This is a genomic window from Paraburkholderia sp. 40, from assembly GCF_050434105.1.
Taxonomy (GTDB): Bacteria; Pseudomonadota; Gammaproteobacteria; order Burkholderiales; family Burkholderiaceae; genus Paraburkholderia; species Paraburkholderia tuberum.
Genome location: NZ_JBNPVY010000004.1, coordinates 807,402 through 865,072 on the forward strand (window position 1 = coordinate 807,402; position 57,671 = coordinate 865,072).

Below are 57,671 nucleotides of genomic sequence, written 5' to 3' on the forward strand. Positions count from 1 at the left end.
ATGCTGCGCCAGGCCATTGCCGATACTGACATCTACCAGACGCGCGAAGAAATTCGACTCGACGAGCGCGTGTTGTGCGAATCTCTCGGCGTGAGCCGCACACCAGTGCGCGAAGCGATGACGCAGCTCGAACAGGAAGGGTTTCTGCGCACAGTGCCGCGCCGCGGCATTTACATCGTGCGAAAGAGCAAACGTGAGATCGTCGAGATGATCCAGATGTGGGCCGCGCTCGAAAGCATGGCGGCGCGCCTGGCCACGCTACATGCAACGGACGAGGAAATCGCGCGCCTGCGCCATATGTTCGACAAATTGGGCGACGCCGCGCCTGCCGAGCACATTGCCGAATACTCGGACGCAAACATTGCCTTTCATCAGGCAATCGTCGAGCTATCGAAGTCGCAGATCATCCTCGACACGATCAAGAACATCTTCATTCACGTGCGTGCGATGCGCCGGATGACGATTTCGCGGAGCGATCGGGCAGCGCGTTCGATCGCCGATCATCGTCGAATCATCGAGGCGCTCGAGCGGCGCGATACCGAACTGGTCGAGCGGCTCGTGCGCCAGCATTCGCTCGATCTTGCAGCGTTCGTCGAAGCGAACTGCGACTTTCTGGATTGACGGTGGCTTGTCAAAAACAACAAGGCCAGCGGTGCTGTCACCACTGGCCTTGTTGTTTTGTGTGCCATCGATGAAGTTCGTGGGTTTCGCCGGTTCGCCGCCAATGCCGATGCAGGTCGTCTGACCCCGGCTCGCTACGATGGTTTGCGCGACGGTAGCGCCCCCATCCTTGTTGTCCCTCGCTCCGGCTCTCACCCGCGCCCCCGCGACGCGACCGCCAATTGCTCCGTGCCGGCCAGCACCGCAGCCAGTGCGATAGCCAGTAGAAAACCCCTTCCTGCCCACACGGTATTCCCCCACCCTTGCGGCATGTGCGCTCCTTCGTCCTTGCTGCGATGTGTCGTCGTTCAGGCGAGGCTCGCGGCGTCCGCCAACGCGGCCGCCGGCACGGCCATCTGTGTGCGATGCTCCCGACCGCAGCGCTTGCCGGGCTGCTCGCGGCGGGCGTCGGTGCTGGAAGCGACGTTATCGCGGCGGCAATCGCGGGCGCGGTGCTGGGCGCCTGGCGCGTGCGGCGGCGCGAACTGACACGCAGGCCGTACCTCATGGCGTCGCTCGGCATCGGTATGGGCCTCCCCGCCATTTCCGGCGGTTTCGCGCGGTACCTGTCGGCGACTGCATATGCAAAGGCGGCTGTGGAGCGTGTCGAGTTGTGCGCCGTGGTCTTAATCGGCGCGCTGATCTTCACCGCATCGACGATCGCGTTCTGCAAACTGCGCGGTGCGATAGCCGGGGCGCGCGGGAGCGCGCCCCGGCTATACCGTCGTCAACCTCACGGCGCTCGTGCTGTGTGTATGTCTTGGCTACGGCTTCCTAACGGAACCGACGCAGACCTTCGGGCTCGCCGCGTTGCTCGCGATGAGCGGACTGGCTGCCGCACTGGGCGCGCATCTGATGAGGGCAGCCGCCGCCGAAGTGCCTCTTCACGCGCTCGCCGCACACACGGCCACCGGTCTCATGCGCGCTGCGGCCTCGTGCAGCGACCGGGCTGGCTCGGGCGCTTCGAATGGCGCGACGATCAAATGCACCCGCTGCTGGCGGCGAATTCGCGCAACCATGGGCACTGCGCGACGACACTCAGCACGTTGTACGCACGAGCGCGTATCGCAGCGGAGTCGAATGGCGCTATCGCAGCCGCCAAAGATACTGTGCGCACCGGAACGAGACACAACCGAAGCGTGATTCACGGCCCCCGGCTCCCGTGCAGACGAGTGAGAAAACATAGAGCTGGTGACGAACTTGCAATAAATGAAGTTTTACAGGCGATCCAAAGCCTATTGCTTACTCTTGCTGAGCGCCTTCACGCGTGTGATGTTCTCGATCAGATCCGCACCTTCTTCCATCAGGAAGCGCTTAAAGGCGACCGCAACGGGCGGCAGACGCTTGTTCTTCCGGTGCACGACGTACCAGTTGAACATCACCGGAAAGCCCTGGGCGTCGAGCACGACGAGGTTGCCCACTTGCAATTCGAGGCTGATCGTATGCGCGGACAGGAACGCGATGCCCATGCCGGCAATCACAGCCTGCTTGATCGTCTCAGTGCTCTTGATCTCCATCGCGATCTTCAGGTTGGCGATTCGTCCGGCAAAACCTTCTTCCATCGAATTCCACGTATCGGAGCCGTGCTCGCGAACGATGAAGGCTTCCCCCGCCAATTGACTCATCGTGATGTTGCGCTTGTGCGCGAGTGGATGCGAGGGCGCGGCGACGATCACATACGGGTGCGGTGCAAACGGTTCGTTGGTGGTGTCCATCTCATGCGGCGGGCGCACCATCACCGCGAGGTCGGTCTGATTGGTCGCGAGTTGATGCAGCAGTTCCTCGCGATTGTGTACCGCCAGATTAAGGACCACGCCCGGATAGCGGCGCGTGAATTCGGCGAGCAGGCGCGGGAAGAAGTAGTCGCCCGCGCTGATCACGGCGACATTGAGCTTGCCGCCGGAGACGCCTTTCAGCTGCCCCATCGCTTGGTCCACTTCGTGGAACTGCTGGATGATTGCGCGGCTGTAGTGAAGCATCTCATGGCCGGCGGGCGTGAGATAGATCTTCTTGCCGAGCTGCTCGAAGAGCGGCAGCCCCGCATGCTCTTCGAGTAGCCGGACCTGGCTGGAGACAGCCGGCTGGGTCAGATGAAGTTCTTCCGCGGCACGCGAGAAGCTCAGGCGGCGGGCCACCGTCTCGAAGACCTTCAACTGCCGGAGTGTCGCGTTTCTCATCGTCATGGCCGATATATAGGCGAATGTGAATCAATATGGTAACAACCTTTAATTATAGGTAATTCAGCAATGACCCTGGCATGGAGACCGGGCGCCTCGACGATATCAACCATCAGGCCCCGACCAGCGCAAACCGCCCTTCGCACCTGAGGCCAATAGCCGGAGCAGACGAGTGAATAGCGCCCGTTTGGTTGCCTGATGAACGTTTCGTTGCAACAGTTAAAAGTATTTGTCGCCGTCGCGCGTGAGCGAAGCTTTACGCGCGCGGCGCGCGGGTTCAACCTCACGCAGTCTGCGGTGAGCCGGTGCTTGCGCGAACTCGAAGAAGCGATCGAACTGAAACTGTTCGACCGGACGACGCGGCAGGTCGAATTGACGACGGCGGGTGCGAGCCTCGCGTGCCGCATCGGTCGCCTGCTTGATGATATCGATCTGACGTTACGCGAAAATCGGGCCGCGTATGAAGGGCACACCGGCGTGGTGGTCATCGTCAGCAATCCAGTGCTGTCATCGAACTGGGTGCCAGGCGGTCTTGCACGCTGTGCTGAGGCATTTCCTGATCTGATCGTGTCGGTACAGGACCGGCCGCAATGCGCGGTGTTGACCCGCGTCGAACAAGGGGAAGTCGACTTCGGCGTGGTGTCGGACGCGGAGCCTTTGGCGGCCGACCAGTTGCACGCGCAAGCGCTTTTCTTAACCCCCTCTGTGCTGTCTTGTCCGGCGAGCATCCGCTTGCGCGACGCACCACGCTCGCCGCCTGGAGTGCACTGAGCGACGTGCCGCTCATGACGCTCAATTCCGATGCCGGAAGCCACAGCGTCGTCGAACGTGCCTTGAGCACACATTGCGTCCGAGGGCGACCGATACAGGAACTGGGTCACGTCGCCGCTGTACTGCGGATGATCGAACTGGGGCTGGGTGTCGGCGTACTGCCGGTCGACGAGCACTGGCCCGCTCCATCCGAACGTCTCGTGTCGCTCCCGCTGCTCCCGGAGGTGATGCTGACGACGATGCAAGTGCGCCGTCGCAACCGTTCGCTCAAGCCGAACGCGGCAGCAGCGTGGGCTCAATTCGCAGGTGCCGGCGCATCCACTGCCCAGTCGGTAGTTGAACTGTGGGCCAGCGCGAACGGGCAGATGCCGGCCACGTCGCTGAACGCCCCTTAAGCGCCCGCGAGCGCAGGCACACCCGGCTCGTCTTGCACGCACGCCCTCCGCGAATAGCCTTGCGACGAGTCCGACGCGCGACTCACATTCGCAATTTTTCCGTTTGCCGCGAAACCTCCCAGGGTATGCGCGTTCTTCCTGTCGAGAATGGCCTGACTCAGAAATTCCGCGCTGTAGGCATTCAGCAAATGCGAATGGTGAGCCTTGATGTACGCGGCGATGCGCGCCCGTTCGTCGTCGATCGTTGCGAGTGATGCGAAGGTTTGCGCGTCCCAACGGAAACGCAGACCCAGTTCGGAGAAAGCCATGTTGTAGGCACAAAGTTGCGCCTGCACGGTGTGGTCGCGCACGGTTTCGAGTCCGTCAAGGTGTAAGCGGCCCATGATTTTCTCCTTCAGTTGGATGGCTTGGATGAAGGATAGGATCGCGAATCAATATACGATAGTTAAAGTTTTTTGTATAAACGATAACTATTGTCTTATGTATTTCGGCGCCACGAGGCCAGGAATTCATCCGAAGGCGACGCCGAAATTCCAGTACTTATCGTAAACCTCCGTCTGCAGCCCGTTTGTGCAATGCAAACAGTTCGTGCGTGATTCCCTTTCGCCTCAAGCGAATGCGGCCAGCCGCGCTGCAACAATCGGCCCCGTCTCCAAAAATACGCTTGACTAATACTGTATGTGGAATATTGTATATCACGAATCACACAACGCCCCGCCAAGGAGGAGAGACGTCATGGCAGAAGCTGGGAGCACCCTGCAGAGCGCTGCAGAAGAAGCACAGAAACGCGGGACAACCGAAATGACTGACGGATTTCATCTGGTCATCGATGCGCTGAAACTGAACGGCATCGACACGATCTATGGTCTGCCGGGTATTCCCATCACCGATTTGACGCGGCTCGCTCAAGCCGAGGGGATGCGCGTCATCAGCTTTCGACACGAGCAGAACGCGGGCAATGCCGCCGCAATTGCCGGTTTCTTGACGCAGAAGCCCGGAATCTGCTTGACCGTTTCCGCGCCCGGCTTCCTGAACGGGCTCACGGCGCTTGCCAATGCGACGACCAACTGTTTCCCGATGATCCTGATCAGCGGCTCGAGCGAGCGCGAGATCGTCGACCTGCAGCAGGGCGACTACGAAGAGATGGATCAACTGAACGTCGCGAAACCGCACGCCAAGGCGGCCTATCGCGTACTGCACGCCGAGGACATCGGCATCGGGGTTGCGCGTGCGATCCGCGCGGCCGTATCCGGGCGTCCCGGCGGCGTCTACCTGGACCTGCCCGCCAAGCTGCTCGCGCAGACCATCGATGCCGCGAAGGGCCGGAACTCACTCGTACACGTCGTTGACCCGGCGCCACGCCAGCTTCCGGCGCCTGACGCTGTCGAGCGTGCTCTCGATTTGCTGAGGAGCGCCAAGCGTCCGCTGATCATTCTGGGCAAAGGTGCCGCTTATTCGCGAGCCGACGCCGAGATTCGTGCGCTCGTCGAAAAGACCGGCATTCCGTATCTGCCGATGTCCATGGCCAAAGGCCTGCTGCCCGACAACCATGCGCAATCGGCCTCGGCCGCGCGCTCGTTCGTGCTCGCGGAATCGGACGTCGTCATGCTGATCGGCGCTCGCTTGAACTGGCTGCTGTCGCACGGCAAGGGCAAGACGTGGGGCGCGCCGAAGCAATTCATCCAGATCGACATCACGCCGACGGAAATCGACAGCAACGTGCCCATCGCCGCGCCGGTGATCGGCGACATCGGTTCTTGCGTGTCGGCCCTCCTGGCTGGCATCGATTCGAGCTTCCCGAAGCCTGGCGCGGAGTGGATCGACACACTCGCGGAACGCAAGGACAAGAATCTGGCGAAGATGGCCGAGATGCTCGCCAAGAATCCAACGCCAATGAATTTCCACAGCGCGCTGCGCGTGATTCGCGATGTGATCAAGGCGAACCCGGATATCACGCTCGTCAACGAAGGGGCCAACACGTTGGACTATGCCCGCGCCATTGTCGACATGTACAAGCCGCGCAAGCGCCTGGATGTCGGTACGTGGGGGGTTATGGGCATTGGCATGGGTTACGCGGTCGCCGCGGCGGTCGAGACCGGCAAGCAGGTGATCGCGGTTGCGGGCGACAGCGCATTCGGCTTCAGCGGCATGGAGATCGAGACGATCTGCCGTTACGACTTGCCGGTTTGCACGATCGTCTTCAACAACAACGGCGTTTATCGCGGCACCGACGTCAACCACTCCGGAGGCAAGGACGTGGCACCGACGGTTTTCGTCAAGGGTGCGCGCTACGACAGGATGATCGAGGCGTTCGGCGGCATCGGCTATCACGTCACGACGCCAGAGGAGTTGGAGAAGGCGCTGATCGAATCCATCAAGTCGGGAAAGCCGACGCTCATCAACGCCGTCATCGACGAAGCAGCGGGAACGGAGAGCGGCCGCTTGACGAATCTCAACCCCCAAAGTGCGGCGATGAAGAAGTAACGCCATTAATCATCAGGAGAAGCAAAGTGACCAATCCCCTCGACGGAATCAAGATAATCGACTTCACCCACGTACAAGCTGGACCCGCATGCACGCAGATGCTGGCCTGGTTCGGCGCTGACGTGATCAAGGTTGAACGCCCCGGCTCAGGCGACGTGACGCGCAATCAGTTGCGCGATATTCCCGACGCCGACGCGCTGTATTTCACGATGTTGAACAGCAACAAGAAATCGCTGACGCTGGACACCAAGAAGCCCGAAGGCAAGGAAGTGCTCGAAAAGCTGATTCGCGAATCCGATGTGCTGGTGGAGAATTTCGGCCCAGGCGCGCTCGACCGAATGGGCTTCTCCTGGGAGCGCCTCAACGAACTCAACCCGAAGATGATCGTGGCATCGGTGAAGGGTTTCAGCGACGGCCATCATTACGATGACCTGAAAGTCTACGAGAACGTCGCCCAATGCGCAGGCGGTGCGGCTTCCACCACCGGCTTCTGGGATGGCCCGCCGACGATCAGCGCAGCGGCGCTGGGCGACAGCAACACCGGCATGCATCTGGCGATCGGCATTCTGACCGCACTGATCGGCCGCGATAAAAGCGGCAAGGGCCAGAAGGTGGCGGTGTCGATGCAGGACAGCGTGCTGAACCTGTGCCGCGTCAAATTGCGCGACCAGCAGCGTCTCGATCGGGTCGGCTACCTCGAGGAATACCCGCAGTATCCGCACGGCACTTTCAGCGACGTGGTGCCGCGCGGCGGCAATGCCGGCGGCGGCGGCCAGCCAGGTTGGATTCTGAAGTGCAAGGGCTGGGAAATGGATCCAAACGCGTATATCTACTTCACCATCCAGGGCCACGCATGGGAGCCGATCTGCAAGGCGCTGGGCAAGCCCGAGTGGATCGACGATCCGGCCTACAAGACGGCCGAGGCGCGTCAGCCACATATCTTCGATATCTTCGCGACCATTGAGGCGTGGCTCGCCGATAAGACCAAGTTCGAGGCGGTCGACATCCTGCGCAAATTCGATATTCCGTGTGCGCCGGTGTTGACGATGAAGGAACTGGCGAACGATCCGTCGTTGCGCGCGAGCGGCACCATCGTGGAGGTCCAGCACAAGAAGCGCGGCTCCTACCTCACGGTCGGCAGCCCGATCAAGTTCTCCGATCTTCAGCCTGAAATCACCGCGTCGCCGTTGCTCGGCGAGCACACCGACGAGGTGCTGGCGAGCCTTGGATATAGCAAGCAGCAAGTCTTCAATCTGCGCGAAATCAAGGCTGTCTGACGGCGCTGGCAGGCAGAGCTCGGAGTAGCCGGGCTCTCATTGTCGGGGTATGCAGGTGCGGCGCCCTGGATGGACGCCGTAGTGACTGAACAGTAGTCTTTTCGAATCCAGGTAGCCCTATGCAAACAGCCATCGACTTTGAGCAATTGGTAGCAGCAATCGGTGATGCAATCATCATTTCGGACGCTCAGGGGCGCATCACACTGTGGAACCCTGCTGCCGAGCGCATGTTTGGCTTCACGCAAAGCGAGGCCCTGGGGCAGTCATTGGACCTGATTATTCCGGCACGTTTGCGCGGACGTCACTGGGATGGCTATCACAAGACGATGGCAAGTGGGCAAACCCGCTACGGTAACGATGTGCTGCGCGTTCCTGCGGTGGATAAAGAGGGGCGCTCCCTATCGATCGCATTTACGGTTGCGCTGCTGCATTCACCGGAACATGAGTTGACCGGGATCGTTGCGGTGATTCGCGATGAAACCAGTCGTTTCCAGGAGGAGCGCAATCTGCGCAAACGCCTTGCCGAACTGGAAGCCCGCGTTGGAGCGTGAAAGGCGCAGTCATGCCATGTCCGAACGCGCGTTCCGGGACGGTCGAGAACCGCGCTCCGGGCCGCCCGGATCCGGTTGGCCGGCTATCGTGACGATCTACCATGAAGAATCCAATGCACATAGAGGTATTTGGGCAATATCGGCTTGAGCTGTCCGCGATGCAGTTGATCCACAACGGCGGATGGGCTGCTTATTTTGCAATCCGCACGGTCGAAGAAAAGCATCAGGCGCAACCCAACCTCCTGCCCTACCGACAGGTTGTCGACGAGGTCGTCTTTGAAAGCGAAGCGGCGGCCATTGCCGGCGCGCGTCGCATGGCGATGGCGCTGCTCAATCCGGCAACCCGGTAACGCTAGCGGTACCGTTGTGGCCAGGTGGAAATCAGAGGCGTAATGCGCGCGCGATGCTCAGACCAGATACAGATCAATTTAGGGAGACGCAACATGGGCAAGGCATTGGAGGACGTGAGGATTCTCGATTTCACGCATGTGCAATCGGGTCCGACGTGCACGCAGTTGCTGGCGTGGTTCGGCGCCGATGTGATCAAGGTCGAGCGGGCGGGCGCAGGCGATGTCACGCGTGAGCAGCTGCGCGACATCCCGGAGGCGGACAGTCTTTACTTCACGATGCTCAACCACAACAAGCGCTCGGTGACGATCGACACGAAGAACCCGGAAGGCAAGCGGGTTCTCGAAGCGCTGATCCGGAGGTGCGACGTGCTGGTGGAGAATTTTGCGCCGGGCGCGCTCGAGCGGATGGGCTTCAGCTGGGAGCGTATCCAGGAACTGAACCCGCGCATGATCGTGGCGTCGGTCAAGGGCTTCGGTCCCGGGCCGTATGAGGACTGCAAGGTCTACGAGAACGTCGCGCAATGCGTGGGCGGCGCGGCGTCGACCACCGGCTTCGACGACGGCCCGCCGGTCGTGAGCGGCGCGCAGATCGGCGACAGCGGCACCGGGCTGCATCTTGCGCTCGGCATCGTCACGGCGCTCTATCAGCGCAAGACGACGGGGCGAGGTCAATACGTGCTCGCCGCGATGCAGGACGGCGTGCTGAATCTGTGCCGCGTGAAGCTGCGCGACCAGCAGCGGCTCGAACGCACGGGCGTGATGCGGGAGTATCCGCAACATCCGAACGGCACCTTCGGCGAAGCGGTGCCGCGCGCCGGCAACGCTTCCGGCGGTGGTCAGCCGGGCTGGATTCTGAAGTGCAAGGGCTGGGAGGCGGACCCGAACGCGTACATCTACTTCATCGCCCAGGCGCCGGTGTGGGCGAAGGTCTGCAATGTGATCGGCAAGGAGGAATGGGCCACCGATCCCGACTACGCGACGCCTGCCGCGCGGCTGCCGCGCCTGAAGGAGATTTTTGCCGAGATCGAGCGCTGGACCATGACCCGGACGAAGTACGAGGCGATGGAGACGCTCAACAGGTACGACATTCCATGCGGCCCGATCCTGTCGATGAAGGAGATCGCCGAGGAGCCGTCGCTGCGCAAGACCGGCACGATCGTCGAGGTCGATCACCCGGTGCGCGGCAAGTATCTGACGGTCGGCAATCCGATCAAGCTGTCGGACAGTCCCACTGAAGTTACGCGCTCACCGCTGCTTGGCGAGCACACCGACGAGGTGATGGCCGAGCTCGGCTATTCGGCGGACCAGATCGTGCATTTGCGTGCGGTCGGCGCGTTATGACCGCGTAAGCCGTGCCTGACCGCGCGTCTGACGCGCGGGACAAGATGTTGCGGCGCGACCCGCCGGGCCGCGTCAGTGCACCCCAATGAATCGCGCAGGAGACATTCCGATGAAATCGTGGATACGTTTTCGGCTCGCCGATGGCCAGACGGGCTTCGGCGTGCAGGAAAGCCATCGCGTCACCGAATACGAAGGAGATATGTTCGGTGACGCCGTCCCAAGCGGCAACGTGTTGAGCCGGGACGACATTACGCTGCTCAACCCGTGTGTTCCGACTAAGGTCGTCGCGCTGTGGAATAACTTCCATGCGCTGTCGGAGAAACTTGGCAAGGCCGCGCCGTCCCACCCGCTGTTCCTGATCAAGCCGCCGACCTCGGTGATCGGTCCAGGCGAACCCATTCGTCGTCCGAAAGACTACAGTGGCAAGATCGCGTATGAAGGGGAGCTTGCGATCGTAATCGGCAAGCGCTGTCGCAACGTATCGGTGGAAGAGGCAAACGATCACATCTTTGGCTTCACCTGTATCAACGACGTGACGGCGGCCGAATTGCTGAACGAGGATGTCAACTTTGCGCAATGGTGCCGCTCGAAGGGTTTCGATACGTTCAGTTGTATCGGACCCGTGATCCAGCGCGACTTCGATTGGCGTACGGCCAGTGTCGTGACGCGGCTCGACGAGGTGGAGCGGCAGAACTACCCGCTGGCGGACATGATCTTTTCGCCTGCGGAACAGGTGAGCCTGATCTCGCACGATATGACGTTGCTGCCCGGCGACGTGATCGCTTGCGGTACGTCGATTGGTGTCGGCTCGATCAAGGACGGCTCGACGGTCGACGTATCGATCGACGGTATCGGCGTGCTGTCGAACGCGCTGTCAACGGAAATCTGATATGGCGATGACGATTGCAGTACCGCGCGAGATTCGCGCCGGGGAACGTCGCGTCGCGGCGACGCCCGAAACCGTCGGTCAGTTGCTGAAGCTCGGTTTCGCAGTGAGCGTCGAGGTGGGCGGGCCTAAGGGCGGCGTTCGACGACGATGCATATCGCGCGGCTGGCGCGCAAGTCGTCACCGATACCCGTGCCGTGTGGGCCGAGGCCGATATCGTGATCAAGGTGCGCGCGCCGGAGTTTAATCCGGCGCTCGGTGTCGATGAAGGGGCGTTGCTGAAGAAGGGCGCGATATTGATCAGCTTCATCTGGCCCGCGCAGAACCCGGTGCTGCTCGAGCATCTCGCGGCCGGCGGCGCTAGCGTGCTGGCGATGGACTGCGTGCCGCGCATCTCGCGCGCGCAGAAGCTCGATGCGCTCAGCTCGATGGCGAACATGGCCGGTTACCGCGCGGTGATCGAAGCCGCGCAGCACTTCGGGCGCGTATTCACCGGGCAGATCACTGCAGCGGGCAAGATGCCGCCCGCGAAGGTGATGGTGATCGGGGCGGGTGTTGCTGGCCTCGCCGCCATCGGTGCGGCGCGCGGTCTGGGCGCGATCGTGCGCGCATTCGACACGCGCCCCGAGGTCGAGCAGCAGGTCGAAAGCATGGGCGCCGAGTTTCTCAAACTGGACGTTGATGAAGACGGCAGCGGTTCAGGCGGCTACGCGAAGCAAATGAGCGCGAAGTACATCGAAGCGGAAATGGCGCTGTTCGCGGCGCAGGCGAAGGACGTCGACATCATCATCACCACCGCGCTGATTCCTGGCAAGCCCGCGCCCAAGCTGATTACCGCAGCCATGTTGGAGACCATGCGGCCGGGCGGCGTGATCGTCGACATGGCAGCGGAGCAGGGCGGCAATTGCGAACTGACGCAACCCGGCGAGGTGGTAGCCGTCAACGGCGTGACGATCGTCGGCTATACCGACTTGCCGAGCCGGATGGCGATGCAGTCGAGTCAGCTCTACGGCACCAATATCCGTCATCTGCTGGCCGATCTGACACCGCAGAAAGACGGCGTGCCGTGCATCGACATGGGTGACGACGTGATGCGAGGTGCGACGGTCGTGCATCAAGGCGTTGTTAGCTGGCCGCCGCCCCCGCCGAAACAAGCCGCGATCGCGACGCACCGTGCGCCGCCCGCGAAGCCCGTCACGAGCCCGATCGACGCCAACCAGCAAGCCGCCGCCGCGCGCCGTTCGCGCCACACGTCGCTGGTACTGCTGGCGATGGCGGTGTTGGCGCTGCTGGCGCTCGGCGCGGTCGCGCCGCCGGCGTTTGTCGCGCATCTGACTGTATTCGTGCTGGCGGTATTCGTCGGTTATCAGGTGGTCTGGAACGTGACACCGGCCTTGCACACGCCGCTGATGAGCGTGACCAATGCGATCAGCGGGATCATCGTGATCGGAGCGCTGCTGCAACTTGGCACACCGAACCTGCTGGTGACGGTGCTCGGCGGTGTCGCGTTGCTGGTCGCCACGATCAATATCGCCGGTGGGTTTCTCGTGACCCAGCGCATGTTGAAGATGTTCCAGCGCAACTAAGGACAACTCATGTTGAACGGAATCGGCAACATCGCGTATTTAGGCGCGAGCACACTGTTTATCCTGAGTCTGCGCGGACTGAGTCATCCGACGAGCGCGCGCCGCGGCAATCTGTACGGCGTGGTGGGCATGCTGATCGCGGTCCTCGCCACGCTGCTGATCGCGCAAGGCGCGGGGCTGGCAGTCGTGCTGGCGGCGGCCGTGATCGGCGCAGCCGTCGGCGCACTGCTGGCACGGCGCGTCGAGATGACACAGATGCCGCAGCTGGTCGCGATACTGCACAGCTTTGTCGGGCTGGCCGCGGTGCTGATCGGGTTCACCAACTTTCTGATGCCAGCCGGCCAGTTCGGCGGCGCGGAGCGGGTGATCCACCTGTCCGAGATCTATCTTGGCGTCTTTATCGGCACGATCACGTTCACGGGCTCAATCGTCGCGTTTCTGAAGCTGCAGGGCACGATCAGCGGCAAGCCGCTCGTGATGCCGGGCCGGCATCTGCTGAACCTGACCGTGCTGGTGCTGTGCGTCGCGATCGGCTACCGGTTCCTCACGGTGCCGTCAGGCGCGGACGGCGTTCTCGCGTTGCTCGTGATGATCGTGCTCGCTGCGGCGCTTGGCGTGCATCTGGTGATGGCCATCGGCGGCGCCGACATGCCGGTCGTCGTGTCGATGCTGAACAGCTATTCCGGATGGGCGGCCGCCGCCACGGGCTTCATGTTGAGCAACGACCTGTTGATCACGACCGGCGCGCTGGTGGGCTCGAGCGGCGCGATTCTCAGCTACATCATGTGCCGCGCGATGAACCGCAGTTTTGTGTCGGTCATTCTTGGCGGCTTCGGTGCGGCTAACGGCACGCGTTCCGCGGACGTCGCGGGAGAGGTGGTACCCACCACGGTTGACGAAGTTAGCGCGATTCTGCGCGATGCGTCCGAGGTCATCATCGTGCCCGGCTACGGGATGGCCGTGGCGCAGGCGCAGGCGACCATCAGCGAAATCACGCGCAAGCTCGACGGTCTCGGCGTGAGGGTGCGTTTCGGTATCCATCCGGTCGCCGGCAGGTTGCCGGGCCACATGAACGTGCTGCTTGCAGAAGCGAAGGTGCCATACGACATCGTGCTCGAAATGGATGAAATCAATCACGACTTCACCAACACGGATGTCGTGCTCGTGATCGGCGCCAACGATATCGTGAACCCGGGTGCGCTCGAAGATCCGGGCAGTCCGATCGCGGGGATGCCGGTGCTCGAAGTGTGGAAGGCGCGCACGGTGGTCGTATCCAAGCGCAGCATGGCGACCGGCTATGCGGGCGTGGACAACCCGCTCTTCTACAAGGACAACACGCGGATGCTGTTCGGCGATGCGAAGGGCAGCGTCGATGCGTTGCTCAGGCAGCTTGACGCTTGACACGCTGTTACCGCGCTCACTTCCCCTTAACTTCACATTACTGATCGATCATGATCCACCTACGCAAAGCAAAGATCGTCGCGACCCTCGGCCCCGCGACCTCCAATCTCGAAACAATTGCGCAACTCGTTCGCGCCGGTGCGGATGTCTTCCGGCTGAATTTTAGCCACGGTTCGCACGAGGATCACCGGCGCCGGTATGAGCTTGTTCGCGAGGTCGAACATACTGCGGGCCGGCCCATTTCGATTCTCGCGGACATGCAGGGACCGAAGTTGCGCGTGGGTCCTTTCGCTGAAGGCAGGGTGATGCTCGCCGAGGGCGCGGAATTCGCGCTCGACCGGAACCCGGCGCACGGTGACGTCAACCGCGTCTGCTTGCCCCATCCAGAGCTTTTCGAGGTGGTCGCCGCTGGCCAGTCGCTGCTTCTCGACGACGGCAAATTGCGCCTGGAAGTGCTCGACAACAACGGCGAGCGGATCCGCACCCGGGTGATGCACGGCGGAATCCTGTCGGATCGAAAAGGGGTGAATGTTCCCGACGCGATCTTGCCGATTCCAGTGCTGACCCAGAAAGACCTGATCGATCTGGAATTTGCGTTGTCACTGGGCGCTGACTGGATTGCGCTTTCGTTCGTCCAGCGTCCGGAAGATTTGATCGGCGCGCGCGCGCTCATCGGCGAACGCGCGGGGCTCATGGTCAAGCTGGAAAAGCCGGCGGCGCTCGAGCGGCTCGACGAGATCGTGAATGCCGCCGACGCCGTGATGGTGGCACGCGGCGACCTGGGCGTCGAGCTTCCACCCGAGCGCGTGCCGGGCATGCAGAAGCGCATCCTTCGATCCTGCCGCAGCCACGGCAAGCCGGTGATCGTCGCGACCCAGATGCTCGAATCGATGATTTCAGCCCCGGTGCCCACGCGTGCCGAGGCATCGGACGTCGCGACGGCCATCTACGATGGCGCGGACGCGGTCATGCTGTCTGCGGAATCGGCCAGCGGTGGCTTCCCGGTGCAGGCCGTGGCGATGATGGAGCGGATCATCAAGGAGGTCGAACATGATCCGCTCTACCGTAACCTGCTCGATGCCCAGCACGAGCTTCCGCTCGGTACACCGGGCGACGCGATCTGCGCGGCACTGCGCGATGTTGCGCAGACCATCGCTGCGGTTGCAACGGTGACATACACGACATCCGGACACACCAGCCTGCGGGCTGCCCGTCAGCGGCCGGCCGCGCCGATTCTCAGCATCACGCCGAAGCTGTCGACGGCGCGGCGTCTTGCGCTGGTTTGGGGCGTCCATTCCACGGTCAGCCCTGACGTCGGATCGGTCGACGAGATGGTAAGTGCCGCGTGCGGCATTGCCGCGAGGCTGGGTTTTGCCAATTCAGGCGATCAACTGGCGATCGCAGCGGGCATGCCGTTCGGCGAGTCGGGTACCACCAATCTGCTGCGCATTGCCCGAGTCTGAGCGACCCCGGGCACGAAGTGCAGTGGGTAGACGGAGACATAGACGTGTCACAAACGAAGACGGCGTCTGCCGTTGTTTGACGGTTGCGTGGCTTCACTCCGCACCGCGTAGCAATCAGGTGGTCGGAGCGCTTTCGATCCTGTGTGGGCATCGCGTTCACGGGTGGCTCGATGCATGTTCTGCTCGGAGCCGACGCGACGATTCCCCTGCTGGTCGCACCCATGGGCGGGTCTGCCGTCTTGCTATTTGGCGTCCCGGCGAGCCCGCTGGCCCAGCCATGGTCGATCATCGGCGACATTCTCGTTTCGGCTGCCGTCGGCGTCGCGTGTGCGCGCTGGATCGTCCATCCTGTCGAAGCCGGAGCGCTAGCCGTGGCGCTCGCGATCTGCGCGATGTTTGCGCTGCGTTGCATGCACCCGCCCTCAGGCGCGGTCGCACTGACTGCCGTGCTGGGTGGTCCGGCGATTCATGCAATGGGCTACGGTTTCATCCTCGTACCGATCGCCGTGCCGACATTCAGTTTGCTCATCGCCGCGATCGTCTTTCATGCGCTGACTGGACATCGCTATCCGCATGTCGGCGCGCAAAATCCGACCCAAGGTGCGAATGCGTCGATGGGGATGCCCTCGGGTTTCACGCGCGGCGATCTGGAAGCGGTGCTTAGGCGGCGCAGCGAATGGCTCGACATTGACACCGACGATCTCGAATCGTTGCTGCGCGACGCGCAGTTGCAAGGGTATGCCCGCGTGTTTAGCGAATTGACCTGCGCAAATATCATGTCGCGGCCGCCGATTTCCGTACCGGCATCCATGAAGACAGAAGCCTCACGGCGTTTGCTGCTAAGACACCGCGTAAAAGCACTGCCGGTCACCGACCCGGCTAACCGGGTGATCGGTAGCGTTGCGCTGAGCGATCTTGGGGACTTTGGGGGCGTGGCGAAGCAAGCTTATCGAGTGCATAAGCGATGGCTAATCCAAAGCATAAGAATCTTTAATTTTCGTTAATTGTTGAAGCCACCCATCATGGCTTAAGCCTTAACGGAGCCAGGGTTTCGAACCGGGTGCCAGTGCAGCGCGCCGCGATATCGATCAGCTGTCCTGATGGCAACGCGCGCAGGAGTTTACCCGGAACGGTCTTCAAGCATCATGGCTGTCCCGCGTAGACGGGCAGGTGTTTTCATCAGGCAAGCGAACAAGTCAATAGACGGAGACAATGAACGTGGCACACACTGAAACAGCCTTTAGCGGCTATACGGCACGCCGGCATAATCGTTGGGTCCAACTGGCGGCCGGCATCGCGTGCATGGGGCTCATAGCAAACCTTCAATACGCGTGGACCCTCTTTGTCGTCCCGATGGACGCCAAACATCACTGGGGCCAAGCAGCGATCCAGTTGGCGTTTTCGATTTTTATCGTTACCGAGACCTGGCTGGTGCCCGTCGAAGGCTGGCTGGTGGACAAATTCGGTCCTCGTCCGGTGGTGATCGGTGGGTCGATCTGCGCGGCGCTCGGCTGGGTTCTCGATGCCTATGCGCCGAGTCTGCCGGTGCTTTACGTCGCTGCTGTGATTGCCGGTGTCGGAGCAGGGTGTGTGTACGGCACCTGTGTGGGCACGGCGCTCAAGTGGTTTCCGGACAAGCGCGGGCTGGCTGCGGGTCTGACTGCGGCGGGCTTTGGCGCCGGCGCGGCGCTGACGGTGATTCCGATTTCCAACATGATCCAGCGCTCCGGCTACGAGCATGCGTTTGTGTTCTTCGGCGTGTTCCAGGGCGTCTGCATTCTTCTGCTGGCAACCTTGCTGGTGCGCCCGAAGCCGCCGGCGCATGCGGCGGGTGCCAAGCGCATTGTCGCAACGAAAACTGACTACACGACCAAACAGATGGTTCGTGCACCGGTTTTCTGGGTGATGTACGCCATGTTCGTGTGCGTCGCGTCAGGTGGGATCATTGCTACAGCTCAGATCGGTCCGATCGCCAAGTCATACGGTTTTGCGACGATGCCGGTCAGCGTGCTGAGCGTGACGTTGCCGCTGCTAGCGATGACGCTGTCGATCAACAATCTGTGCAACGGCTTCACACGCCCGTTATGCGGTTTCATCTCTGATCGGATCGGGCGTGAGAACACCATGTTCATGACCTTTCTCGGACAAGGGCTGGCTTTGTTGGGGCTGATGCATTTTGGCCATAACCCCTATTTGTTCATCACGTTTTCCGGGCTCGTCTTTCTGTGCTACGGCGATGTCTTCTCGAACTTTCCGGCAACCTGTGCCGACACGTTTGGTGGGAAATATGCCGCAGGCAATGCCGGCACGCTCTATACGGCCAAAGGCACCGCCGCGATGATGGTGCCAGTGGCTTCGCTGTTGGCGGCGCAAGGAGGCTGGAACACGGTGTTCGTCTTCGTTGCGTGTATTTCGATGTTGGCCGGCGTGTCGGCGAAGGTCATCCTGTATCCGATGCGACGCCGCTGGATTCTGAACTCTGCTGCGCCCAGCAAAGTATCGGAAGACGACTTTCAACCGTTGCCTCTCGGTTCGCATGAGTGAGTGCCATTAAAGAAACGCGGGTGTTCGCAATGCAATGTCGGATCCGAACGTGAAGGCATCCCAATACCGCTCCGCAGGAGAACATCTTGGCCGATTTTAGTGAGTTGATTGAGCGGCATAGTCGCCGTGGTGGTTCCCTGCTTGCCGTGCTGCACGCGATCCAGGACGAACTCGGCTTTGTGCCGCCCGACGCGGTTGCGCCGCTCGCGCGTGCGCTGAACCTGTCGCGCGCTGAGGTGCACGGCGTCATTACCTACTATCACCACTTCCGCACGCAGCCCGCCGCAGCCGTCACCGTGCAACTGTGCCGCGCGGAAGCCTGCCGCAGCATGGGCACCGAAGCGCTCGCGCAGCATATCGAGGCGCACACCGGTTGCCGCTTCGATGCCGGCCATCAGCATGGCGCGACGGTGGAGCTGGAGTCGGTGTATTGCCTCGGACAATGCGCGCTGTCGCCGGCGCTGGTGCTCAACGGCACGCTGAAAGCCAAAGTCACGCCGCAAAAATTCGACGCGATTTTCGCGGCCGCCAGCAAGTGCGTGGAGGTGACGGCATGACGCGCATCTACGTCCCCCGCGATTCGTCGGCGCTCGCGCTCGGCGCCGATGCGCTGGCCGAAGCCATCGCCAGCGAAGCCGCGCGCCGCCGCATTGCGATCGAACTGATCCGCAACGGTTCGCGCGGGTTGCTGTGGCTCGAACCGCTCGTCGAAGTCGCGACGCCCGAAGGCCGCATCGGCTATGCGAATGTCGACGTGGAAGACGTCGCCGCGTTGTTCGACGCGGGCTTCGTCGAGGGCGGCGCGCATGCGCGGCGCGTCGGCGTGGTCGACGAGATTCCGTATCTGAAGAAGCAGCAGCGCCTGACCTTCGCGCGCATCGGCATCACCAATCCGCTCTCCATCGACGACTACGTGGCGCACGGCGGCCTCGAAGGCTTGCGCCATGCGCTGCAAACCGACGGCGACGCTGCCTGCGAAGCGTTGATCGAATCCGGCCTGCGCGGCCGCGGCGGCGCGGCCTTCCCCGCCGGCATCAAATGGCGCACGGTGCGCGGCGCGCAAGCGGCGCAGAAGTACATCGTCTGCAATGCCGACGAAGGCGACTCCGGCACCTTCTCCGATCGCCTCGTGATGGAAAGCGATCCGTACGTGCTAATCGAAGGCATGCTGATCGCGGGCGTCGTAACCGGCGCGACGGTCGGCTACATCTACGTGCGCAGCGAGTACCCGCATTCGATCGCGACGCTCGAAACGGCCATCGCCCGCGCGCGCGCCGCCGGCTGGCTCGGCGACAGCGTGCTCGGCTCGAGCGCGCATCGCTTCGAGCTGTTCGTCGCGAAAGGCGCCGGCTCGTATGTGTGCGGCGAGGAAACCGCGCTGCTCGAATCGCTCGAAGGCAAACGCGGCATCGTCCGCGCGAAGCCGCCGGTGCCTGCGCTCGCCGGCCTCTTCGGCCAGCCGACCGTGATCAACAACGTGATCACGCTCGCCACCGTGCCGATCATCTTCGCGCGCGGCGCGGCGTTCTATAAAGACTTCGGCATGGGCCGTTCGCGCGGCACGCTGCCGTTCCAGCTCGCCGGCAACGTGAAGCAAGGCGGCCTCGTCGAACTCGCGTTCGGCGTGACGCTGCGCGAATTGCTCGACGACTACGGCGGCGGCACGGCGAGCGGCCGGCCCGCGCGCGCGGTGCAGGTGGGCGGCCCGCTCGGCACCTATCTGCCGCAAAGCCAGTGGGACATTCCGATGGACTACGAAGCATACGCGGCGGTCGGCGCGGTGATCGGCCACGGCGGCCTCGTCGTGCATGACGATACGTCGAACCTCGCCGAACTCGCGCAGTACGCGATGCACTTCTGCGCGCTCGAATCGTGCGGCAAGTGCACGCCGTGCCGGATCGGCTCGACACGCGGCGTCGAAGTGATCGGACGGATTCGCAGCGGCGACACCTCCACGCGGCAACTGCAATTGCTGCGCGACCTGTGCGACACGATGGTGTCCGGCTCGCTGTGCGCGATGGGCGGCATGACGCCGTTCCCGGTGCTGTCCGCGCTCGACCATTTCCCCGAAGACTTCGGTCTCGCCGACGCGTCGCCCGACGAGTCCCATCACGCGCCCAACGCGGCCGCGGCCTGACCCAGGAGCCCACCATGTCCGACGTGCTCAACTCTCCCGCTGGCGGCTGCGGCTCCGGCCACTGCGCGTGCAAGGCGCAGGCGCAATCACAACAACGCGCGGCACGCCCGCTGTTCGACGACACCGACGATGGCACGCCCGCGCGTCACGCCGACGTTGACGTCACGCTGGAAATCGACGGCGAGGCGGTGACGGTTCCCGCCGGCACCTCGGTGATGCGCGCCGCCGCCGAGGCCGGCGTCAACGTGCCGAAGCTGTGCGCGACCGATTCGCTCGAACCGTTCGGCTCGTGCCGCCTGTGCCTGGTCGAAATCGAAGGCCGGCGCGGTTATCCCGCGTCGTGCACGACGCCGGTCGAAGCCGGCATGAAGGTGCGCACGCAAACCGAGCGTCTGCAATCGCTGCGCCGCAACGTGATGGAGCTGTACATCTCCGACCACCCGCTCGACTGCCTCACCTGCCCCGCCAACGGCGACTGCGAATTGCAGGACATGGCGGGCGTGACCGGCCTGCGCGAAGTGCGCTACGGCTTCGACGGCGCGAATCACCTGAAGGACCGGAAGGACGAGTCGAATCCGTACTTCACGTACGACCCGGCGAAGTGCATCGTCTGCAATCGCTGCGTGCGCGCGTGCGAGGAAACCCAGGGGACGTTCGCGCTGACCATCGCGGGGCGCGGCTTCGAATCGCGCGTGGCGGCCAGCGAGAACCAGCCGTTCATGGAATCGGAATGCGTGTCGTGCGGCGCGTGCGTCGCCGCGTGCCCGACCGCGACGCTGCAGGAAAAGTCCGTCATCATGCTCGGCCAGGCGGAGCATTCGGTCGTCACCACCTGTGCGTATTGCGGCGTCGGCTGCTCGTTCAAGGCGGAGATGAAGGGCAACGAGGTCGTGCGGATGGTGCCGCACAAGAACGGCCAGGCCAACGAAGGCCATGCGTGCGTAAAGGGTCGCTTCGCGTGGGGCTACGCGACGCACAAGGACCGCATCACCAAACCGATGATCCGCGCGAAGATCACCGACCCGTGGCGCGAAGTCAGCTGGGACGAAGCGCTCACGTACGCGGCCTCGGAATTCCGCCGGATTCAGGCGAAGCACGGGCGCGATTCGATCGGCGGCATCACGTCGTCGCGTTGCACGAACGAAGAAACCTATCTGGTGCAAAAGCTCGTGCGCGCCGCGTTCGGCAACAACAACGTCGACACCTGCGCGCGCGTCTGCCACTCGCCGACCGGCTATGGCCTGAAGACCACGCTCGGCGAATCGGCGGGCACGCAGACGTTCGCGTCGGTCGATAAAGCCGACGTCATCATGGTGATCGGCGCGAATCCGACCGACGGCCACCCCGTGTTCGGCTCGCGTCTGAAGCGCCGCGTGCGCGAGGGCGCGAAGCTGATCGTCGTCGATCCGCGGCGGATCGATATCGTCGATACACCGCACGTGAAGGCGTCGCATCATCTGCAATTGCGCCCGGGCACCAACGTGGCCGTGGTGAATGCGCTGGCGCATGTGATTGTGACCGAGGGCCTGCTGAACGAAGCGTTCGTCGCCGAGCGTTGCGAAACGCGCGCGTTCGGGCAGTGGCGCGATTTCGTCGCGCTGCCGGAAAACGCACCGGAAGCGACCGAAGCGGTGACCGGCGTGCCGGCCCAGCAGGTGCGCGAAGCTGCCCGCATCTATGCCACCGGTGGCAATCCCACAGGGACTTGCAGAGGTCGTGCGGCAATCTACTACGGCCTCGGCGTCACCGAACACGCGCAAGGCTCGACGATGGTGATCGGTATCGCCAACCTCGCGATGGCGACCGGCAACATCGGCCGCGAAGGCGTGGGCGTGAATCCGCTGCGCGGCCAGAACAACGTGCAGGGTTCGTGCGACATGGGCTCGTTCCCGCACGAACTGCCGGGCTACCGCCATATCAGCGATACCGTCACGCGCACGCTGTTCGAGGAAGCGTGGAACGTGACGTTGCAGCCGGAACCCGGCCTGCGCATTCCGAACATGTTCGACGCCGCCGTGCACGGCACCTTCAAGGGCCTGTACTGCCAGGGCGAAGACATCGTGCAGTCGGACCCGAACACGCATCATGTGGCGGCGGCGCTGTCGTCGATGGAATGCATCGTCGTGCAGGACATCTTCCTGAACGAGACCGCCAAGTATGCACACGTGCTGCTGCCCGGCTCGTCGTTCCTCGAAAAGGACGGCACGTTCACCAATGCCGAGCGCCGCATCTCGCGCGTGCGCAAGGTGATGCCGCCGCTCGGCGGCTACGCGGACTGGGAAGTCACGCAGTTGCTGTCGCGCGCGCTCGGCTACGAGATGGACTACACGCATCCGTCCGAGATCATGGACGAAATCGCGCGGCTCACACCGACCTTCCACGGCGTGTCGTACCAGAAGCTCGACGAGCTCGGCAGCATCCAGTGGCCATGCGACGAGGACGCGCCCGACGGCACGCCGACGATGCACGTCGACACCTTCGTGCGCGGCAAGGGCAGGTTCGTGATCACGAAGTTCATCGCATCGCCGGAGAAGGTTACGCGCAAGTATCCGTTGCTGCTCACGACGGGCCGCATCCTCTCGCAGTACAACGTCGGCGCGCAAACGCGCCGTACCGAGAACTCGCGCTGGCACGACGAGGACCGGCTCGAACTGCATCCGCACGATGCCGAAGAGCGCGGCATCAAGACCGGCGACTGGGTCGGCATCGAATCGCGTGCGGGACAGACCGTGCTACGCGCGAAGGTGACCGAGCGGATGCAGCCGGGTGTCGTTTACACGACGTTCCACTTTCCCGAATCGGGCGCGAACGTGATCACCACCGACAGCTCGGACTGGGCGACCAACTGTCCGGAATACAAGGTGACCGCGGTGCAGGTGATGCCGGTCGAACAACCGTCGCAATGGCAGCAGGACTATTCGCGCTTCAATAGCGAACAGCTCGATCTGCTGAAACAGCGCGAGCTGGCCAGCACGACGTCGGGCAAGTGAGGCGAGCGATGGACAATCAGAACCTGATCGACATGGCGAACCGGATCGGCGATTTCTTCGAATCGATGCCGGACCACGAAGAGGCGCTCACCGGCATCGCCGATCATATCCGCCGCTTCTGGGAGCCGCGCATGCGGCGCGCGTTGCTGGCCGCGCTCGATACTTCAAACGAAGGGACGTTGTGCCAGATTGTTCAAGAGGCACTCGCGGGCCACCGCGCTGAGCTGACACCAGATCAAACATAATCGCCCAGCGTAGGCGTGCGCCCGCAATACCGCTAAGGGCTAGGCCGTACCGGCGTAAAAATTCGCGCCACCCACGCCGAAATAGATGCCCATGTCGGCTCGACAGCATTCGTAACTTCAAAACAGGGAGAGACAGATGAAGATCTGTGTTTATGGCGCCGGAGCAATTGGCGGGTACCTCGGCGCGCAGCTCGCACTGGCAGGAGCCGACGTTAGTTTCGTCGCGCGAGGCCCGCACCTCGCCGCCATGCAGGCCAACGGCGTACGTCTGCAGATCGATGGCGTGGAGCGTGTCGTCAAGGTGCGTTGCTCGGCGGATCCGCGTGAACTCGGGACGCAGGATTACGTGATCGTTGCACTGAAGGCGCATGCGGTGCCGGGCGTGGTGGGTGCGATGCAGCCCTTGCTGCGACCCGACACGGCGGTTGTTACCGCGGTGAACGGGATTCCTTACTGGTATTTCTACAAACACGGCGGCGAATTCGCCGGCACCACGCTCGACAGCGTTGATCCGGGCGGCAAGCAGTGGAACGTGCTCGGGCCTGAACGTGCGATCGGTTGCGTGGTGTACCCGGCAACCGCAATCGTCGAACCGGGCGTGATTCGCCATGTGTACGGGAAGAAATTCCCGATCGGCGAGCCCAGTGGTGAGCGCACTGAGCGAGTCCAGAGGCTGCACGAAATCTTTATTGCTGCGGATCTGGACGCACCGATCCGCGACAATATCCGTGACGAGATCTGGCTGAAATTGTGGGGCAATCTCTGTTTCAATCCGATTAGCGCTCTAACCCACGCAACGCTGGACGTTATCACGAGCGACCCGGCGACACGCGCGGTGTCGCGCACCATGATGATGGAAGCGAAAGCGATTGGTGACCGTTTTGGCGTGCATTTCCGCGTGGATGTCGAAAAGCGTATCGATGGCGCGGGTGCGGTTGGTGCGCACAAGACCTCGATGTTGCAGGATCTCGAAGCCGGCCGCCCGATGGAGATCGACCCGCTGCTCACCGTTGTCCAGGAGATGGGCCGGCTGGTCGGGCAGGCGACGCCGACCATAGACACAGTGCTGGCGCTGATCAAGATGCGCGAGCGGATCGCCCAGCAAATGCCTGTTCGGTTTGCGCCTCTAGAACGCAAAAACCGGGTGACAGAGGTGTCGCAAGCTGCATAGATCCAGAGATACTACCGAAGACAACGCTTGGCGTTGCCAGACTGCTGACAAAGCCCTGGCGTCGGCCCGGATTTCGATTCGACCGCCGGGATACTCCTACACATCGATGTAGCGACCGATCAGCAGACTCAGGAAACGTTGCGCACGGCGCTCGCGTTCGATGTGGACCCCGCGATCCTCATCGACTCAAACGACGGCGTGGAGCCGCTGGCGGCCGCGCGGTATCTCAGGGGCGATCCAGCACCTCGCGGGAATGAAGGACAGCAAGGTGATCGTCGCGATCAACAAGGATCCAGAAGCCTCGGTCTTCAGTGTGGCCAACTATGGGCTCGTCGGCGATCTCTTCGAAGCAGTGCCAGCCGTTGCCAAGGCGTTATAGAGCCGTGGACTTGCTGCGCAATTGCTTGCAGGCAGTACTAGCGTTTCACGGCGAGAATATGTACGCCCCGTACCGAAGATGAGCCTTCCTTAGCCAACATAAACAAATGCAATCCAACTCTCAGACTGAAGGGAATCACGCATGAAGATTCACGAGTACCAGGGTAAGGAAATCCTGCGGAAATTCGGCGTCGCGGTACCGCGCGGCAAGCCGGTCTTCTCGGTGGATGATGCGGTCAAGGCCGCGGAAGAGCTGGGCGGCCCGGTGTGGGTCGTGAAGGCTCAGATCCACGCGGGTGGCCGTGGCAAGGGCGGCGGCGTCAAGGTCGCCAAGTCGCTGGAACAGGTTCGCGAGTACTCGAACCAGATCCTCGGCATGCAGCTCGTCACGCACCAGACCGGTCCGGAAGGCCAGAAGGTGAACCGCCTGCTGATCGAAGAAGGCGCTGACATCAAGAAGGAACTGTATGTCGGTCTCGTGATCGATCGCGTTTCGCAGAAGATCGTCGTGATGGCGTCGAGCGAAGGCGGCATGGACGTCGAAGAAGTTGCGGAAAAGACGCCTGAGCTGATCCACAAGGTTGCCGTCGATCCGTCGACCGGCCTGAAGGACTCGGAAGCAGACGACCTCGCGAAGAAGATCGGCGTGCCCGACGCTTCGATCCCGCAAGCTCGCGCGATCCTGCAAGGCCTGTACAAGGCATTCTGGGAAACCGACGCATCGCTCGCCGAAATCAACCCGCTGATCCTGACCGGCGACGGCAAGGTCATCGCACTCGACGCGAAGTTCAACTTCGACTCGAATGCGCTGTTCCGTCACCCGGAAATCGTCGCGTACCGCGATCTGGACGAAGAAGATCCGGCTGAAATCGAAGCGTCGAAGTTCGACCTCGCGTACATCTCGCTCGACGGCAACATCGGCTGTCTGGTGAACGGCGCTGGCCTCGCAATGGCAACGATGGACACCATCAAGCTGTTCGGCGGCGAACCGGCGAACTTCCTCGACGTCGGCGGAGGAGCTACGACCGAGAAGGTCACCGAAGCGTTCAAGATCATGCTGAAGAACCCGAACCTGACCGCGATTCTGGTCAATATCTTCGGTGGCATCATGCGCTGCGACGTGATCGCGGAAGGCGTGATCGCGGCGTCGAAGGCCGTATCGCTGAAGGTGCCGCTCGTGGTCCGCATGAAGGGCACGAACGAAGACCTGGGCAAGAAGATGCTCGCCGAATCCGGCCTGCCGATCATCTCGGCGGACAGCATGGAAGAGGCGGCTCAGAAGGTCGTCGCAGCTGCTTCGGGCAAGGCGTAAGCCAGCTGTCCACGGCGCATTTACCAGCTCATTTGCCAGGTTTACGAGTGGCGGCGCGCAAGCGACACAGGCGTGAAGCATCGCGCCGAGTGGCGCTACCGCGCGACGCCAAACGAACAGAGGTCAATACATGTCGATTCTGATCAACAAAGACACCAAGGTCATCACGCAGGGCATCACCGGCAAGACCGGTCAGTTCCACACACGTGCTTGCCGTGAATACGCAAACGGCCGCAAAGCGTACGTCGCGGGCGTGAACCCGAAGCGCGCCGGCGAAGATTTCGAAGGCATCCCCATCTACGCGAGCGTCGCTGAAGCCAAGGCTGAGACGGGCGCGACCGTGTCGGTGATTTACGTTCCGCCGGCAGGCGCTGCCGCCGCCATCTGGGAAGCAGTCGAAGCCGACCTGGATCTCGCAATCTGTATCACGGAAGGCATTCCCGTGCGCGACATGATCGAGATCAAGGACCGTATGCGTCGCGAAAACCGCAAGACGCTGCTGCTCGGACCGAACTGCCCGGGCACGATCACGCCGGACGAGCTGAAGATCGGCATCATGCCGGGTCACATCCATCGCAAGGGCCGCATCGGCGTCGTGTCGCGTTCGGGCACGCTGACGTATGAAGCAGTCGGCCAGCTGACCTCGATCGGCCTCGGCCAGTCGTCGGCAGTCGGCATCGGCGGCGACCCGATCAACGGTCTGAAGCACATCGACGTGATGAAGATGTTCAACGACAATCCGGATACGGACGCCGTCATCATGATCGGCGAAATCGGCGGTCCGGACGAGGCGAACGCCGCGCACTGGATCAAGGACAACATGAAGAAGCCGGTGGTTGGCTTCATCGCTGGCGTCACGGCGCCTCCGGGCAAGCGCATGGGCCACGCCGGCGCGCTGATCTCGGGCGGTGCGGACACCGCTGAAGCGAAGCTGGAAATCATGGACGCATGCGGTATCAAGGTCACGAAGAACCCGTCGGAAATGGCGCGTCTTCTGAGGTCGATCATCTAGCCGGCCGACGGCCGGGAAGGTCGGAGAAGCTGCTACTGGTTGCAGGTTTTGATGTGATCGGCCATGATGGGTTTTCACCGTATCGTCAGGACTGAAAACGGTTACGACAAGACTGAATTGAAGACAGGATTGAGGTGATAAAGGCTGAGTTTGACAAGGTGGGCGTGAGCTGGATCACGACGCACTGCGCCGGAACTGAAAACCTCAGCGACGCCGTTCGATTAGCTGCGGCAGTAGTGCCGCAGGTTGATCATCGTGTAGGCGGGTGTCTTGCAACTGGTTGCTAGTTTCGTGACCGTTCGGCTTCCCGAATGGCGATAACATTCAGGAGCCTGCGAAGCAGGATGGATAGCTGCGGGAAATGGCGACTATCGGGTTGATCAACAGAATAAGATCGTCAGAAATACAAATTGAAATGACGTGCCTGTTCGTGGCGCGCCGCGCCATCAATGAACTGCATGCCCTGGCCCGACTGATGCGTTCGAAGCACAGCAGCAGACGGCGGAATTTTTCCTCCCAGGCGAACATGCGCTCAATGGTGCGAAAGCGCTCTTCAAAGATCGCCGGATCGTCAGGCTGATATGTCCAAGGCGCGTCCTGCCGCCGGAGCTGTGCTGGCGTGGCGTCAGACCAAGCCAGGCACCAAACTGGCGGCCATTGCGGAAGATCTTCGCATCGGGAACCGTGGCGGCCAGAGCACTGGAGGTCACAGGGCCGATGCCGAGCAGTTCGCCGGCGCGTCTTGCGACGTCACTGCTTCTGGCGTGATTAGCAATCTGCTAGTCACAGCTGGCAAGCCGCAGGTTCACCGCCGACAGTTGTTCACGCACCTCCAGCAACATGGCGCGCACCGGGTCAGGCAGTCTGGCGTCTTCGATAAGTGTGGGCAATGCGCCGAGAAACCGGTCGGCAGAGCGCGCGATCACCACCCGAATTCGGCCAGCAACCCGCGCGTGCGATTCAGCAGTGCCGTGCGCTGCTCTTGCCAGCCTGAACGTATGCTGTGCCACGCCAGGATCGCCTGCTGCTCGACGGACTTGATGGCCACGAAGCGCATGGTCGGCTGTCGGGCCGCGACGGCAATCGCTTCGGCATCCGCTGCATCGTTCTTGCCACCCAGCCTAAACGGCTTGACGAACTCGGCTGGAATAGCCGGGCGGTGTGACCACGCGCAGCAAACCAGCGGCTCCAGTGATGGGACGACCCACAGGCTTCCATCGCAACGCGGCACGGCGATAACTGTTCGGCCCATCGCACGAAGGCATCGCGTCGCAGCACGCGTCGCTCGACCACCGCGCCCGTGACGTCGAGAACGCCCGCTTGGCCCGCCGAATACGGACGTTCGCAATTCGGTTCAGCAGCAATTGTCGGCGCTCTCCAACGTCGGTCCCGATGGGCACTTCGGTCACCACCGTGCACAATAGCCGCTGTACTACGCAGAGGATGGCCTGTGGGCGTCAACTTCGACCGGATGATTTGCAGGCGTTTCGAGCCGTCGTATAGTTGGGTGGCTTCCGGAAGGCCACCGAGGCGGTCAACATCTTGTGGTCGGCTCTGAGCCGCCCCATCGACAAGCTCGAGCAGGCAATCCGCGTGCGGCATTTCGAGCGAACGTCGTCTTCGGAACGATCGATGTCCGCTGGTTATCAATGGACGCGGGCGAAAGCCCTCAACTGCCCTAAAGCACAGCCACGTGATTGCCTTGCCCCGCGCCGGTAAGACTCGCGCTCAGGCCACGAAGCGGCACTGGGACGCGGGCGTGCGCGTGTCCATGTTGCGACCGCGGTTGAGGTGATCGTCGATTTCCGCCGCGCAGCCGAGCATGCGCGGATAAAGGAAGATCGTGAACGCGGCAGTCTCCAGATCGGACCCGCTGAATTCACCGCGTCGCAGCGGCTGCCACAGCATCTTCAGCAGCAATGCGGCGATCACCGCATCGACATTGACGCAATAGACGTTGCGCGAGACGCCTGCGTCGAACAACGCCTTCACCAGCTCGCGGTAGTACGCATGGAACACGTTGTATTCACCGCGCTTCTCGCTCAAGTCGGCGATGAACACTTCGCGCGGGTCGTGGTTGACCGGTCTGTCCTTGAACACCGGATGATTCACGCCCGGAAGCTTCGCGATGTCGAGGCTGCCCGCATGCTTCTGCCGCGCCTTGTACTGCGCGTATCGCTCGACGGAGCGCTCGGCGAGCGAGCGCAGGTCCACGCCGTGGCCGGCCTTCGACGGATCGTCCAGCGCGGTTTCCCTGAAAGCATCAATCAGGAACGCGATGCCCTCGTACCCGTTCCCGCCGTGCGTGTAGCCGGTATGCGAGAGAAAGCCGACCAGCGCCTTGTTGAGCTGCACGCGCTCGGGGCCTTCCGGACCGTCGGCGGATACCGCGCCCTTCGCCCCCTGCGCCGAGATCGCGCCCGGACCGTTGGTGAGCAGCAGGCCGACGAGCGTTTTGAAGGCGAACAGGTCGTCGGGGCCGGGCTTCCGGTTGAGCAGCGCGGCGAAGCCGATTTCGGTGAGACTGCGCTCGTTCAGCAATTCGTCGGTGGAGAAGCCGCAGAAACCGTCCGGGCCATGCCGCGACGCATCGGCCGATGCACCGATGAGCGTCCCAAATAGCATGCTCCACCAGGGCAGGCTTTCGGCGGTCACGCGCGAGATACGCTTGCGCATGAGCGGGCCCCACGCCAGCGTCGTCGTGATCGCGGCCAGCACCGCGTCGCCGGTCGGGTGAGCGGGCTGCGACATCAGCCAGCGGACGAACGCCGATTTCGCGCCGCGCGCGGCGAGTCCCGCGAGCATTGCTTCGGCGAGCGGATCGTGAGAGTCGGCGAAGAACTGTTCACAGCCGCTTGCGTCGATGCGTGCGAGGTCGAAGGTTTCATTCAGCGCGTCGGCAAGACCAGCGGCCGCAAAACGATCGATCAGCCACCTGGTGACGTCCCGCGCCGCGCGCTGACGTTTCGGCCCGACGATCGACGCCGCAGCCGCGAGAATTGCATTCGGAGCGTTGTCCGCTTCGCGTGCTGCCTGCGCCGCCGCGAGTTCCGGCCTGCCGTGCAGATTCACGAATGCGGCGACCGCTACATCGATGAGTTGTTCGTCATTCTCGCCGCCGAATTCGTGCAGCAGGGCAAGGCCGACGTTCGCTTCGAGCGAACGCGTCGCGGCCTCCAGCATCGACGCGCCGTGCAGGCTGCTCACCTGCGTCTTCGCGTCCATCTGCGACGCGCCCGATGCGTCCTTGAGCGCCTGGCGCGGAGCGATCACGCCGATCTGTCGATTGACCTGATGGACCTGCTCGTTATATGGCGCAACAGCTTCCACGACCGGAATCCCGAGGCCGTCCGGCAGCGCGATGCCCTGATCGGAGCCAAACCACGGTTTGAGTGCGAGACTGCCCTCCGACTCGAAATCGGGCATCGTCGCGTTGGCGCGCATCACGGCGCTCAGCGCGGCCGGGATGTGCGCGATGTTCGTCACCACGGCACCCTTCGTCGAGCAGCATGGATCATCCGGCGTGAAGAGGCGCTCGACGCCGAACTTCTGCATGAACCAGCGTTCCTTGGCTTGCGCATCGTCGTTGCCGCCGGCCATCGCGCCGGCGTGGCCGACTGCCCGCGTGAGGCGGCTCTTCCACCGTCCCACGACGCACGCGACGACTGGCTTCGTGAAGACCGCATCGGCCTCGTAGTAGCCACCCGGTTCGCAGTAAAGCACCGCAGCCTTGCTGCGCGCATCGTTGGCGAGCGCGAACGCGAATTCAGGCGCGGCATAGTGGATATAGACGTCCTTGCCGCTGGAGATGACCGTCGACGTGCCCCAGCCACCCATGCGCAGGTATTGCGCAATCGTCGTGCTGAAGCCACCGGAGTTGGAGAAGATCGCGATCGAGCCCTTGCGCAACGAATCGTCAGGATTGTCGCCGCCGAGCGCTCCGCCGATCCTCACGCGATTCCACGAATCGGCGACGCCGAGGCCGTTCGCGCCGAAGATGTCGATGCCCGCCTGCTGGCCCATCGCGCGGATTTCGCGGGCGTCGTGGACCGCGATCTTCTCGGTGATGATGAAAATCTTCCGCAACTCGGGATTCACGCGGATCAGTTCAGCGACGCCGTCGCGGGCCGCGGACGGCGGCAGGTAAACGACGCCGCAGTTGAACCGGTGTCCCGCCTGCAGCCCCTCACGGACGTTGTTGTACACGGGGATATCGCCGGCCGGCGTCGCGAGCACTTGCCCGCCCTTGCCCGGCGCCGTGCCGAATACGACGTTACCGCCCGAGAATGCGTGACTCACGGGCGTCACGTCCGACGATTCACCGCCCAGGATGTTGAGCACGCACACGCGATCCTCGCGCGTGGCGATCTGTGCGAGTGAGTTGACGCCAACGAAATACTTGAACGTATTGCTGCCTTGCTTGTACATGTCGATCTCCTCAGGCACGAGCCGTTTCGGTTTGCCTCGGTGACGCGCCAATCCTTGCTGCGATCTCGGTGCGGCCGCCGGCGCGCATCCAGGCGTCCGCCTGGCGTGCGTACTGAATCACTTCGCTGATGTCAGAGTCGAAGCCGAACAGCCGATAAGGCAGGCCCAGCGAGTCGCATGTGTCCCTCAGCGCCGACATGCCCCGCACGAGGTTCGGACCTCCGCGGCCCAGCACGACATAGAGCGGCGTCGGTCCGTGCTCGCTGAAGTGCTCGCGCAGGGCGTCGGCCATGGCGCGCAGCGTCTCGTAGATGTCCGTGTTGTTGGACTTGCCGCCAATGATGAAGAGCACGTTCGCCTGTTCGAGCCAGTGCCTGAAACAGATGCGCGCCACTTCCTTCATCTTCGCGTAAGGCGGATTGCCGCCGAAATCCGACGAGATGATCGCGGCGTCGCCCAGCATTTCGGTGACGAGCGAGTTGGCGCCGCCGCCGAAGGTCGGGGCGAGGATCGTCCCCTTCTCGTTGATCACATACACGTCGCTCTGGCCCTGATGGGTGCGAAGCTGGTTGATCTCCTGCTCGAAATCCGAGTAATCGGCGGCGAACAGATGAGGCGGCAGGCCAAGGCGCGCCCAGCGCGGATCGTCGCGATCGAAGCCGCACTTGAAGTCGCACGCAACCGGCGTAAGGCGACCGTGCCTGTCCTCGCGCATGCGGATCGGGTTCAACTCAAGCGTCGTCATGCCGAAGTCGTGAAAGAGTTCCCAGAGTTTCGGCAACTGCTGCACGAGCGGCGAAATGATCTCCTTCGGCGCGCCGATCTCGCTCAGTGCATTCGCTACGACGAACGCCTTCAACCCGGTCAGCGCATCGAACGGCACCATCGCCACCTGCTTCGGGTCGACTTCCTCGATGTCCATGCCGCCCACGTGCGAAAGCGTCATTGTCGGCGCACGAAAGCGGGTGGAATCCGTGATCGAGAAGTAGACTTCGTGCGTGGCCGGCACACCGGCTTCGAAGGTGACGCCATTCGCCTTCGCCTTGATGTGGCCGACGGTATGCTCGGCAAAATACAACCGCTCTTTTTCGATCAACGCCGTCTTGAGATCGGTCGCGCGGCCGAGTAAACCCGCCTTCCCCTTCTTTCCGACTCCGCCTTTGAAGACGGGTTTGATGAATATCTGGCGATGACGATCGATCAAAGTCTTGATCTCCTCCTCGCTGGCGCTCGGGCCGAGGATCTCACTCGCCGGGAATCCGACGAATTGCAACAGGCGCGCGCCGTGCAACATACCGGTAATTTGCATGGAAATGTCTCCTGAAGTTTAAGCAATGCACTTCGCCTGCTTACAAAACAGCACATTGCGGGCCGACAGCGGTGAACTCAGTCGCGAGATGCCGGTTCGCCGGGACGCGGCGATCCGCGAGCAAAGGCTGTTGGAACCGAATCATTCGGAGCGGGGCGCATAGGCATTTTGGTCCGGCCGCTCTGCGGGCCACGCGACGAGATGCGTGCCTTGCCCGAGTCGTCAGGCGACGGTCGCCGATCGCTCCGCTGCACCGCCTCGTCGATAGAGCACAAGCGTCGCAACGAGGCCACATACGGCCGCGAAACTCAACCAATAACCGGGCGCCGCCTTGTCGCCGGTCACTTGAATAAGATAGGTCGACACGGCGGGAGTAAATCCGCCAAAGACGGCCGTTGCAAGGCTGAAAGCGAGCGAGAAACCAGCGACGCGCACGTTGACCGGCATGACTTCAGTCAGAGCCGCGACCATCGCGCCGTTATACATCCCGAAAAAGAACGACAACCACAGCAGCACCGCGAGCATGCGGCCAAAGCTTGGCGCAGCCGCCAACCAGGAAAGAGCCGGGTATGACGAGCAGATGGCAAGCAGTGTGATCGCGATCAGGATCGGCCGGCGCCCAATACGATCCGACAACGCACCGCCGATCGGTAGCCAGATAAAGTTGGATATGCCCACACAGATAGTGACCAGCAGGCTGTCCGCAGTCGTGAGCTTCAGCACCGTCTTGCCGAAAGTCGGGGTGTACACGGTGATCAGGTAGAACGTGGTGGTGGTCATCGCGACGAGCAGCATGCCTGCAAAGACGGTGCGCCAGTTTGCCAGCATCGTTCGAAACACCTCGCCGACGCGCGGATGATGGCGCTGCTTCTTGAACTCCTCCGTCTCCTGCAATGAGCGCCGCAGGAAGAAAATGAACGGCACGATCGCACAGCCAATGAAGAACGGAATACGCCAGCCCCACGCGCCAATCTGATTCGCCGTCATCCAGCTGTTAAGGAAATAGCCGAGCGCCGCTGCGACCACGATGGCGACCTGCTGGCTCGCCGATTGCCAGCTCGTATAAAAGCCTTTGCGGCCTGGCGACGCCATTTCCGCAAGGTACACCGAGACGCCGCCGAGCTCGGCGCCGGCCGAAAAGCCCTGCAGAAGTCGTCCCGCCAGCACCAGTGCAGGCGCGAGCATGCCGATCGTCGTATACCCCGGCACGCATGCAATCAGGATCGTGCCGCTCGCCATGATCGACAACGTCACGATGAGCCCCTTACGGCGGCCGACTTCGTCGATGTACGCCCCAAGCACGATGGCGCCGAGCGGTCGCATCAGGAACCCCGCCCCAAAGACGGAAAACGTCAACATCAGCGATGCGAACTCGCTACTGGACGGGAAGAACACCCTGGCAATCTGGGCGGCATAAAAGCCGAATAGAAAAAAGTCGAACTGTTCCAGAAAGTTGCCGCTGGTGACGCGCAGGACTGCGCTGAACTTTGACGTGCGAGCGCCAACCGGATCTTTCGCCGCTAACGATGAGGCGTTCATGATTTGTCTCCATGGATGTATTTTTATTGCTAACGGCCGGTCGACAGCGTTCGACCGGTTTGCGGTCAGTCGGACCCGGTTTGCAGGGTATTGACTTGTCGCTTTTCGATCGACGACTTCAGGAGCGCAGCCGACCGATAGACTCCGTGGGCAAACTTGCCGTACGGCAGCGTGGCGAAGAGCGCCATGACTACGCCCAGGTGTGCCGCGAGCAACCATGCCATTTGAGCGGTGTCGCGCCAGGCCAGAAGCGCGAGCCCGGTTGCACTGGTGAGCAGGAGCAGCGCAATGAAGCCTCTATCCATCGGTTTCTGCTTCGGATCGCCGTGATTCGGGTGGCGGCGCAGGTTGAGCCACAGCAGCCCCGCCGGCCCAATAAGCAGGCCAATCCCGCCCGTAGTGCCGAGAAGCACAGGTAGGGAGAACAACGCGTAGGGAGCGTGCAGTCCCAGCGCGTAGTGATAGAAGGTCGCGACGACGGTGGCCGCGAAGCACAGCATGAAGCCGTAGAACGTGAAATGGTGAAAGCGGCGACGTGCGAGTGTGAACGCGTCGCTCGATTCATTGCAGCCGTCTCCGTGCCCGCCGTCGAGGTAAGTGAGTCCAAGCACATGCTTCGTCGCCTCGGCGACGGCGGGAACCGAGGCCGCCGTCCCGGCGGACACATCACGCCAGAATCGCGTCACGCCGGCTCCGAGTGCAAGGCTCGCAAAGCCGAATACCGCTCCAAAAAGCGCAGCCAGCAGGTTGTGCGGGAACACAGCATAGAAGTTTCCGCCCATGCGCTCGCCGGTGAGTGACCCTTTCAGCCAGACGCCGAGAACGAGGAAAAACGCGAGACCGGCTGCAAGCGCGAGCGAGACGGTCAGGCCGTTACGCTTGTAAAGCGCGCCCATAAAGGACGGCCATGCGTATTCGGCGTAGGTCTCTATCCGAACCTGAGCCATCGCCTTCGGTACGTTGACCGCGAACTCATGCGGCGGGGCGTACTGGCACGCGTGGTAGCACGCTCCGCAGTTGTGGCAAAGGTTGGCGAGATAGTTGACGTCGGCCTTGCCGAACTCGAGTCGGCGCGTCATGGCCGGAAAGACTGCACAGAATCCTTCGCAATAGCGGCAGGCATTGCATATCTGCATCTGTCTTGCGACTTCAGCTTCGTTGTCGGTCAACGGACGAACGCGAATGACCGGAGACGGCAGCTCGCTCATGGAGCGATGGATACCGGAGGGAGCCGACGCGAGTTCCTGAGCCTCGCGAGCCAGTGCTTCAAGCTTGTGCACGGTGAACTCCATTGTGTTGGGTAGCGGCCTCTGCCGCTTCAGCGCCCGCAATGCGTCCAAAGGCGGTGCCGATTGACATGCCGACGCCCGCCGTATAACCCTTGCCGAGCACATTGCCGGCCATCATTTCGCCTGCTACGAAAAGGTTGTCGCTTGGGCGTCCGCCGAAATGCACCTGGGCCTTGTCGTTGACCTTGAGCCCGAGGTACGTGAACGTGATGCCGGGTCGCAATGCATAGCCATAGAAGGGTGGCGTATCGATCGGACGCGCCCAGTGAGTTTTGGGTGGCAGCAGGTTTTCGGTGTGACAGTCATCGAGCGCAGTATGGTCAAACGTTCCGATCCTGCACGCGGCGTTGTACGCGTCGATCGTCTTGACGAAGGTTGACTCGGGCAGCTTCAGTTTTCGGGCGAGTTCCGGAAGTGTGTCGGATCTTTCACCCGGGAAGACTGGTGGCATGAATCGGCCGACGGCCTTGGCATCGATAATCGAGTAGCCGATCTGGTCGGGCTGCTGCGCCACAAGGCGGCCCCAGATCGCGTACCGCTTTGGCCAGAAGTCTTCGCCCTCGTCATAGAAGCGCTTCGCGTCGCGGTTGAGGACTACGCCGAGCGATACACAATCGATCCTGGTGCAGATTCCACCGTCATACAAAGGCGCGCGTGCGTCGATTGCCACACAATGCGATTGCGAGGGGTCGCCGATTGCATCCGCGCCCGCATCGATCATGAATTTCAGCAATACGCCCTTGTTGAAGCGGGTCCCGCGAATCAGGAAGTTGTCGGCGGGCCACTCGCCGCGTTCATTCTGGCCCCACGCCTCTCGCAACCATTCGCGATTGGATTCGAAGCCGCCGGCCGCCAGCACGCATGCGCGTGCTTCAAAACGTTGTTTGCCGCTTCTCGCAGCGACGAACCGGTCGCCATCGAGCTCGATGGCGTCTATCGGGGTGTCGTAGCGAATCCGGACGCCATACGCTTCAGCGCTGCGATAATACGCATTAACCAGCGCCTTGCCGCCGCCCATGAAAAACGCGTTGGTCCGGGCCACATGCAGCGCGCCTGACAGGGGTGGCTGGAACCGCACGCCGTGCTTCTGCATCCACGGCCTGCAACTGGACGACGCACGGATCACGAGACGCGCCAGATGCTCGTTCGTCAGGCCGCCAGTGACCTTGAGCAGGTCCTGCCAGAATTCTTCTTCGGGATAGGCGTCGACCAGCACATCCTGGGGCGCATCGTGCATGCAGCGCAGATTTCGTGTGTGCTGGGAGTTTCCGCCACGCCATTCCCTGGGTGCCGATTCGAGAAGCAGCACGGAGGCGCCGGCTTCGCGGGCCATGAGGGCGGCGCATAGCGCCGCATTGCCGCCGCCTATGATGAGAACGTCGATCATCTCAGTTGTCTCCTTTGAGACGAACTGTAGGAGGCGACGACATCCGCCGCCATCAGCAAAGCGGCAAGGGGGCTTCAGTTTTCGTGAAGGGTCCTCTAGCGCAGAGTCGCGCCTGGCCAGCGGCCTTCGGCTACGACCGCCCGGGCGACATCGGCAAGCACGACCCGCGCAGCGAGCCCGGCGGGCGACAATTCGTCATCGGAGACGCTGACGATCAGGTTCGGTCTTCTCGCGTCGGCATCCGCGATCTGGACGCTCGCTAAAGCCGCGTTTTCCGGGCGCGCCAGCGCCGCGCCTGGCTGGATCGTTGCCCCAAGCCCGCCGCGCACCGCGTCCATCAGCATGGCAAGGCCATCGACTTCGGCGACGATACGCGGCTCGTACCTTGCGCGTTTGAATGAGGCGGCCAACAGCGCGCGCAGGCCGTGTGATCCGCTCGGCAGAATGAGCGGCAGCTCGCCCAGCTTCGCGATGTGTACTTGTGAGCCGGCAGGCATGCCGTGAAGCGTGCTGGTGCCGATGACGAACAGCCGTTCGTCAAGCAACGGTATGACGCTCCAACGTTGGGCCGGCTCCTCGTGGAACAGGATCGCGAGATCGATCTGCCGCGCGCCAAGCATGGAAGCAAGATACCCCGACAAACTCTCGACCATGCGCAGCCGGACGTCGGGGTAGCGTTCGCGCATCGCCTGCATGAAGGCCAATCCCAGTACGCCCGTGGTGCTCGGTGCCAGGCCCACGCTCACATGGCCCGAAAGACGGGCCTGCCGGGCGGCAAGCGCTGCATCGTCAACATGACGCAATGCAAGCTGCGCTTGCCGCCAGAACGCGAGCCCAGCGTCGGTTGGCACAACGCCGCTAGACGTGCGCTGCAGCAGTCGGGTCGATAGCTCGCTCTCCAGCCGGCTGATCTGCTGGCTCAGCGCGGACGTGACCACGCCGAGTTCGAGCGCCGCGCGGCCCATGCTTCCGTGCTCCACGACGCTGACGAAATATCGTAACTGTCGCAATTCCATGCGTTTCTCCGGAGCCTTTGCATGGGCTGCATTCTCGCAGAGCAACGGAAAAGGGCAAACGAAACGCGCCCGCAACGTGACTCTTTGATTCGTCGGGAAGCCGATAAGCTCGGGATCTGAATCGGTCCTGGCGTCGCGCTTCTGCCTGTCCTCTTCAATAGGTAGAACGGTTCGGACCGAGATCGCTCGATCCGCAGGCGGGTTGTCAGGCGGCTATGGAGCGCGCCATCAAGACGACCCCCAGAGGGGAGTCTGGTCGATGTGCACTCGTTCCGCAGCGCGGCGGAAGTTGAGTTCTTCGGCAACGGCGACGAAGTAGCGAAGGTGTCGTAACTCGATCATCGTAAATTCCTCGGCTGACAGCAGAAGCGGAAAGGCAGCACTCCAAGGAAGCAAGTCGGGCGAAGTGATGAGGCGGGACGGAGACGGCAAGGATCATGGTCCATTCCTCCCGTTTTCCGCCCCTGATCACTGATTGCTTCTATGCCTTGTTCCCCTCGTGCGGCGCGCCGCGCTCTCATCGAGGATGAGGCAGACTGGTTGCGCGCTTGCGCATCGAGATTTCGACGGACCTTGTCGCACTGAGGAGCATCTCCGCGACCTGATTGGTGCGACGCTGATTCAGTCGCTGGGTCAGGGCCGCAACGCTCAATGCGCCGACTGCCTGACCTATCGAGTCGCGAAAGGCGACACCGACAGCCCGCACGCCGAGACTGACGCGGTTCTGAATCACGGCCGCGCCGATCTCGCGTGATCGCGCGCAGGCTTCGGCCAGATCTTCTGCGGACAGCTTGCCGAAAGCGGACAGACCGGGCGCCACCCTGGCGATGATCTCGGCGCGCTCCTCGTCGCCGATGGCCGAGAGGATGGCGAGTCCGCCCGCGCCCACGCCGAGCGGGCGTCGGCTGCCGACCTCCAGCACCAGGGCGCGGATCGGAAATTCGCCCTCGCGCCGGTGCATGCACACCGCATCGAAGCCGCTGCGCACGACCAGGTAGATCGTGTCGCCGGTCTCCTGGGCCAGCAGGTTCATTGCCGGTTCGCACAGGTCACGGATGTCATGCATCGTCGAGCCGGCCACGCCCAGCTCGAAGGCCAGCGGCCCCAGCTTGTAGCGCCGCGTCTCGCTGTTGTGGATCACCAGCCGCTCGGCCGCGAGCTGGCCCAGCAGGCGATGCACCGAGGGATGCGGCAGCTGCGATTTCGCCGCCAGTTCCGACAGTGCGAGTCCGCGGTTGCCCGCCGTCGCCAGCAGTTTCAGCAGCACGACTCCCCGCTTGAGTGAGCCTGCATCGGAGCTTGTTTTCATGTTCGATTAGTGGACAAAGCGCTGGTTTGTGTCCGGCCATTAGATAACAATTCGTCGCGTGGTGCTCTGGAATGTTCCGTTAATTGGACATCCATCACAGGGCGCTCCAGGCACCGAGTGAACCGGGCCCAACCAGAAGGAGACAGGATGAATTCTCGAAACATGCGTCGCTGGACCACCGTGGCGCTGAGCGCTGCCTGCCTGTGGGGTGCCTTCGGCGCCGCGCAGGCGCAGAACGGCAAGGTGCGCATTGCTGTGGTCACGCCGCTGACCGGTCCGCTGTCCGTGGTCAACGGCCCGGGCCAGAACGCGGCGCGGCTGATGGCCGAGGCGATCAACAATGGCACGCTGCCGGCGCCCTACAACACCTCGAAGGGCCTGGGCGGCAAGGATGTCGAGCTGATCTTCCTGGACGAGAACGGCGGCAATGCGAAGCAGGTCGCCGAGTTCCGCGGCCTGGTGGAGAAGCAGGGCGCCGACGTGGTGATGGGCTTCGGGTCCGCCGCCACCTGCCTGGCCATCGCGCCGGTGGCCGAAGAGCTCAAGGTACTGACGGTGATGTCCACCTGCGCCACCCCGCGGATCTTCGAAGACGCGAAGTACGAGTACGTTTTCCGCACCGCCGGCACTACCGCGATGGACAGCGTGGCGCTGGCCCTGTATGCGCAGGCGAAACTGCCGGCCGCCAGGACCGTCGGCCACATCAATCCCAACTCTGCGCTGGGGCAGGATTCGTGGCGCGACTTCAGTGCGGCGCTCAGGGCCGTGAAGCCCAATGTGCAGGTGGTCGCCGAGCAGTGGCCGACACCTGGGGCAGGGCAGTACTCGGCCGAGATCTCGGCGCTCGCGACCAGCCGCCCCGACATTCTGCACACCTCGATGGCCGGCGCCGACCTCGAGGCCTTCTTCACGCAGATGCGCCCGCGCGGTCTGCAGGAGCAGTCGAAGATCTTCGCGCCGCTGCTGGAGCTGTCGATGTACCGCATGGGCGCGCAGATTCCCGACGGCGTGATCTTCACCGCGCGCGGGACCAACGGCCTGTTCGCGCCCGCATCGCCGCTGAACGACTGGTTCGTGTCCAGCTATCGGGCGGCCTACAAGGATGCGCCGGTCTACACCGCCTACCAGTACGCGAACACGCTCTTCGCCTTGAAGGCTGCCTACGACGCCGCGACGAAGGCGGGCGCGACGGGCACGCCGGAACTCGTCAAGGCGCTCAAGGGCCGCAGCATCGAGACGCCCAGCGGCACGATCCGCCTCGCGCTAGGCAACGGCCACCAGGCGATCCAGGACATGGCGGTGGGCGAGGTCTACTTCGATGCGGCGAAGAAGAGCGTCTCGGTGCGCAACGTGATGCGCTTTCCCGCCGAGTGCGTGAACCCGCCCGAAGGCGCCAGGAGCGAGGCGTGGCTCAAGGGCGGAATGCCTGGGCGCAAGTGCGACGGCATCGTCGCGGCGAAGTGAGGGACGCCCCGCATGTCCACCCTTGTCACCATCCTGATCGACGGCCTGATCTACGCGTCCTGGCTGTTCCTGGTCGCCGCCGGGCTGACGTTGATCTTCGGCGTCATGAAGGTCCTCAACATCGCGCACGGCAACCTGTACGCCATCGGCGCCTACGTCGCGGCCACGGCCATGGGCTACTGGTTCGCGGACCGGCCGCCTTCCTTCATGGCCTTCGCCATCCAGCTCGGGGCCGCCGTGCTTGCGGGGGTGGTGGTGGGGCTGATCCTAGACCGCGGCGTGCTGCGGCGGCTGCGCGGGCGGGACGAAGTCTCTCTGGCGCTGGCTACCTACGCGCTGCTGCTCATGCTCGACGACGTCATCCAGTTCATCTGGGGCACGGCCGCGCGGTCGGCGAGCGTGCCCTACGGGCTGCTCGGCAGTTCGGAGATCAACGGCCTGCGGTTCAACAACTACGAGTTCGTGCTGCTGGCAGCCGCGATCGTGGTCGGCCTGTCGCTGTGGTGGCTGCTGCAGCGCACGCGCACCGGCCGTTGCCTCACCGCGATCATCCGCGACCCGGAGATGTCGGCGGCGATGGGCATCGGCGTCGAGCGCCTGTACCTGGGCACCTTCGTGCTCGGCGCGGTGCTGGCCGCGCTGGGTGGCGCGTTGACGACGCCCATGATCCAGGTCGCACCCGGCCTCGGCGCCGAGGTCATCGTGGTGACCTTCGCCGTCGTCGTGATCGGCGGCATGGGGAGCATTCCCGGCGCTGCCATCGGCGCGCTGGTCGTGGGCCTGGCACGGGCTTCGACGATCCATCTGTTTCCCTTTGCCGAGGTCTTCATCGTCTATGCGGTGATGGCGCTGGTGCTGGCCGTACGGCCCGAAGGGCTCTTTCCGCAATCCGCCCTGAGGAAGATATGAGCGGTTCCCAACGTTCCGACGCAGGCCTTCTGGCGCTGCTGGTCCTTTTCGTCGCAGGTGCCATCTTCATGCCGAGCTGGCTGATGAGCCTCGCGGCCGTCGCCCTGGCCAGGAGCCTGGTGGCCTTCGGTCTGCTGCTGTTGCTGCGCGCCGGGCTCGTGCCCTTCGGTAACGCACTCTACTACTGCATGGGCGGCTACGTCGCCGGCCTGGGCACGTTGTGGCTCGGCGTGCGCGACACGCTGGCGCTGCTGCTGCTCGCCGGCGTCGTGGCCGGGTTCACCGCCTTCGTGGTCGGCTTTCTCATGCGCCGATACCGCGGCATCTTCTTCGCCATGCTCTCGATGGCGCTGTCGATGATCCTCTACGGCGTGCTGCTCAAGTCACAGAGCCTGGGCTCGACCGACGGCTTCTCGGTGGCGCGGGCCTCATTCTTCACGATGCAGACCGCGGGCCTCGACGCGATCCGCTCGGTCTACCTGCTCACGGCGGTGCTGGCTTTGTTGACGGCCTGGGGCATCTCCCGCTATCTGCAGACTGCGATGGGCCATGTCGGGCCGGCGATCCGCCACAACGAGGTCCGCGTGGAGTATCTGGGCTACTCGGCGCGCCGGTTGATCCACATCGAGTACACGGCGTCGGGCGTGTTCGCCGGCTGCGCGGGTGCGCTGGTCGCCATCCTCGTGGGGCAGGTCGATCCGGGCATGGGCTTCTGGATGACTTCGGGCGAGTTCGTGTTCATCGCGATCCTGGCGGGCGCCGGCGGCGTCTGGGGTTCGCTGGCCGCAGCCTTCGTGCTGGAGGCCATCCATGCGATGGCGTTCGAGTACGCGCCGCAGTACTGGAAGTTCGTGCTCGGCGCCACGCTGCTGCTGCTGATCGTGCGCTTCCCGAGCGGCCTGTCCAGCATCCTGCCGGGCACGCGAAAGGTCCCGGCATGAGCGCGGCACCTTTGCTCGAGACCCGCGCGCTCACGGTGCGCTTCGGTGCGGTGATCGCGGTGAACGCGGTCAGCGTGCGCATCTCGCACGGCGAGGTCGTCGGCCTGATCGGCACCAATGGCGCCGGCAAGACCACCTTCCTCAACATGGTGACCGGCTACCTGCGGCCCACCAGCGGTGAGCTCCTGCTCGAAGGCCGGGACGTCGTGGGCTGCAGTCCGCGCCAGATGGTCGACCGCGGCATGGCGCGTTCCTTTCAGGTGCCGCAGCTCTTCGTGGGGATGAGCGTGCGCGAACACATCCTGCTGTCGCTCGCCCTCGCGGCGCAGCGCGAGCAGGGGCTGCTGAAGCCGTTGCACTCCGACGCGAACGGCGCCGCCGCAGACCAGGTGCTGGCTCGTTTCGGCCTGCAGTCCATTGGCGAGCGCCCGGTCAGCCTGGTGCCGCAGGGACAGCGCAAGCTCATCGACATCGCGATGGCGCTGACGCTACGGCCCAAGCTTCTGCTGCTCGACGAGCCCACCAGCGGCGTGTCGTCGGCGGAAAAGCTGCCTCTGATGGAGGTGGTCTTCGACGCGATCCGCGCCGATGGTGTGACTGTGCTCTTCGTGGAGCACGACATGGACATCGTTCGGCGCTATGTCACCCGCATCATGGCGTTCCGTGACGGTTTCATGATCGCCGACGGCGAGCCCGAAGCCGTGATGCGCGACGCCGTGGTCTCCAAGGCCGTTCTTCGCGCAAAGGCAGGTGTCGCATGATCGAAACACGAGCGCTTTGCGTCGCCTTCGGCCCGATCTCCGTGCTCGAGCAGGTCGATGTGCGCGCGGCGTCCGGCACCGTGCTAGGCGTGGTGGGCCACAACGGCGCCGGCAAGACCACGCTGATGCGCGCCATCGTCGGGGCCTTGCCCGCGCGATCGGGGCAGGTGCGGATCGACGGCCAGGACGTGACGACCTGGACGCCGCAGAAGCGCGTCGCGCTGGGCCTGGGCTACATGCCCGAGGACCGACGCCTGATCCCCGAGCTCAGCGTGCGCGCCAACATCGTGCTGCCGCTCGAGGTGGCGCGAATCGATGTGGCCGAGCGCGGCCGGCGCGTGAGCCGCGTGCTCGACATGATCCCCGAGCTCGCGCCGCTGATCGACCGGCGCGGCAACCAGCTTTCGGGCGGCCAGCAGAAGCTCGCCGCACTGGCGCGCGCCATCTGTCAGGGCCAGCGCCTGCTGCTGCTCGACGAACCCTTCGAAGGCGTGGCCCCCGCGCTGGTCGAGCGCCTGGCAGCGGTGCTGCGCGCGCTGCGCCAGCAGGGGCCAACGATTCTCGTCACCGACTCCGAAGGCGCCAATCTTCAGGGGCTGTGCGACCTGCGCCAGACCATCGAACGCGGGCGCGTGCGCCCCGACGAGATTTCCAACCATTCCAACTCAGAGATATTCCTGTGAACACGTCGCAAGACTATGAATACATCGTCGTCGGTGGCGGCTCGGCCGGTTGCGTGATGGCCAATCGGCTGTCGGCCGATCCGGCCCTGCGCGTGCTGCTGATCGAAGCCGGCGCCAAGGACGACAGCATCTTCATCCGTATGCCCGCGGGCTTCAGCCGGGTCTTCGGCACGCACCGCATGTGGGACTACAAGTCCGAGCCGCAGGCGGGCCTGGGCGGTCGGCACACCTACGTGCCGCAGGGGCGCACGCTGGGCGGCAGCGGATCGATGAACGGGATGATCTACATCCGCGGCGACCGGCAGGACTACGACGACTGGCGCGACGGCGGCTGCGAAGACTGGGGCTACGACGACGTGCTGCCCTGGTTCCGCAAGTCCGAAGGCAATGCACGCCTGTCGGATGCGCTGCACGGCGCCGCCGGCCCGCTCAAGGTGATCGACACGCCATACAGGCATCCGCTGAATGCCGCCTTCGTGCGTGCTGCGCAGGAAGCCGGTTTGCCCTTCAATCACGACTTCAACGGCCCCACGCAACTGGGCGCGGGCTTCTACCAGATCACCGCCTTCGAAGGCGAGCGCGGCAACACCTCGCGCTTCTACTTGCGGCCCGCGATGTCGCGCCCCAACCTCGAGGTGCGCACCGACCTCACAGCCGCGCGCGTGCTGTTCGAGGGCCGGCGTGCGGTGGGCCTGGAGTGCGTCGAGAGCAAGGGTTCGCATGCGAAGGTCCGCTTCAGCGTGCGGCGCGAGGTGGTGCTCTGCGCGGGCGGCCTGGGCAGCGCCAAGGTGCTGCTGCAGTCGGGTGTCGGCCCGGGCGCGCAACTGCAGTCGCTGGGCATCCCGGTCGTCAAGGACCTGGCGGGGGTCGGGCGCAACTATCAGGACCATCTGGAGGTGCCGGTCTACGGGCAGACCCGTGAACCGATCAGCCTCTTCGGTCACGATAAGGGCCTGTCGGCGCTGCGGCATGGTGCGCAGTGGCTGCTCTTCAAGACGGGCCTGATGACCTCGAACGTGGTGGAGTCGGGCGGCTTCTTCGACCTGGATGGCGATGGGCGTGCCGACGTCCAGTTCCATGTTCTGCCGGTGCTGGTGGGCGACGTGGAGCGCGATCCGCCCATGGTCCATGGCCTGACGCTAAACCCCTGCCTGCTGGCGCCCAAGTCGCGTGGCGAACTGCGCCTGCGCAGTGCCGACCCGCTCGCGCTGCCATGGCTCGACGCCGGCGCCCTGGCCGACGAGGACGATGTGCGCGTGCTGCGCGAGGGCGTGCGCCTGGCGCGAAAGATCCTGGCCGCACCGTCGCTCGCGGCTCTGGTCAGCCGGGAGATCGAGCCGCTGCCGGAGTTCGCCGGCGATGCCGACGCGACCATTGATGCGCGCGTGCGCCACTACGCGAAGACGGTCTACCACCCGGGCGGCACCTGCAAGATGGGCATCGACCCGCAGGCCGTGGTCGACACCCGGCTGCGTGTGCACGGCATACAGGGCCTGCGCGTGGCGGACGTGTCCATCATGCCGGCGATTCCACGCGGCAACACCAACGCGGGCACGATCATGATCGCCGAGCGTGCTGCCGACTTCATCCTTACCGGGAAAGCCTGACTATGTTCGAGAACGATCTGTCGCTGGTTTCCAGCGCAACACGGCAAGCGCTCGACGCGGCACCTCGCGTCTTCATCGACGGCGAATGGCACGCCACCGAAAACAGCCTCGACGTCATCGACCCGAGCAGCGGACAGCTTATCGCCCGCCTGGCCGCGGGTAACGCGACATCGATCGACGCCGCGGTCGATGCGGCGCGGCGCGCCTTCGAGCACGGTCCCTGGCCGCAGTTGCACGCGGCGCAGCGTGAGGCATTGCTGCGACGGCTGGCCGACCTGGTCGAGCGCGACCGACGGGTGCTAGCCGAACTCGAAGTGCTCGACGTCGGCATGCCGTTGTGGATGGCGGGCGAACTCAACGTGGGCGGCGCCATCGACGTGCTGCGCTACATGGCGGGGCTCGCTGGGCATGCGACGGGGCGCACGGTGCAGGTCGGCGTGCCCATTCCCGGCTCGGCCTTCTTCGGCTACACGCAGAAAGAACCATTGGGCGTCGTGGGCGCGATCATTCCCTGGAACGTGCCGCTCATGATGTCGGTCTGGAAGCTCGCGCCGGCGCTGGCCGCCGGTTGCACCGTCGTGCTCAAGCCTTCGGAGGAAGCCTCGATGAGCGTGCTGCATCTCGCAGGACTGGTCCGCGAGGCCGGTTTTCCGGCCGGCGTGGTCAACGTGGTCACAGGCACGGGGGCTTCTGTCGGTGCGGCGCTCGCCGCGCATCCGGGCATCGACAAGATCACCTTCACCGGTTCGACCTCGACGGGCAAGCAGGTGGCCCTGGCCGCGGCGCGCAACGTCACTAAAGCCACGCTCGAACTCGGCGGCAAGTCGCCGCAGATCCTGTTTGCCGACGCCGATCTCGACACCGCCATTCCCGGCATCGCGGGCAGCATCTTCCTCAACTCGGGCCAGGTTTGCGTGGCGGGTTCGCGCCTCTATGTGCAGCGCCGCCTCTACGGCGAGGCCGTGTCGCGGCTGGCGCGTCATGCAGATGCGATGCGCATGGGCGCCGGCCTTGCGCAGGGCACCGAGCTGGGGCCGCTGGTCAATGCGCGCCAGCAGCAGCATGTGCTGCGCCATCTCGATGACGCGCAGCGTGCCGGCGCCGAGCTGCTGACCGCGGCGCCCCGCGTGGAGGCCCGCGGCTTCTATGTGCGGCCCACCGTCGTGGCGGCGGCCGACCAGCAGGCGGCCATCGTGCAGGAAGAACTCTTCGGCCCGGTGATCACCGTCACGCCCTTCGACGAGGTCGACGAGGCGGTGCAGATGGCCAACGACACGCCCTACGGCCTGTCGGCCTGCCTGTGGACGCGCGACCTCTCGACCATGCATTCGGTGGTGCCGCGCATCCGGTCCGGCAAGGTGGCGGTCAACACCGAACCCATGCCCTGGCCCGGGCTGCCAGAAGGCGGGCGCAAGGCCTCGGGCCATGGCCGAGACCTGGGCGAAGAGTCCTTCGAGTCCTTCCTTGAAATCAAATCGGTGCTGGTCCGCTATGCGTGAAGCCAGCCATCCGCGTTCCGCATACCATCCTATGACGTCTTCCTCTCTCGATCCGAACAAGCCGCTGGCCGGCAAGGTGGCCCTGGTCACCGGCGGCAGCAGCGGCATCGGCGCCGCCTGCGTGCGCCTGTTGGCTGCAGAAGGAGCCACGGTGGTGATCGGCTTCCATCACGGCGAAGACCGGGCCCAGGCGCTGCGCGCCGAGCTGGCCGGCGACGGCCACCAGACCCTGCACATGCCGCTGACGGACGCGGCCGCGCACGCCGACATGGCGCGTCGGCTCGCGGCGGACTTCGGCCGCGTCGACGTGCTGGTCAATTCGGCCGGCTTCACCCAGCGCATCGCGCACACCGACCTGCAGACGCTGGACATGGCGCTCTTCAACGAAATCCTGCATGCCAACGTCGGCGGCCCTTTCTCCATCATCCGCGCCTTGATGCCTTTGCTGCGCGCGGCGGGTGATGCCACGGTCGTGAACGTCTCGTCGGTGTCGGCCTTCACGGGGCTGGGCAGCAACATCGCCTACTGCGCGGCCAAGGGTGGACTCGACACGATGACGGTGTCGCTCGCACGCGCCTTCGGGCCCGGCGTGCGCTTTCTGAGCGTCTCGCCCGCGGCAGTCGATACCGGCTTCGTCCAGGGCCGCCATCGCGACGAGCTCGAGAAGAAGGCGGCGCTCACGCCGCTGGGACGCGTGGTCTCGCCCGAAGACGTGGCGCTGTCGGTGCTGGCCTGCGTGACCCACCTGCGCACCGCCACCGGCACGCGCATCGTGATCGACGGAGGGCACAGCCTGTGAGCACGCTCGAGATCAACGCCACGCACGACCCGAACCTGTGCAGCTGGGTCGAGACGGCGAACTCCGCGGGCGCAGACTTCCCGATCCAGAATCTGCCGCTGGCGGTGTTCCGTCGGCTGCCCGGCGAGGCGCTGCGCTGCGGTATCGGCATCGGCGACCGCATCCTCGAGGTCGGGGCCTGCCTCGAACTGTTCGCGGGCCGGGCGCACGCGGCCGCATCGGCATGCCGCGCGCCGACGTTGAACGACCTGATGGCGCTGGGCCTCGGTGCCGCCTCGGCTCTGCGTGCGCGCGCGTCGCAGCTGCTAGCCGCAGGCGCCGAGCGGCAGCGCGAGACCGTGGCCAACGCGCTGCATGCCATCGATGCGGTCGAGCTGGCGTTGCCGGTCAGGATCGGGGGCTTCACCGATTTCTTCGCCTCGGTCCATCACGCGACCAACGCGGGCCGTCTGTTCCGGCCCGACATGCCGCTGCTTCCGAACTACAAGCATGTGCCCATCGCCTACAACGGCCGCGCCAACAGCGTGCGCGTGAGCGGGGCGAAGGTACAGCGGCCGCACGGCCAGTTGAAGGGCCCCGCTGACGAGGTGCCGCGTTTCGCACCGGCGCAGCGGCTCGACCACGAGGTCGAACTCGGCGCTTACATCGGTACGGCGTCGACCGCCGGCGCACCGGTGGCGGTCGACGAGGCATGGCGGCACATCTTCGGCTTCTCGCTGCTCAACGACTGGTCGGCGCGCGACATCCAGGCCTGGGAGTACCAGCCGCTCGGCCCCTTCCTGGCCAAGAGCTTCGCCACCACCGTCGCGCCTTGGGTCGTGACCGCGGAAGCACTGGCCCCGTTTCGCGCGCCTGCGGCGAGGCGGCCCGCAGGCGATCCAGCCCCGTTGCCGTACCTCTGCGGCGAAGACGATGCGCACCGCGGCGGCCTGCGCATCGCGCTCGATGCGTATCTGCAAAGCAGCCGGATGGCCGAACAGGGCCTGCCGCCGATCCGCCTGTCGCGCTCGGGCTCCGAGCTGCTCTATTGGACTTTCGCGCAGATGGTCGCGCACCACACGAGCAACGGCTGCGCGCTCGACACCGGTGATCTGCTGGGGTCCGGCACGGTCTCGGGGGCCGACGCCGATGCGCTTGGTAGCCTGCTGGAGATCACGGCGGGCGGCTCGCAGCCACTGACGCTGCCGACCGGCGAGCAGCGCACCTTTCTGGCCGATGGGGACGAACTCGCGCTTACCGGCCGCTGCGAAGCGCCAGGCCGCATCGGGATCGGCTTCGGTCGCTGCGCCGCGCGGCTCGTTGCCCCGACTTCTTGAACTGGCACCGGAGACACACGAAATGCTCGTCGAACAACGCACTTACATTACCCATCCCGGCAAGTGGCGGGACTACCTGGCCCTGTACGAGGCCGAGGGCCTCGCGATCCAGCGCCGCATCCTCGGGCGCATGGTCGGCTACTACCGCAGCGAATCGGGTGCGCTTAACCAGATCGTCCACATGTGGGCCTACGAGGACATGAACGAGCGCGCCGAGCGGCGCGAGGCGCTCATGGCCGATGCCGACTGGCGCGCATACGTGGTCAGGATGCTGCCGCTGCTGCAGAGCCAGGAGTCCCAGATCCTGCTGCCGGCGCCTTTCTTTAAGCCCTTGTGGCAACCGTGATCGTCGCGACGAAGTGACAGGAGAAACCATGCCATCGACCCCCGTCATCGAAGACACCGAGCGTTACCAGGGCGGCTTCGGCAACCAGTTCGAGAGCGAAGCCCGACCGGGCGCCTTGCCGATCGGACGCAACTCGCCGCAGCAGGCGCCGCTGGGCCTCTATGCCGAGCTGCTATCCGGCACGGCCTTCACCGCGCCGCGCGACCACAACCTGCGCACCTGGATGTACCGCATGCATCCCAGTGCGATGCACGAGCCGTTTCGACGCATCGACGACGGCCGCTGGCACACCGGCCCGTTCGACGAGGTCGAGACGCCCGCCAACCGCCTGCGCTGGAACCCCTGGCCGATGCCCACCGAGGGATGCGACTTCATCGACGGCATCGTGACCATCGCGGGCAATGGCGATGCGCATGCGCAGACCGGCGTGGCCACGCATGTCTACTGCGCCAACCGGTCGATGCACCGGCGCTACTTCATGAATTCGGATGGCGAACTGCTGCTCGTGCCGCAGGCCGGCGTGTTGAAGCTTCACACCGAGCTCGGCCGCCTGAATCTGAGCCCGGGCGAGATCGCGCTGATTCCGCGCGGCATGCGTTTTCGCGTGGAGCTGCTCGAAGCCGAGGCACGCGGCTACGTCTGCGAGAACTACGGCACGCCGTTCCGGCTGCCCGAGCTCGGACCGATCGGCTCCAACGGCCTGGCGAATGCGCGCGACTTCCTGGCGCCCGTGGCCGGCTTCGAGGAGGAGACGGGCCCGGTGCGCATCGTCAACAAGTTCCTCGGGCATCTGTGGGAGGGCGGGCAGGGCCATTCGCCGCTGGACGTGGTCGCATGGCACGGCAACCTCACGCCCTGCAAGTACGACCTGGCGCGGTTCATGGCGATCGGGACGATCAGCTTCGATCACCCGGACCCTTCGATCTATACGGTGCTCACGTCGAACACCGACACGCCCGGTGTGGCCAACTGTGACTTCGTGATCTTCCCGCCGCGCTGGCTGGTAGCCGAGGAAACGTTCCGTCCGCCCTGGTTCCACCGGAACGTGATGAGCGAACTGATGGGCCTGGTGCGCGGCGTGTACGACGCCAAGGCCGAGGGCTTCGTGCCCGGCGGCATCAGCCTGCACAACTGCATGCTGCCGCACGGCCCGGACGCGGCGACCTTCGACAAGGCCAGCACCGCCGACCTCAAGCCGCACCGCGTGGACAACACGCTGGCCTTCATGTTCGAGAGCCGTCATGTGTTCCGACCGACGCCCCGGGCCCTGAAGACCGACAACCTCCAGCCAGACTACGACACGGTGTGGGATGGCTTTCGCAGCGGACTGGTGAACCAAGGAGATCGAGCATGAGCGGCATCGACAGACGAACCCTTCCACAGTCGATCGTCAACCTGCTCAACGACGGCGTGCGCGCCGCGGCAAAAGACTCGGCCTTCCTCGCGACCATGACCAACCTCGGAAGCGAGGCGTCGCCTTCCTCGCCTCACCAAGATGAGGACCACGGTGGAGCGCGAGATCGAGCACTGGCGCGGCGTGGTCGCGCAGGCCGGCAGCCCGCAGCAATGAGCCCAGGGACGCACGCCTCATGACGCATCCACCCATCGACGTCGTCGGCCTCTGCGGCAGCCTGCGTTCGGCCTCGATCAACCGGATGGCCTTGACGCTCGCATCGGAGTCCATGCCGCCGGGCATGACGCTCAATGTGGTCGACTGGCGTGCCATTCCGCCCTTTGACGCCGACAGCATGGCGCGCGGCATGCCGGCCGAGGTGCTCGCGCTGCGCGAACGGCTGCGCAAGGCCGATGCGCTGGTGATCGCGACGCCGGAGTACAACTTCTCGATCCCCGGCATGTTGAAGAACGCGCTCGACTGGATCTCGCGCGGCGACGATCAACCCTTGCGGCGCAAGCCTGTCGCGATCCTGTCTGCCGCGCCGGGGCCGGTGGGTGGCGCGCGCGTTCAGTACGAACTGCGCAAGGTGCTGCTCTTCATGGACGCGATGGTGCTGGCCAAGCCCGAGGTATTCATCGCCCATGCCGTGGGCAAGTTCGACACAGAAGGCCGCTGCGTGGACGAGGCGACCCGTTCCTTCGTGCAAGGCCAGATGTCGGCGCTCGCGGTTTGGACGGCCGAAGTTCGGGCCATGTCGGGCTGATACGGCACAGGGGAGGGCGACTGATACCGGCGAGGCGAGATCAGGCGGAGGGGGCCGTTCGGGCCGCCGCTTGAGCGGCGAGTTGCGACGGTTGCGCTTCATCTCTATGAGGGGTATTAGCCTTTTTCGCGCAAAAATATAGTGCTTTTATTTAGGAATACTAGATTTTTCAATGGCTTGCGAGATCTCAGCGTGGCGTGTCGGACGCAAAACTGAAAGCCTCACTGGACAGGACGCTCCGGGAGCGACCGCAGGACTACTACCCCCTGTGGGGGGCGCACTGCTGTCGCTGGGCTTTAGCTTTGCGACGGTGTTTTCCTTTCTTGCCGTGCCCGCAGTTGTCGCGGCAATCGCTATCGTGGAAACGTGAGTTGGCTTGAAAGAGCCGTGTGGCCATCGTTCGTGCGGACAGCAAGAGGAATGACATTCTTTAAATGAGCTTTATGAGGAGAGGGGACATGGGAGCAATTTCAGCATGAGCGGCAACGAACTCGGCAAGGGAATGAAGACGAATGCGTCGGAGATGCCGAACCGCAAGGCCATCATTCGCGCCGGAGTGGCCGGCGGGTTGGCCGGAGCATTGATCATTTGGATTTTCGAGGCCCCTGTTTGGGTAGGCGCGCAGCACTTGATGTCGCTCGCTGGCATTCCACGCAATGCAACGGTCTTGGTGTTCGGCAAGGAGGTGCAAGAGTCGATCGGCATATGGGCGTAACTTCGTTGGAACAGCAATTCACTTCTTCTTCGCGCTTGGCTGGGGCGTCTTGTTTGCCGCGATTTGGCCTTACTTTAGCCGACGCGGGTACGAGGCGACGTTGGTGGCATTGTTTTACGCCATCTTCGCGTGGATCGTGATGCATGCGGCGATCATGATCGCCTCCAACAATCACCCGAATTATTTGATCCGGTCGTGATCATTGATGGGTTCATGTCTCACTTCCGCTTCACGGTGCCGCTTGCGCTGATTGTCAAGCGCATGCTGGCCCTGCACCCAGCCAGCTGAATTCAAAGACTCTAGGACATCAATCAATCAATCAATCAATCAATCAGGAGATGTGGGGACAAGTGAACAAAAAAATCAAAGCAGTGTTTTTGGGTGCCGCGATTGGCGCAATCGGTGTGTCGCAGGCTCACGCGCAATCATCGTTGACGTTGTACGGAATCCTTGACGTTTTTGGCGGCTACCAGTCGGCAAAAGTTGGCGGGAAGAATACTTCGCTGTATGTGCTGGGCAACAACGGGGAACTCACGAGCCGTTGGGGTTTGCTCGGAAAAGAAGACCTGGGCGGGGGACACGCTGCGACATTCGACCTTGAGAGCGGTTTTGATCCGGGCACGGGACAGCAGCAGAACGCGTATCGGTTTTTTGACCGGCAAGCTTGGATCGGTATCTCAGCGGGCTACGGGGAGGTGAGGTTTGGGCGTCAAAACACGCCGATGTTCGCCTATAGCGCCAAACTCGACGCCTTCGGTGCGGCGACGTACGGGTCGGGGTACAACAATTTTGCCAGCTGGGCAGCGCGCTTCGATAACGACATCAGTTATATCTCTCCAAAGATCGCCAACACTCAGCTCGAAGTTCACTACTCGGTGGGCGGACGGCCGGAGACGTTAGCTGGAAACGCCGTCTACCAAGCGGCTGCCCAAACCAATCAGGGTCCTCTTTACCTTGCGCTCGCGTACCTGAACGCCGCCAATGCAACGAGCTCCAACCGGGTGCAGGAGTTTATGGCCGGCGGCAATTATGACTACGGTCGCGGGAAGATCTACGTCGGCTATTTCCGCGCGAACGAGGTGATCTCTGCTACGACAGGCAATGCGTTGAGTAATCCGGCCGGAAAATATGATCCGGCTGTCGGCCCTGTAGGCAACGTTCCTGGTGACTACCACAGCACCTATTCGCTGTCTGCCGATTTCCGTGTCAATCCCTTCTTGAGCATTGGCGCCGGGTACGCGTTTGTCAAAGACAGCTCGTCGCTCGGCAATGACGCAAGGCAGTATGGCGTCATCGTCAACTACGATGTCTCGAAACGGACGCGACTGTATGGCGTAGCCTCGCGTCTGAACAATTACAACACCGCTCGGTACAAGATGGCGGGGGCCAGCATCACGACCGGATCGTTCTTGACGCCGGACGGCGGCCAGAGCGAAACGGCGGTACAGGTGGGCATTCGTCACCTGTTCTGACAGTCGGCGGGTGTCCGGGTGAGCACAGGTCTGTGTCCCGGGCATCCGCTGACACGCGATGGCATGCGGGCGTATCGGATGGGACGCGAGCGTCTCACAAAAACTGCGCCGCGATGCAGGGTTTGTTGGACTATTGTTCCCGGTCCTTCTTCAACGTCTCTGGTGCCTTCGGATATTTCGCCGCGTAGACCGTCACGAAACGATCAAACGCGGCATACGCGTCGGCGCGCATGGCGGCCATCCAGATCGCCTGCAGATCTGCTTTGGCTTTGCCTTGCTGTGACTTCGGCAGCGCGCTCAGGACGTTGCCCATCTTGTGGAACCAGCAGCGCTGGCCTCGCGTAGCAGGAGACACTTCTTCCAGCGCGGCCCAGAATTCCATCGCGCCATCGCCGACTGACAGCAACGGACCGGCCTGCAGGCCACGCGTTTTCAGATCGAGCAGCAGTTCCTGCCACGACGCCTTCGACTCGCGATACCCGTCGCCAATTGCCACACGCTCCTTGCGCCCATCCGGCCTCACGCCGATGATCACGAGCAGGCATTGACCGTCCGAGTTCCCGCTGCGCAGCCCGGTGTGAATGCCGTCGACTCGCTAGTACACGTAGTGCGACTTCGACAGATCACGCCGGCTGCAGCTCGCATGCTCGTCGGCACACTGGGCCGTCAGGCGACTCACCACGTTCGCCGACAGACCCTTGGCATCGTCGCCCAGTAGCACGCTCAGCGCCTCGCTCATGTCGCCCGTCGAAATGCCCTTCAAATACAGCCACGGCAGCGCGGCACTCACGCGCGGTGACTTCCTCACATATGGCGGCACAATCGATGAATTGAATTTCACGCCTGATCCTGACCGATCGCGAACCTTCCCCACCCGCGGCACCATCGACGTCACCCTTACGATCGTTTAACCACGCGTCCAACCGACTCGCACAGGAACAAGCCATGAAGACCGTCAAGCCCTTACTGCTCGCTGCCGTTCTTGCGGCCGGTTCCACCCTCGCCATTGCCGCAAGCCCGGCAACACCGGCCTCGCCCGATCTGGTGACCAGCCAGTTCCTGCATGCGCTGAACAGCGGCACAGGACCGGCAATCAACGCGTTGTTACCGGCTCAGGCGCGCCAGGTGCTGATCGACGCGCAGAACAGCGTGAAGGTTGATCTGTCCGGCATTGATGTGTCGAACAAGACCATCGAGCAGGACGGCATCACCGTGCCGATCACGATTGTGCAGCCGCACGGCGCAACTGGCACGATGCCGGTCTTCATGTTCTTCCACGGCGGCGGATCGATCCTTGGGGACTTCCAGACCCACGAGCGGCTGGTGCGCGACTTCGTCGTGCAATCCGGGGCTGTGGCCGCGTTACCCGGTGGCGATCAACCAGGCGTACGCGGCCACCAGGTGGGTCGCCGCACGTGGCGATGAAATCGATGTGGACGGCAGCCGCCTCGCGGTAGTGGGGAACAGCGTCGGCGGCAACATGGCCGCGGTCGTCTCACTGATGGCGAAGAACAAGCAGGGCCTCGCAATCCGCTTTCAAGGCCTGATGTGGCCGGTGGCGGACGCCAATTTCAGCGACGGCTCGTACAACGCCTATCCGGAAGGCCATTTCCTGACCCGGCCGATGATGAAGTGGTTCGGGAATGCTTATACAAAAGATCCGAAGCAGCGTAACGAGATTTCCGCTTCACCGCTGCGTGCTTCAACGGATCAGCTGAACGGTCTGCCGCCAGCGATGATCCAGGTGGCGCAGTTCGACGTGCTGCGCGATGAAGGCGAGGCCTACGGTCGCAAACTCGACGCTGCGGGCAATGAGTCACCACGGTCCGCTCAACGGTACGATCCACGACTTTGGCTTGCTTAATGCACTCGCTGGCGACGCGCCGACCAAAGCCGCAACCAGGCAGCTTGCCAACGAGTTGCAAGCGCGTCTAAAGTAAGCCGTGCAACCTTGAGCGGCGCCTTGCGTAACGGCATCGTGCCGCGGCCATCAGAGCATTCGACTTCACGTTCATGCAAGGCATCGTCACGTGTCGATACCGAATATCGTTACGAGAATCTGCTCTGCGGTAAGTTAAGACGTCTGTCCCGGCCACCGCGAGAGGCTGTTGTGGTCTCTTCTCGGCCACCCACGCTTCCATCAATCGGAAGGCGGCTTCTGGAGTACAACGGTCGCCGCACTCGGGTCGGAAGTTGAGCGATCACCGGGCAAGAACCAGGACTGAATGACTGCCGCCGTCTGCCCACGGAGTGCAAGAGCGGCGGCTCGAGACGCTGTTAGCTGGATCCTTGCGGAGTGATGCGCAAAAAAGCTGAAGGCGGAAAAGAAGGATAAGCGCGCTTCGCGTGGACATGGAACCAGAAACCGACAGGGTTTGCGCTAATGAAGCTGAACAGTTGAGCCGCGTTGGCCGAAAGCGCTGGAGCATACGTCGGCACATCGATACCGGGTGGCCGGGCGATGCGCCGATGTCGCGGCGAGTGTCTAAGGCAACACTGATTAAGTCCACCAATCTGGCACGTCAAGCGTTATAGAGATCGGATTAAACGAGGAAGGCAGAACAGGATGAAACAGCAGACGCTGGCGATGGCAGCCGATCAAGGTGCGGGTTTCGAGACCCACCGCAAACGCACGCGGCGCGACGAGTTTCTCGACACGATGAATGCGATCGTGCCATGGTCGCAGTTGTGCGCGGTGATCGAGCCGCATTATCCGAAGCGCGGCAATGGCCGCCCGCCAATTGGTCTGGAGCGCATGCTGCGGATCCACTTCGTGCAGCACTGGTTCAATCTGGCCGACTTCGCTTGCGAAGAGGCCCTCTACGACAGCGCCAGCCTGCGTCGCTTTGCCGGAATTGACCTGGGTTGCGAAGGTGTGCCCGATGCGACGACGCTGCTCAAATTCCGGCGCCTGCTGGAGACGCACAAACTGGGCGAGCAATTGTTTGCCGAAGTCGGCCGGGTCCTTCAGGCCAGCGGCATGAAGCTCAAAAGCGGCACCATCGTGGACGCGACGATCATCGGCGCGCCGAGCTCGACGAAGAATGAGCAGAAGGCGCGCGACCCCGAGATGCATCAGACCCGCAAGGGTCGCCAATGGTATTTCGGCGCCAAGCTGCACATCGGTGTGGACAGCCAGAGCGGCCTGGCGCACAGCGCGGTGCTCACGCCCGCCAATGTGCATGACAAGCATCCACTGCCGCAATTGCTGCACGGGCAGGAGCGGCGCGTCTACGGCGACAGCGCCTATGAGAGCCAGAAGGCACTGATCCACAGCAAGGCGCCCAGGGCGCGCGACTATACCAATCAGCGCACGCGCCGTGCGGGCGGCGAAGTCGACGAGGTGCAGCGCGGCAAGAACCGCAACAAGTCGAAGATCCGGGCGCGAGTCGAACACGTCTTCGCGGTTGTGAAGCGCCTGTGGGGATTTACCAAGGTGCGCTATCGAGGGCTGGCAAAGAACGCCAACCGGGCGTTCGTCGCGCTCGCACCGGCGAACGTCTACCTGTCGCGCAAGAAACTGATGGCACCGGTACGCCCATAGTGGGCGAAAGGCGGGCAAAGTGCCCGCCCAACAGGCCTGCGAGGGCCG

44 protein-coding genes and 11 pseudogenes (1 of these 55 only partly in view) are annotated in these 57,671 nt (G+C 63.4%); 41 read left to right on the plus strand and 14 right to left on the minus strand.

Going from position 1 to position 57,671, the window contains the following annotated elements; genetic code table 11:
* Both OKW28_RS25435 and OKW28_RS25440 read left to right on the plus strand, forming a co-directional pair.
* Positions 1–621: the 3' portion of a GntR family transcriptional regulator gene (locus OKW28_RS25435; protein ID WP_429449867.1), read on the plus strand. It extends 99 nt beyond the left edge of the window; 621 of the gene's 720 nt are visible here — the last part of the coding sequence; the start codon falls outside the window, past its left edge; the stop codon is at positions 619–621.
* Between the two features lie 404 nt (positions 622–1,025).
* Positions 1,026–1,301: pseudogene (locus OKW28_RS25440) on the plus strand (NAD(P)(+) transhydrogenase (Re/Si-specific) subunit beta); the annotation flags it as partial.
* 594 nt (positions 1,302–1,895) lie between these two features.
* On the opposite strand, the gene OKW28_RS25445 reads toward OKW28_RS25440, so the two are convergent.
* A complete protein-coding gene (locus tag OKW28_RS25445; protein ID WP_429449869.1) occupies positions 1,896–2,843 on the minus strand; it encodes a LysR family transcriptional regulator in 948 nt (315 codons plus the stop codon).
* A gap of 192 nt (positions 2,844–3,035) precedes the next feature.
* Between OKW28_RS25445 and OKW28_RS25450 the strand changes: the two are divergent.
* Positions 3,036–4,003, plus strand: a pseudogene (locus OKW28_RS25450) (LysR family transcriptional regulator).
* Here OKW28_RS25450 and OKW28_RS25455 read toward each other — a convergent pair.
* Positions 4,000–4,386 carry a hypothetical protein gene (locus OKW28_RS25455; RefSeq protein ID WP_429449870.1) on the minus strand — a complete coding sequence of 129 codons (387 nt, stop codon included), beginning with the start codon at positions 4,384–4,386 and terminating at the stop codon, positions 4,000–4,002. The pseudogene OKW28_RS25450 and the gene OKW28_RS25455 overlap by 4 nt on opposite strands.
* A gap of 352 nt (positions 4,387–4,738) precedes the next feature.
* On the opposite strand from OKW28_RS25455, the gene oxc reads away from it, so the two are divergent.
* From oxc to sucD, 20 genes and pseudogenes are all read left to right on the plus strand, one after another.
* Positions 4,739–6,487, plus strand: a complete 1,749-nt coding sequence (gene oxc / locus OKW28_RS25460; protein ID WP_429449872.1) for an oxalyl-CoA decarboxylase — start codon at positions 4,739–4,741, stop codon at positions 6,485–6,487.
* 26 nt (positions 6,488–6,513) lie between these two features.
* A complete protein-coding gene (gene frc / locus OKW28_RS25465) occupies positions 6,514–7,764 on the plus strand; it encodes a formyl-CoA transferase (protein ID WP_429449873.1) in 1,251 nt (416 codons plus the stop codon).
* Positions 7,765–7,883: 119 nt separating this feature from the next.
* The gene (locus tag OKW28_RS25470; RefSeq protein WP_429449875.1) at positions 7,884–8,315 is read left to right on the plus strand and encodes a PAS domain S-box protein; all 432 of its coding nucleotides are present in this window, start codon (positions 7,884–7,886) and stop codon (positions 8,313–8,315) included.
* Positions 8,316–8,416: 101 nt separating this feature from the next.
* Entirely contained in the window at positions 8,417–8,665 is a 249-nt protein-coding gene (locus tag OKW28_RS25475; protein ID WP_429449876.1) for a hypothetical protein, read from the plus strand.
* A 93-nt stretch (positions 8,666–8,758) separates the two neighbouring features.
* Positions 8,759–10,006: a formyl-CoA transferase gene (gene frc / locus OKW28_RS25480; protein ID WP_429449878.1), complete on the plus strand. Its 1,248-nt coding sequence runs from the start codon at positions 8,759–8,761 to the stop codon at positions 10,004–10,006.
* Positions 10,007–10,115: 109 nt separating this feature from the next.
* Positions 10,116–10,895 carry a fumarylacetoacetate hydrolase family protein gene (locus OKW28_RS25485; RefSeq protein WP_429449880.1) on the plus strand — a complete coding sequence of 260 codons (780 nt, stop codon included), beginning with the start codon at positions 10,116–10,118 and terminating at the stop codon, positions 10,893–10,895.
* Position 10,896: 1 nt separating this feature from the next.
* Positions 10,897–12,478: pseudogene (locus OKW28_RS25490) on the plus strand (Re/Si-specific NAD(P)(+) transhydrogenase subunit alpha).
* Between the two features lie 9 nt (positions 12,479–12,487).
* Complete coding sequence (gene pntB, locus OKW28_RS25495; RefSeq protein ID WP_429449882.1) at positions 12,488–13,879, plus strand: Re/Si-specific NAD(P)(+) transhydrogenase subunit beta; 1,392 nt, start codon at positions 12,488–12,490, stop codon at positions 13,877–13,879.
* A gap of 50 nt (positions 13,880–13,929) precedes the next feature.
* The gene (gene pyk / locus OKW28_RS25500) at positions 13,930–15,342 is read left to right on the plus strand and encodes a pyruvate kinase (RefSeq protein ID WP_429449883.1); all 1,413 of its coding nucleotides are present in this window, start codon (positions 13,930–13,932) and stop codon (positions 15,340–15,342) included.
* 83 nt (positions 15,343–15,425) lie between these two features.
* A pseudogene (locus tag OKW28_RS25505) lies at positions 15,426–16,331 on the plus strand (HPP family protein); the annotation flags it as partial.
* 223 nt (positions 16,332–16,554) lie between these two features.
* Positions 16,555–17,886: an oxalate/formate MFS antiporter gene (gene oxlT, locus OKW28_RS25510; protein ID WP_429449885.1), complete on the plus strand. Its 1,332-nt coding sequence runs from the start codon at positions 16,555–16,557 to the stop codon at positions 17,884–17,886.
* An 83-nt stretch (positions 17,887–17,969) separates the two neighbouring features.
* The gene (locus tag OKW28_RS25515; protein WP_429454450.1) at positions 17,970–18,443 is read left to right on the plus strand and encodes an NAD(P)H-dependent oxidoreductase subunit E; all 474 of its coding nucleotides are present in this window, start codon (positions 17,970–17,972) and stop codon (positions 18,441–18,443) included.
* On the plus strand, positions 18,440–20,023 hold the full coding sequence (locus OKW28_RS25520) for a formate dehydrogenase beta subunit (protein ID WP_429449887.1): 1,584 nt from the start codon (positions 18,440–18,442) through the stop codon (positions 20,021–20,023). Before OKW28_RS25515 ends, OKW28_RS25520 begins: the two co-directional genes overlap by 4 nt.
* A gap of 14 nt (positions 20,024–20,037) precedes the next feature.
* Positions 20,038–23,013 (plus strand): formate dehydrogenase subunit alpha, encoded by a 2,976-nt coding sequence (fdhF, locus tag OKW28_RS25525; protein ID WP_429449889.1) that lies wholly within the window; start codon positions 20,038–20,040, stop codon positions 23,011–23,013.
* 8 nt (positions 23,014–23,021) lie between these two features.
* Positions 23,022–23,258: a formate dehydrogenase subunit delta gene (locus OKW28_RS25530; protein ID WP_429449891.1), complete on the plus strand. Its 237-nt coding sequence runs from the start codon at positions 23,022–23,024 to the stop codon at positions 23,256–23,258.
* A gap of 136 nt (positions 23,259–23,394) precedes the next feature.
* Positions 23,395–24,429 (plus strand): 2-dehydropantoate 2-reductase, encoded by a 1,035-nt coding sequence (locus OKW28_RS25535; RefSeq protein WP_429449893.1) that lies wholly within the window; start codon positions 23,395–23,397, stop codon positions 24,427–24,429.
* Positions 24,430–24,552: 123 nt separating this feature from the next.
* Positions 24,553–24,660: pseudogene (locus OKW28_RS25540) on the plus strand (electron transfer flavoprotein subunit beta/FixA family protein); the annotation flags it as partial.
* Positions 24,650–24,808: pseudogene (locus tag OKW28_RS25545) on the plus strand (electron transfer flavoprotein subunit alpha/FixB family protein); the annotation flags it as partial. The pseudogenes OKW28_RS25540 and OKW28_RS25545, both read left to right, overlap by 11 nt.
* A gap of 141 nt (positions 24,809–24,949) precedes the next feature.
* Complete coding sequence (gene sucC, locus OKW28_RS25550) at positions 24,950–26,119, plus strand: ADP-forming succinate--CoA ligase subunit beta (RefSeq protein WP_013090442.1); 1,170 nt, start codon at positions 24,950–24,952, stop codon at positions 26,117–26,119.
* A 130-nt stretch (positions 26,120–26,249) separates the two neighbouring features.
* Positions 26,250–27,131: a succinate--CoA ligase subunit alpha gene (sucD, locus tag OKW28_RS25555; protein WP_429449895.1), complete on the plus strand. Its 882-nt coding sequence runs from the start codon at positions 26,250–26,252 to the stop codon at positions 27,129–27,131.
* 446 nt (positions 27,132–27,577) lie between these two features.
* Here sucD and OKW28_RS25560 read toward each other — a convergent pair whose 3' ends face one another.
* From OKW28_RS25560 to OKW28_RS25570, 3 genes are all read right to left on the minus strand, one after another.
* On the minus strand, positions 27,578–27,841 hold the full coding sequence (locus OKW28_RS25560) for a transposase (RefSeq protein ID WP_429449897.1): 264 nt from the start codon (positions 27,839–27,841) through the stop codon (positions 27,578–27,580).
* A 69-nt stretch (positions 27,842–27,910) separates the two neighbouring features.
* The gene (locus tag OKW28_RS25565) at positions 27,911–28,141 is read right to left on the minus strand and encodes a hypothetical protein (RefSeq protein WP_429454649.1); all 231 of its coding nucleotides are present in this window, start codon (positions 28,139–28,141) and stop codon (positions 27,911–27,913) included.
* A complete protein-coding gene (locus OKW28_RS25570) occupies positions 28,054–28,383 on the minus strand; it encodes an IS110 family transposase (RefSeq protein WP_429449899.1) in 330 nt (109 codons plus the stop codon). The genes OKW28_RS25565 and OKW28_RS25570 overlap by 88 nt, the downstream gene beginning before the upstream one ends.
* Positions 28,384–28,581: 198 nt before the next feature.
* On the opposite strand from OKW28_RS25570, the pseudogene OKW28_RS25575 reads away from it, so the two are divergent.
* Positions 28,582–28,775, plus strand: a pseudogene (locus OKW28_RS25575) (helix-turn-helix domain-containing protein); the annotation flags it as partial.
* 84 nt (positions 28,776–28,859) lie between these two features.
* Here the strand turns inward: OKW28_RS25575 and OKW28_RS25580 are convergent.
* The 8 genes and pseudogenes from OKW28_RS25580 to OKW28_RS25615 form a co-directional block, all read right to left on the minus strand.
* Positions 28,860–31,559, minus strand: coding sequence for a CoA-binding protein (locus OKW28_RS25580; RefSeq protein ID WP_429449900.1), 2,700 nt, complete (start codon positions 31,557–31,559; stop codon positions 28,860–28,862).
* A 10-nt stretch (positions 31,560–31,569) separates the two neighbouring features.
* Positions 31,570–32,868, minus strand: a complete 1,299-nt coding sequence (locus OKW28_RS25585; RefSeq protein ID WP_429449902.1) for an ATP citrate lyase citrate-binding domain-containing protein — start codon at positions 32,866–32,868, stop codon at positions 31,570–31,572.
* A gap of 222 nt (positions 32,869–33,090) precedes the next feature.
* A complete protein-coding gene (locus OKW28_RS25590) occupies positions 33,091–34,407 on the minus strand; it encodes an MFS transporter (RefSeq protein WP_429454452.1) in 1,317 nt (438 codons plus the stop codon).
* Positions 34,408–34,472: 65 nt separating this feature from the next.
* Positions 34,473–35,687: a tricarballylate utilization 4Fe-4S protein TcuB gene (gene tcuB / locus OKW28_RS25595; protein WP_429454454.1), complete on the minus strand. Its 1,215-nt coding sequence runs from the start codon at positions 35,685–35,687 to the stop codon at positions 34,473–34,475.
* The gene (tcuA, locus tag OKW28_RS25600; RefSeq protein ID WP_429449904.1) at positions 35,674–37,083 is read right to left on the minus strand and encodes an FAD-dependent tricarballylate dehydrogenase TcuA; all 1,410 of its coding nucleotides are present in this window, start codon (positions 37,081–37,083) and stop codon (positions 35,674–35,676) included. Before tcuA ends, tcuB begins: the two co-directional genes overlap by 14 nt.
* A gap of 95 nt (positions 37,084–37,178) precedes the next feature.
* On the minus strand, positions 37,179–38,099 hold the full coding sequence (locus OKW28_RS25605) for a LysR family transcriptional regulator (RefSeq protein WP_133664551.1): 921 nt from the start codon (positions 38,097–38,099) through the stop codon (positions 37,179–37,181).
* 243 nt (positions 38,100–38,342) lie between these two features.
* Positions 38,343–38,438: pseudogene (locus OKW28_RS25610) on the minus strand (LysR family transcriptional regulator); the annotation flags it as partial.
* 178 nt (positions 38,439–38,616) lie between these two features.
* On the minus strand, positions 38,617–39,408 hold the full coding sequence (locus OKW28_RS25615; protein WP_429449906.1) for an IclR family transcriptional regulator: 792 nt from the start codon (positions 39,406–39,408) through the stop codon (positions 38,617–38,619).
* A gap of 147 nt (positions 39,409–39,555) precedes the next feature.
* Here OKW28_RS25615 and OKW28_RS25620 point away from each other — a divergent pair, with 147 nt between their 5' ends.
* The 15 genes and pseudogenes from OKW28_RS25620 to OKW28_RS25690 all read left to right on the plus strand — a co-directional run bounded on the left by OKW28_RS25620 (position 39,556) and on the right by OKW28_RS25690 (position 54,079).
* Positions 39,556–40,872, plus strand: coding sequence for an ABC transporter substrate-binding protein (locus OKW28_RS25620; RefSeq protein ID WP_429449908.1), 1,317 nt, complete (start codon positions 39,556–39,558; stop codon positions 40,870–40,872).
* A 12-nt stretch (positions 40,873–40,884) separates the two neighbouring features.
* Positions 40,885–41,781, plus strand: a complete 897-nt coding sequence (locus tag OKW28_RS25625; protein ID WP_429449910.1) for a branched-chain amino acid ABC transporter permease — start codon at positions 40,885–40,887, stop codon at positions 41,779–41,781.
* Complete coding sequence (locus tag OKW28_RS25630; protein ID WP_429449913.1) at positions 41,778–42,722, plus strand: branched-chain amino acid ABC transporter permease; 945 nt, start codon at positions 41,778–41,780, stop codon at positions 42,720–42,722. Before OKW28_RS25625 ends, OKW28_RS25630 begins: the two co-directional genes overlap by 4 nt.
* Complete coding sequence (locus OKW28_RS25635) at positions 42,719–43,483, plus strand: ABC transporter ATP-binding protein (RefSeq protein ID WP_429449915.1); 765 nt, start codon at positions 42,719–42,721, stop codon at positions 43,481–43,483. Before OKW28_RS25630 ends, OKW28_RS25635 begins: the two co-directional genes overlap by 4 nt.
* Positions 43,480–44,166, plus strand: a complete 687-nt coding sequence (locus OKW28_RS25640; RefSeq protein ID WP_429449918.1) for an ABC transporter ATP-binding protein — start codon at positions 43,480–43,482, stop codon at positions 44,164–44,166. Before OKW28_RS25635 ends, OKW28_RS25640 begins: the two co-directional genes overlap by 4 nt.
* Complete coding sequence (locus OKW28_RS25645) at positions 44,163–45,773, plus strand: GMC family oxidoreductase (RefSeq protein WP_429449920.1); 1,611 nt, start codon at positions 44,163–44,165, stop codon at positions 45,771–45,773. The genes OKW28_RS25640 and OKW28_RS25645 overlap by 4 nt, the downstream gene beginning before the upstream one ends.
* A 2-nt stretch (positions 45,774–45,775) precedes the next feature.
* Entirely contained in the window at positions 45,776–47,272 is a 1,497-nt protein-coding gene (locus OKW28_RS25650) for an aldehyde dehydrogenase family protein (protein WP_429449922.1), read from the plus strand.
* Between the two features lie 31 nt (positions 47,273–47,303).
* Positions 47,304–48,071: an SDR family NAD(P)-dependent oxidoreductase gene (locus tag OKW28_RS25655; RefSeq protein WP_429449924.1), complete on the plus strand. Its 768-nt coding sequence runs from the start codon at positions 47,304–47,306 to the stop codon at positions 48,069–48,071.
* A complete protein-coding gene (gene fahA, locus OKW28_RS25660; protein ID WP_429449926.1) occupies positions 48,068–49,387 on the plus strand; it encodes a fumarylacetoacetase in 1,320 nt (439 codons plus the stop codon). Before OKW28_RS25655 ends, fahA begins: the two co-directional genes overlap by 4 nt.
* Positions 49,388–49,409: 22 nt before the next feature.
* Positions 49,410–49,733: an NIPSNAP family protein gene (locus OKW28_RS25665; protein ID WP_429449927.1), complete on the plus strand. Its 324-nt coding sequence runs from the start codon at positions 49,410–49,412 to the stop codon at positions 49,731–49,733.
* Between the two features lie 28 nt (positions 49,734–49,761).
* Positions 49,762–51,087, plus strand: coding sequence for a homogentisate 1,2-dioxygenase (gene hmgA, locus OKW28_RS25670; protein ID WP_429449929.1), 1,326 nt, complete (start codon positions 49,762–49,764; stop codon positions 51,085–51,087).
* A complete protein-coding gene (locus OKW28_RS25675) occupies positions 51,084–51,326 on the plus strand; it encodes a hypothetical protein (protein ID WP_429449931.1) in 243 nt (80 codons plus the stop codon). The genes hmgA and OKW28_RS25675 overlap by 4 nt, the downstream gene beginning before the upstream one ends.
* A complete protein-coding gene (locus tag OKW28_RS25680) occupies positions 51,323–51,892 on the plus strand; it encodes an NADPH-dependent FMN reductase (protein WP_429449932.1) in 570 nt (189 codons plus the stop codon). Before OKW28_RS25675 ends, OKW28_RS25680 begins: the two co-directional genes overlap by 4 nt.
* Before the next feature lie 502 nt (positions 51,893–52,394).
* Positions 52,395–52,895: pseudogene (locus OKW28_RS25685) on the plus strand (hypothetical protein).
* A 62-nt stretch (positions 52,896–52,957) separates the two neighbouring features.
* Positions 52,958–54,079, plus strand: coding sequence for a porin (locus tag OKW28_RS25690; protein WP_429449933.1), 1,122 nt, complete (start codon positions 52,958–52,960; stop codon positions 54,077–54,079).
* Between the two features lie 136 nt (positions 54,080–54,215).
* On the opposite strand, the pseudogene OKW28_RS25695 reads toward OKW28_RS25690, so the two are convergent.
* Positions 54,216–54,956 (minus strand): annotated as a pseudogene (locus tag OKW28_RS25695) (IS256 family transposase); the annotation flags it as partial.
* Positions 54,957–55,024: 68 nt separating this feature from the next.
* Here OKW28_RS25695 and OKW28_RS25700 point away from each other — a divergent pair.
* Positions 55,025–56,019: pseudogene (locus OKW28_RS25700) on the plus strand (alpha/beta hydrolase).
* Positions 56,020–56,645: 626 nt separating this feature from the next.
* Positions 56,646–57,623, plus strand: coding sequence for an IS5 family transposase (locus OKW28_RS25705; protein ID WP_429449934.1), 978 nt, complete (start codon positions 56,646–56,648; stop codon positions 57,621–57,623).
* Positions 57,624–57,671: the final 48 nt, after the last annotated feature.

Excerpts from the sequence above, each read along its gene's own strand:
- frc (WP_429449878.1), top strand. The coding sequence starts at position 8,759 with ATGGGCAAGGCATTGGAGGACGTGAGGATTCTCGATTTCACGCATGTG.
- oxlT (WP_429449885.1), top strand. The coding sequence starts at position 16,555 with ATGAACGTGGCACACACTGAAACAGCCTTTAGCGGCTATACGGCACGC.
- OKW28_RS25635 (WP_429449915.1), top strand. The coding sequence starts at position 42,719 with ATGAGCGCGGCACCTTTGCTCGAGACCCGCGCGCTCACGGTGCGCTTC.
- OKW28_RS25570 (WP_429449899.1), bottom strand. The coding sequence starts at position 28,383 with ATGGGCCGAACAGTTATCGCCGTGCCGCGTTGCGATGGAAGCCTGTGG.
- OKW28_RS25470 (WP_429449875.1), top strand. The coding sequence starts at position 7,884 with ATGCAAACAGCCATCGACTTTGAGCAATTGGTAGCAGCAATCGGTGAT.
- OKW28_RS25675 (WP_429449931.1), top strand. The coding sequence starts at position 51,084 with ATGAGCGGCATCGACAGACGAACCCTTCCACAGTCGATCGTCAACCTG.
- OKW28_RS25590 (WP_429454452.1), bottom strand. The coding sequence starts at position 34,407 with ATGAACGCCTCATCGTTAGCGGCGAAAGATCCGGTTGGCGCTCGCACG.
- hmgA (WP_429449929.1), top strand. The coding sequence starts at position 49,762 with ATGCCATCGACCCCCGTCATCGAAGACACCGAGCGTTACCAGGGCGGC.
- OKW28_RS25455 (WP_429449870.1), bottom strand. The coding sequence starts at position 4,386 with ATGGGCCGCTTACACCTTGACGGACTCGAAACCGTGCGCGACCACACC.
- OKW28_RS25640 (WP_429449918.1), top strand. The coding sequence starts at position 43,480 with ATGATCGAAACACGAGCGCTTTGCGTCGCCTTCGGCCCGATCTCCGTG.
- fdhF (WP_429449889.1), top strand. The coding sequence starts at position 20,038 with ATGTCCGACGTGCTCAACTCTCCCGCTGGCGGCTGCGGCTCCGGCCAC.
- OKW28_RS25485 (WP_429449880.1), top strand. The coding sequence starts at position 10,116 with ATGAAATCGTGGATACGTTTTCGGCTCGCCGATGGCCAGACGGGCTTC.
- OKW28_RS25535 (WP_429449893.1), top strand. The coding sequence starts at position 23,395 with ATGAAGATCTGTGTTTATGGCGCCGGAGCAATTGGCGGGTACCTCGGC.
- OKW28_RS25530 (WP_429449891.1), top strand. The coding sequence starts at position 23,022 with ATGGACAATCAGAACCTGATCGACATGGCGAACCGGATCGGCGATTTC.
- pyk (WP_429449883.1), top strand. The coding sequence starts at position 13,930 with ATGATCCACCTACGCAAAGCAAAGATCGTCGCGACCCTCGGCCCCGCG.
- OKW28_RS25630 (WP_429449913.1), top strand. The coding sequence starts at position 41,778 with ATGAGCGGTTCCCAACGTTCCGACGCAGGCCTTCTGGCGCTGCTGGTC.
- OKW28_RS25620 (WP_429449908.1), top strand. The coding sequence starts at position 39,556 with ATGAATTCTCGAAACATGCGTCGCTGGACCACCGTGGCGCTGAGCGCT.
- OKW28_RS25585 (WP_429449902.1), bottom strand. The coding sequence starts at position 32,868 with ATGCAAATTACCGGTATGTTGCACGGCGCGCGCCTGTTGCAATTCGTC.
- tcuA (WP_429449904.1), bottom strand. The coding sequence starts at position 37,083 with ATGATCGACGTTCTCATCATAGGCGGCGGCAATGCGGCGCTATGCGCC.
- OKW28_RS25615 (WP_429449906.1), bottom strand. The coding sequence starts at position 39,408 with ATGAAAACAAGCTCCGATGCAGGCTCACTCAAGCGGGGAGTCGTGCTG.
- pntB (WP_429449882.1), top strand. The coding sequence starts at position 12,488 with ATGTTGAACGGAATCGGCAACATCGCGTATTTAGGCGCGAGCACACTG.
- OKW28_RS25520 (WP_429449887.1), top strand. The coding sequence starts at position 18,440 with ATGACGCGCATCTACGTCCCCCGCGATTCGTCGGCGCTCGCGCTCGGC.
- OKW28_RS25445 (WP_429449869.1), bottom strand. The coding sequence starts at position 2,843 with ATGACGATGAGAAACGCGACACTCCGGCAGTTGAAGGTCTTCGAGACG.
- sucC (WP_013090442.1), top strand. The coding sequence starts at position 24,950 with ATGAAGATTCACGAGTACCAGGGTAAGGAAATCCTGCGGAAATTCGGC.
- OKW28_RS25475 (WP_429449876.1), top strand. The coding sequence starts at position 8,417 with ATGAAGAATCCAATGCACATAGAGGTATTTGGGCAATATCGGCTTGAG.
- OKW28_RS25580 (WP_429449900.1), bottom strand. The coding sequence starts at position 31,559 with ATGTACAAGCAAGGCAGCAATACGTTCAAGTATTTCGTTGGCGTCAAC.
- OKW28_RS25655 (WP_429449924.1), top strand. The coding sequence starts at position 47,304 with ATGACGTCTTCCTCTCTCGATCCGAACAAGCCGCTGGCCGGCAAGGTG.
- OKW28_RS25625 (WP_429449910.1), top strand. The coding sequence starts at position 40,885 with ATGTCCACCCTTGTCACCATCCTGATCGACGGCCTGATCTACGCGTCC.
- OKW28_RS25605 (WP_133664551.1), bottom strand. The coding sequence starts at position 38,099 with ATGGAATTGCGACAGTTACGATATTTCGTCAGCGTCGTGGAGCACGGA.
- sucD (WP_429449895.1), top strand. The coding sequence starts at position 26,250 with ATGTCGATTCTGATCAACAAAGACACCAAGGTCATCACGCAGGGCATC.
- OKW28_RS25650 (WP_429449922.1), top strand. The coding sequence starts at position 45,776 with ATGTTCGAGAACGATCTGTCGCTGGTTTCCAGCGCAACACGGCAAGCG.
- OKW28_RS25665 (WP_429449927.1), top strand. The coding sequence starts at position 49,410 with ATGCTCGTCGAACAACGCACTTACATTACCCATCCCGGCAAGTGGCGG.
- oxc (WP_429449872.1), top strand. The coding sequence starts at position 4,739 with ATGGCAGAAGCTGGGAGCACCCTGCAGAGCGCTGCAGAAGAAGCACAG.
- OKW28_RS25680 (WP_429449932.1), top strand. The coding sequence starts at position 51,323 with ATGACGCATCCACCCATCGACGTCGTCGGCCTCTGCGGCAGCCTGCGT.
- OKW28_RS25705 (WP_429449934.1), top strand. The coding sequence starts at position 56,646 with ATGAAACAGCAGACGCTGGCGATGGCAGCCGATCAAGGTGCGGGTTTC.